54 protein-coding genes and 1 tRNA gene (2 of these 55 running past the window's edge) are annotated in these 56,072 nt (G+C 64.2%); 20 read left to right on the top strand and 35 right to left on the bottom strand.

Annotated elements, in window-relative coordinates; genetic code table 11:
* The 3 genes in view from J6595_RS05735 to J6595_RS05725 are tightly spaced (each overlapping or abutting the next) and all read right to left on the bottom strand, a layout consistent with a single transcriptional unit that may run on beyond the window.
* A protein-coding gene (locus J6595_RS05735) for a Fur family transcriptional regulator (RefSeq protein ID WP_209593503.1) crosses the window boundary here: on the bottom strand, positions 1 to 161 show its start. 265 nt of this gene lie to the left of the window's left edge; the window shows 161 of its 426 coding nt (coding positions 1-161); it begins with the start codon at positions 159 to 161; its stop codon lies off the left edge, out of view.
* Entirely contained in the window at positions 158 to 988 is an 831-nt protein-coding gene (locus J6595_RS05730; protein ID WP_209593502.1) for a metal ABC transporter permease, read from the bottom strand. The genes J6595_RS05735 and J6595_RS05730 overlap by 4 nt, the downstream gene beginning before the upstream one ends.
* Positions 981 to 1,883 carry a metal ABC transporter ATP-binding protein gene (locus J6595_RS05725; RefSeq protein ID WP_280890398.1) on the bottom strand — a complete coding sequence of 301 codons (903 nt, stop codon included), beginning with the start codon at positions 1,881 to 1,883 and terminating at the stop codon, positions 981 to 983. Before J6595_RS05725 ends, J6595_RS05730 begins: the two co-directional genes overlap by 8 nt.
* An 87-nt stretch (positions 1,884 to 1,970) precedes the next feature.
* Here J6595_RS05725 and J6595_RS05720 point away from each other — a divergent pair, with 87 nt between their 5' ends.
* The 7 genes from J6595_RS05720 (at position 1,971) to J6595_RS05690 (ending at position 9,860) form a co-directional block, all read left to right on the top strand.
* The gene (locus J6595_RS05720) at positions 1,971 to 3,080 is read left to right on the top strand and encodes a zinc ABC transporter substrate-binding protein (protein WP_209593501.1); all 1,110 of its coding nucleotides are present in this window, start codon (positions 1,971 to 1,973) and stop codon (positions 3,078 to 3,080) included.
* 257 nt (positions 3,081 to 3,337) lie between these two features.
* Entirely contained in the window at positions 3,338 to 4,702 is a 1,365-nt protein-coding gene (locus J6595_RS05715) for a substrate-binding protein (protein ID WP_209593500.1), read from the top strand.
* Positions 4,703 to 4,941: 239 nt separating this feature from the next.
* On the top strand, positions 4,942 to 5,955 hold the full coding sequence (locus J6595_RS05710; RefSeq protein ID WP_209593499.1) for a branched-chain amino acid ABC transporter permease: 1,014 nt from the start codon (positions 4,942 to 4,944) through the stop codon (positions 5,953 to 5,955).
* 93 nt (positions 5,956 to 6,048) lie between these two features.
* Positions 6,049 to 7,179 carry a branched-chain amino acid ABC transporter permease gene (locus J6595_RS05705; protein WP_425342129.1) on the top strand — a complete coding sequence of 377 codons (1,131 nt, stop codon included), beginning with the start codon at positions 6,049 to 6,051 and terminating at the stop codon, positions 7,177 to 7,179.
* Positions 7,180 to 7,189: 10 nt separating this feature from the next.
* Positions 7,190 to 7,951 (top strand): ABC transporter ATP-binding protein, encoded by a 762-nt coding sequence (locus tag J6595_RS05700; RefSeq protein WP_209593498.1) that lies wholly within the window; start codon positions 7,190 to 7,192, stop codon positions 7,949 to 7,951.
* The gene (locus J6595_RS05695; protein WP_209593497.1) at positions 7,948 to 8,727 is read left to right on the top strand and encodes an ABC transporter ATP-binding protein; all 780 of its coding nucleotides are present in this window, start codon (positions 7,948 to 7,950) and stop codon (positions 8,725 to 8,727) included. The genes J6595_RS05700 and J6595_RS05695 overlap by 4 nt, the downstream gene beginning before the upstream one ends.
* 167 nt (positions 8,728 to 8,894) lie before the next feature.
* Positions 8,895 to 9,860, top strand: a complete 966-nt coding sequence (locus J6595_RS05690) for a sugar-binding transcriptional regulator (protein ID WP_209593496.1) — start codon at positions 8,895 to 8,897, stop codon at positions 9,858 to 9,860.
* Between the two features lie 51 nt (positions 9,861 to 9,911).
* On the opposite strand, the gene mtnA is transcribed toward J6595_RS05690, so the two are convergent.
* Positions 9,912 to 11,012 (bottom strand): S-methyl-5-thioribose-1-phosphate isomerase, encoded by a 1,101-nt coding sequence (mtnA, locus tag J6595_RS05685; RefSeq protein ID WP_209593495.1) that lies wholly within the window; start codon positions 11,010 to 11,012, stop codon positions 9,912 to 9,914.
* Positions 11,009 to 12,310 carry an S-methyl-5-thioribose kinase gene (gene mtnK / locus J6595_RS05680; protein WP_245197651.1) on the bottom strand — a complete coding sequence of 434 codons (1,302 nt, stop codon included), beginning with the start codon at positions 12,308 to 12,310 and terminating at the stop codon, positions 11,009 to 11,011. The genes mtnA and mtnK overlap by 4 nt, the downstream gene beginning before the upstream one ends.
* Positions 12,311 to 12,468: 158 nt before the next feature.
* On the opposite strand from mtnK, the gene J6595_RS05675 reads away from it, so the two are divergent.
* Positions 12,469 to 12,735, top strand: coding sequence for a hypothetical protein (locus J6595_RS05675; protein WP_209593494.1), 267 nt, complete (start codon positions 12,469 to 12,471; stop codon positions 12,733 to 12,735).
* A 63-nt stretch (positions 12,736 to 12,798) separates the two neighbouring features.
* A complete protein-coding gene (locus tag J6595_RS05670) occupies positions 12,799 to 13,692 on the top strand; it encodes a delta-class carbonic anhydrase (protein ID WP_209593493.1) in 894 nt (297 codons plus the stop codon).
* 495 nt (positions 13,693 to 14,187) lie between these two features.
* Here the strand turns inward: J6595_RS05670 and J6595_RS05665 are convergent, their stop codons facing one another.
* Positions 14,188 to 15,534, bottom strand: coding sequence for a PleD family two-component system response regulator (locus tag J6595_RS05665; protein ID WP_209593492.1), 1,347 nt, complete (start codon positions 15,532 to 15,534; stop codon positions 14,188 to 14,190).
* An 8-nt stretch (positions 15,535 to 15,542) separates the two neighbouring features.
* Positions 15,543 to 15,914, bottom strand: coding sequence for a response regulator (locus tag J6595_RS05660; RefSeq protein WP_209593491.1), 372 nt, complete (start codon positions 15,912 to 15,914; stop codon positions 15,543 to 15,545).
* A gap of 127 nt (positions 15,915 to 16,041) precedes the next feature.
* On the opposite strand from J6595_RS05660, the gene J6595_RS05655 reads away from it, so the two are divergent.
* The 3 genes from J6595_RS05655 (at position 16,042) to J6595_RS05645 (ending at position 18,490) form a co-directional block, all read left to right on the top strand.
* Complete coding sequence (locus J6595_RS05655) at positions 16,042 to 16,335, top strand: DUF3572 domain-containing protein (RefSeq protein ID WP_209593818.1); 294 nt, start codon at positions 16,042 to 16,044, stop codon at positions 16,333 to 16,335.
* 90 nt (positions 16,336 to 16,425) lie between these two features.
* On the top strand, positions 16,426 to 17,040 hold the full coding sequence (locus J6595_RS05650) for a hypothetical protein (RefSeq protein WP_209593490.1): 615 nt from the start codon (positions 16,426 to 16,428) through the stop codon (positions 17,038 to 17,040).
* Between the two features lie 103 nt (positions 17,041 to 17,143).
* A complete protein-coding gene (locus J6595_RS05645; protein WP_209593489.1) occupies positions 17,144 to 18,490 on the top strand; it encodes a DNA polymerase IV in 1,347 nt (448 codons plus the stop codon).
* 209 nt (positions 18,491 to 18,699) lie between these two features.
* On the opposite strand, the gene dnaE is transcribed toward J6595_RS05645, so the two are convergent.
* The 26 genes from dnaE to J6595_RS05515 form a co-directional block, all read right to left on the bottom strand.
* Complete coding sequence (gene dnaE / locus J6595_RS05640) at positions 18,700 to 22,188, bottom strand: DNA polymerase III subunit alpha (RefSeq protein ID WP_209593488.1); 3,489 nt, start codon at positions 22,186 to 22,188, stop codon at positions 18,700 to 18,702.
* 670 nt (positions 22,189 to 22,858) lie between these two features.
* Positions 22,859 to 23,551 (bottom strand): ABC transporter ATP-binding protein, encoded by a 693-nt coding sequence (locus tag J6595_RS05635; protein ID WP_209593487.1) that lies wholly within the window; start codon positions 23,549 to 23,551, stop codon positions 22,859 to 22,861.
* Positions 23,551 to 24,777, bottom strand: coding sequence for a lipoprotein-releasing ABC transporter permease subunit (locus J6595_RS05630; RefSeq protein ID WP_209593817.1), 1,227 nt, complete (start codon positions 24,775 to 24,777; stop codon positions 23,551 to 23,553). Before J6595_RS05630 ends, J6595_RS05635 begins: the two co-directional genes overlap by 1 nt.
* Before the next feature lie 68 nt (positions 24,778 to 24,845).
* Positions 24,846 to 26,171 (bottom strand): proline--tRNA ligase, encoded by a 1,326-nt coding sequence (proS, locus tag J6595_RS05625; RefSeq protein WP_209593486.1) that lies wholly within the window; start codon positions 26,169 to 26,171, stop codon positions 24,846 to 24,848.
* Between the two features lie 808 nt (positions 26,172 to 26,979).
* Positions 26,980 to 27,246, bottom strand: coding sequence for a DUF1467 family protein (locus J6595_RS05620; protein ID WP_209593485.1), 267 nt, complete (start codon positions 27,244 to 27,246; stop codon positions 26,980 to 26,982).
* 262 nt (positions 27,247 to 27,508) lie between these two features.
* Entirely contained in the window at positions 27,509 to 27,913 is a 405-nt protein-coding gene (gene mce, locus J6595_RS05615) for a methylmalonyl-CoA epimerase (protein ID WP_209593484.1), read from the bottom strand.
* Positions 27,914 to 27,983: 70 nt separating this feature from the next.
* Entirely contained in the window at positions 27,984 to 29,660 is a 1,677-nt protein-coding gene (locus tag J6595_RS05610) for a ribonuclease J (RefSeq protein WP_209593483.1), read from the bottom strand.
* On the bottom strand, positions 29,657 to 30,505 hold the full coding sequence (locus J6595_RS05605; RefSeq protein WP_209593482.1) for a biotin--[acetyl-CoA-carboxylase] ligase: 849 nt from the start codon (positions 30,503 to 30,505) through the stop codon (positions 29,657 to 29,659). Before J6595_RS05605 ends, J6595_RS05610 begins: the two co-directional genes overlap by 4 nt.
* Before the next feature lie 2 nt (positions 30,506 to 30,507).
* A complete protein-coding gene (gene nuoN / locus J6595_RS05600) occupies positions 30,508 to 31,950 on the bottom strand; it encodes an NADH-quinone oxidoreductase subunit NuoN (RefSeq protein WP_209593481.1) in 1,443 nt (480 codons plus the stop codon).
* A gap of 117 nt (positions 31,951 to 32,067) precedes the next feature.
* A complete protein-coding gene (locus J6595_RS05595; RefSeq protein ID WP_209593480.1) occupies positions 32,068 to 33,582 on the bottom strand; it encodes an NADH-quinone oxidoreductase subunit M in 1,515 nt (504 codons plus the stop codon).
* Positions 33,582 to 35,591 (bottom strand): NADH-quinone oxidoreductase subunit L, encoded by a 2,010-nt coding sequence (nuoL, locus tag J6595_RS05590; protein ID WP_209593479.1) that lies wholly within the window; start codon positions 35,589 to 35,591, stop codon positions 33,582 to 33,584. Before nuoL ends, J6595_RS05595 begins: the two co-directional genes overlap by 1 nt.
* A gap of 5 nt (positions 35,592 to 35,596) precedes the next feature.
* A complete protein-coding gene (gene nuoK, locus J6595_RS05585) occupies positions 35,597 to 35,905 on the bottom strand; it encodes an NADH-quinone oxidoreductase subunit NuoK (protein ID WP_207348827.1) in 309 nt (102 codons plus the stop codon).
* A gap of 22 nt (positions 35,906 to 35,927) precedes the next feature.
* Positions 35,928 to 36,545, bottom strand: a complete 618-nt coding sequence (locus J6595_RS05580) for an NADH-quinone oxidoreductase subunit J (protein ID WP_209593478.1) — start codon at positions 36,543 to 36,545, stop codon at positions 35,928 to 35,930.
* Between the two features lie 104 nt (positions 36,546 to 36,649).
* The gene (nuoI, locus tag J6595_RS05575) at positions 36,650 to 37,141 is read right to left on the bottom strand and encodes an NADH-quinone oxidoreductase subunit NuoI (protein WP_209593477.1); all 492 of its coding nucleotides are present in this window, start codon (positions 37,139 to 37,141) and stop codon (positions 36,650 to 36,652) included.
* Between the two features lie 27 nt (positions 37,142 to 37,168).
* Complete coding sequence (locus J6595_RS05570; RefSeq protein ID WP_209593476.1) at positions 37,169 to 37,381, bottom strand: hypothetical protein; 213 nt, start codon at positions 37,379 to 37,381, stop codon at positions 37,169 to 37,171.
* Positions 37,378 to 38,433 (bottom strand): NADH-quinone oxidoreductase subunit NuoH, encoded by a 1,056-nt coding sequence (gene nuoH / locus J6595_RS05565; protein WP_209593475.1) that lies wholly within the window; start codon positions 38,431 to 38,433, stop codon positions 37,378 to 37,380. The genes J6595_RS05570 and nuoH overlap by 4 nt, the downstream gene beginning before the upstream one ends.
* A gap of 13 nt (positions 38,434 to 38,446) precedes the next feature.
* Complete coding sequence (gene nuoG / locus J6595_RS05560; protein ID WP_209593474.1) at positions 38,447 to 40,522, bottom strand: NADH-quinone oxidoreductase subunit NuoG; 2,076 nt, start codon at positions 40,520 to 40,522, stop codon at positions 38,447 to 38,449.
* 2 nt (positions 40,523 to 40,524) lie between these two features.
* Positions 40,525 to 40,776, bottom strand: a complete 252-nt coding sequence (locus tag J6595_RS05555) for a hypothetical protein (RefSeq protein WP_209593473.1) — start codon at positions 40,774 to 40,776, stop codon at positions 40,525 to 40,527.
* Between the two features lie 11 nt (positions 40,777 to 40,787).
* The gene (gene nuoF, locus J6595_RS05550) at positions 40,788 to 42,092 is read right to left on the bottom strand and encodes an NADH-quinone oxidoreductase subunit NuoF (RefSeq protein WP_209593472.1); all 1,305 of its coding nucleotides are present in this window, start codon (positions 42,090 to 42,092) and stop codon (positions 40,788 to 40,790) included.
* The gene (gene nuoE / locus J6595_RS05545) at positions 42,092 to 43,549 is read right to left on the bottom strand and encodes an NADH-quinone oxidoreductase subunit NuoE (RefSeq protein ID WP_209593471.1); all 1,458 of its coding nucleotides are present in this window, start codon (positions 43,547 to 43,549) and stop codon (positions 42,092 to 42,094) included. Before nuoE ends, nuoF begins: the two co-directional genes overlap by 1 nt.
* A gap of 125 nt (positions 43,550 to 43,674) precedes the next feature.
* Complete coding sequence (locus J6595_RS05540) at positions 43,675 to 43,851, bottom strand: hypothetical protein (RefSeq protein WP_209593470.1); 177 nt, start codon at positions 43,849 to 43,851, stop codon at positions 43,675 to 43,677.
* A gap of 130 nt (positions 43,852 to 43,981) precedes the next feature.
* Positions 43,982 to 45,172, bottom strand: a complete 1,191-nt coding sequence (locus tag J6595_RS05535; protein ID WP_209593469.1) for an NADH-quinone oxidoreductase subunit D — start codon at positions 45,170 to 45,172, stop codon at positions 43,982 to 43,984.
* Positions 45,165 to 45,602, bottom strand: a complete 438-nt coding sequence (locus J6595_RS05530; protein WP_209593468.1) for a GFA family protein — start codon at positions 45,600 to 45,602, stop codon at positions 45,165 to 45,167. Before J6595_RS05530 ends, J6595_RS05535 begins: the two co-directional genes overlap by 8 nt.
* Before the next feature lie 17 nt (positions 45,603 to 45,619).
* Positions 45,620 to 46,204, bottom strand: coding sequence for an NADH-quinone oxidoreductase subunit C (locus J6595_RS05525; RefSeq protein ID WP_425342128.1), 585 nt, complete (start codon positions 46,202 to 46,204; stop codon positions 45,620 to 45,622).
* A 34-nt stretch (positions 46,205 to 46,238) separates the two neighbouring features.
* Positions 46,239 to 46,829 (bottom strand): NuoB/complex I 20 kDa subunit family protein, encoded by a 591-nt coding sequence (locus J6595_RS05520; protein WP_209593466.1) that lies wholly within the window; start codon positions 46,827 to 46,829, stop codon positions 46,239 to 46,241.
* The gene (locus J6595_RS05515; protein WP_209593465.1) at positions 46,820 to 47,185 is read right to left on the bottom strand and encodes an NADH-quinone oxidoreductase subunit A; all 366 of its coding nucleotides are present in this window, start codon (positions 47,183 to 47,185) and stop codon (positions 46,820 to 46,822) included. The genes J6595_RS05520 and J6595_RS05515 overlap by 10 nt, the downstream gene beginning before the upstream one ends.
* Before the next feature lie 312 nt (positions 47,186 to 47,497).
* Here J6595_RS05515 and J6595_RS05510 point away from each other — a divergent pair, with 312 nt between their 5' ends.
* Positions 47,498 to 47,812 (top strand): hypothetical protein, encoded by a 315-nt coding sequence (locus J6595_RS05510; RefSeq protein WP_209593464.1) that lies wholly within the window; start codon positions 47,498 to 47,500, stop codon positions 47,810 to 47,812.
* 136 nt (positions 47,813 to 47,948) lie between these two features.
* Here the strand turns inward: J6595_RS05510 and J6595_RS05505 are convergent.
* Positions 47,949 to 48,025 (bottom strand) — tRNA-Asp (locus J6595_RS05505).
* A gap of 117 nt (positions 48,026 to 48,142) precedes the next feature.
* Positions 48,143 to 49,138 (bottom strand): LysR family transcriptional regulator, encoded by a 996-nt coding sequence (locus tag J6595_RS05500; RefSeq protein WP_342453102.1) that lies wholly within the window; start codon positions 49,136 to 49,138, stop codon positions 48,143 to 48,145.
* A gap of 157 nt (positions 49,139 to 49,295) precedes the next feature.
* On the opposite strand from J6595_RS05500, the gene J6595_RS05495 reads away from it, so the two are divergent.
* The 7 genes in view from J6595_RS05495 to speB are tightly spaced (at most 34 nt apart) and all read left to right on the top strand, a layout consistent with a single transcriptional unit that may run on beyond the window.
* A complete protein-coding gene (locus tag J6595_RS05495; RefSeq protein WP_209593463.1) occupies positions 49,296 to 50,357 on the top strand; it encodes an ABC transporter substrate-binding protein in 1,062 nt (353 codons plus the stop codon).
* An 8-nt stretch (positions 50,358 to 50,365) separates the two neighbouring features.
* A complete protein-coding gene (locus J6595_RS05490; RefSeq protein ID WP_209593462.1) occupies positions 50,366 to 51,223 on the top strand; it encodes an ABC transporter permease in 858 nt (285 codons plus the stop codon).
* Positions 51,220 to 52,017, top strand: coding sequence for an ABC transporter permease (locus J6595_RS05485; RefSeq protein WP_209593461.1), 798 nt, complete (start codon positions 51,220 to 51,222; stop codon positions 52,015 to 52,017). The genes J6595_RS05490 and J6595_RS05485 overlap by 4 nt, the downstream gene beginning before the upstream one ends.
* Entirely contained in the window at positions 52,014 to 53,111 is a 1,098-nt protein-coding gene (locus J6595_RS05480) for an ABC transporter ATP-binding protein (protein ID WP_209593460.1), read from the top strand. The genes J6595_RS05485 and J6595_RS05480 overlap by 4 nt, the downstream gene beginning before the upstream one ends.
* A complete protein-coding gene (locus tag J6595_RS05475) occupies positions 53,108 to 53,845 on the top strand; it encodes an MBL fold metallo-hydrolase (protein WP_209593459.1) in 738 nt (245 codons plus the stop codon). Before J6595_RS05480 ends, J6595_RS05475 begins: the two co-directional genes overlap by 4 nt.
* Positions 53,842 to 55,023: an aminotransferase gene (locus J6595_RS05470; RefSeq protein ID WP_209593458.1), complete on the top strand. Its 1,182-nt coding sequence runs from the start codon at positions 53,842 to 53,844 to the stop codon at positions 55,021 to 55,023. The genes J6595_RS05475 and J6595_RS05470 overlap by 4 nt, the downstream gene beginning before the upstream one ends.
* A 34-nt stretch (positions 55,024 to 55,057) precedes the next feature.
* Positions 55,058 to 56,072 carry the 5' portion of an agmatinase gene (gene speB, locus J6595_RS05465; protein ID WP_209593457.1) on the top strand. 38 nt of this gene lie beyond the right edge of the window, so only the first 1,015 of its 1,053 coding nucleotides appear in the window; it begins with the start codon at positions 55,058 to 55,060; the stop codon falls past the right edge of the window.

The following is a 56,072-nucleotide window of genomic DNA, read 5'->3' as shown; positions in this document are numbered from 1 at the left end:
TGAAGCAGAGCGTCGAGGGCCCGATAGACCTGCAGCGGCGCGCGAAACCCGTCGTCGCGCAGCCGGTCGAGAATGGCATAGGCGCTGAGCGGTTCCTCCGAGGCCGTCAGGGTCTGGAGCACCAGGGCCTGATTGCGCGTCAAGGCGCGCTTGGGGCTCACGACGTCTCTCCTTTTGCAGGGGAAACAGCCACACGGCGGGACAGGTCGGGCAACGGAAGGAGCGCCAGCAGGAAAAACCCCAGCGCGACCACGACGATCGAGGGGCCGGACGGCGTATCGGTGCCAAGCGACAGATAAAGCCCGCCCGTCGAGGCAAGCGCCCCGAAAAGCCCCGCCAGAAGCGCCATCACCTCGGGCGAGGTGGCAAAGCGCCGGGCCGTCGCTGCCGGAATGATCAAAAGCGCGGTGATCAGGAGAATGCCGACGATCTTCATGGCGATGGCGATGACGAAGGCCAGCACCAGCATGAAGGCGATGCGCGCCCGTTCCGGCGACTGACCCTCGGCCGCCGCGATTTCGGCATTGACGGTGCCGGCAAGAAGCGGGCGCCAGAGAAAGACGAGGACCCCGCCGACCGCCACGGCTCCGATCCAGATCGTCGCAAGGTCGGCCCTGGTGACGGCGAGAATGTCTCCGAAGAGATAACCCAGAAGATCGACCCGCACCCAGGGCATGAAGGCCAGGGCGACGAGGCCGATGGCGAGTGTCGAATGAGACAGGATGCCGAGCAGGGAATCGGTCGAAAGCCCCCCTCGCCTCTGCAGGAGGACGAGGACCATCGAAACCAGCGCCGAGATCAGAAAGACCGAGACGAGCAGCGACCATTGCAGCGCCAGCGACATCGCGATGCCGAGCAGGGCCGAATGGGCCATGGTGTCGCCGAAATAGGCCATCCGCCGCCATACGACGAAACAGCCGAGCGGCCCCGCAACGATCGCGATGCCGATCCCGGCGAGGAGGGCGCGGATGAAGAAGTCGTCAAGCATGGTCGTGCGCCGCCTTATTCCCTGGGCTCGCCCCGGTCTCGCCGGCATGCGCATGGGGCTCGCCATGATCGTGTCCGCAGCCGGCATGGTCGTGGCCGTCATCGTGGCCATGCCCGGAGTTTTCCGGATAGGCGATCCGCCCGTCCGGTAGATGCGTATGGTCGTGCTGGTGGCGGTAAACGGCGAGCGCCTCGGCCGCCCGCGCGCCGAACAGCTGGCGATAGGCCGGCGAGGCGGCGACCGAGTTCGGGCTGCCGGCGCAGCAGACATGGCCGTTGAGACAGACCACCCGGTCGGTCTTGGCCATCACCACGTGGAGATCGTGGGAGATCAGAAGGACGGCGCAGCCTTCGCTCTCGCGCAGCTCGGAGATCAGCTCGTAGAGCGCGATCTCGCCGGAAAAGTCGACGCCCTGCACCGGCTCGTCGAGAACGAGGAGGTTTGGCCGCCGCAGCATCGCCCGGGCTAAAAGCGCGCGCTGGAACTCACCGCCGGACAGATCGTGCACCTGCGCCTTGCGAAGATGCGCCATCCCGACCCGCTCCAGCGCCGAAGCGATATCGACGCCCGACGCTTTTGTCGTCAGCGTCATCATCCGCGAGACCGTCATCGGCAGCGAGCGGTCGACGGAAAGCTTCTGCGGCACATAGCCGACGACGAGATCGTCGGACCGCGCCACCGTGCCGGCATCGGGCCTGACGATACCGATCGCGGTCTTTGCCGTCGTCGTCTTGCCGGAGCCGTTGGGGCCGATCAGCGTGATGATCTCGCCGGGCCGGATCTCCAGGTCGATCCCCTGAACCAGCCAGCGACCCGAGCGGAAGACGCCGACACCGGTCATTTCCACCAGCGGTCCGGCCGCGATCGCCGCCACGCCTGTCATCGCATTCGTCATATCGGAAAAATCCCTGTCACCGCTTGCCATCGCATACGTTATAGCATAACGCAAGAGATGTTATGATATAACATTGGAGTTGGCCCCATGCCAGACACCTCGAATTCCAGCGCCTCCAGCCGCAAACACCGGTCCTCGCATCACGCTGTGGCAAGCGCCGGGAGCGGCGCCCGACGGCACGCCGCACCGGGCCGGCCGAAGAAGGCGGCCGCGCCGGCAGGCGCAGGTTTCGCGGCGGCACTTTCCCTCGTTGCCGCCCTTTTGGGAGGCATTGCGTCGGCGTCCTCGGCCGATGCGGCCGAGGCACCGAGGGTCGTCGCCTCGATCAAGCCCGTCGATTCTCTCGTCTCCGCCGTCATGGCCGGGGTCGGCGAGCCCTATCTCATCGTCAAGGGCGCCGCCTCGCCGCATACGGCGGCGCTGAAGCCTTCCGACGCAACCGCGCTTTCCAATGCGCAAGCGATCTTCTGGATCGGACCGGAGCTGGAGAACTTCCTCATCAAGCCCATCGGCTCCCTCGGCGCCAAGGACGCCGTCGTCGAATTGTGGGACGCGCCGGGCGTGGAAAAGCTCAAGGCCCGCTCCGGCGTGATGTTCGAGCCGGATGACGACGGCCCTGTGGACGACGACGCGGCGCATGACGATCACGCCCATGGCGACCATGCCCACGGCGACAACCCTTACAACGAGCATGTCTGGCTCGATCCGGAAAACGCCATCGCCATGACCAAGACGATCGCCGTGACGCTGGAGAGGGTCGACCCCGCCAACGCCGAGACCTATCGCAACAATGCCGCGGCCTACGAAAACAGGCTGAAAAAACTGGAGACCAAGGTTCGCGACGAACTGAAGGGGCTTCATAAGAAGCCCTATGTCGTCTTCCACGACGCGTACCAGTATTTCGAGCATCGTTTCGACGTCCCGGCCGCCGGCGCGATCACCGTCAGCCCCGAAAAGGCGCCGGGCGCAGCGCGCATCCGCGAGATCAAGAGCAAGCTGGAAAGCGTCGGCGCCTCCTGCGTCTTCACGGAGCCGGAGTTCGAGCCAAGCATCGTGCGCACGGTCACCGAAGGCACATCGGCGAAAATCGGCGTTCTCGACCCGCTGGGCGCGGATCTGAAGGACGGACCGGATCTCTATCCGACCCTGATCGAAAACATCGCCAAGGGTCTCGAAGAGTGTTTTGCCCAAAGCTGACGTCCGTTCGGCGGGCGCGCCGGCGGCTTCAGACGATCTCGTCAATAGATTGAAGAATTTTGCTGCACCGCGGAAAACATTCCGCGGTGCATTCATTGCAACGGGTGCGAAAGGGCACACGCTTGGCGTTAGTCCAAAGTATTATAGCTTGAACTTCTTCCCTCGTAGACGATAGGCATGAGTTCGCGGCGAGCTGGAATCGGGAGGAGTTCGGTTCGCAGCAGCCGTTGTTCGGTCTTCAACTCGGGAGGAGAAGAATGCCTATTGAAACGCCGGCCTGGAGCCGCCGCAGACTATTGCAGACCAGCGCCGCCCTCGGCGCCGGTCTTGCGATCCCGCACGTCTTCGTGCGCAACGCCTGGTCGCAGGACAAGGTCTTCTGCAACAACCCGACCGGTGGAACCGTCACCCTCGGCTTCAACGTCCCGCAATCGGGCCCCTATGCCGACGAGGGCGCCGACGAGTTGCGCGCCTTCCAGCTGGCCGTCCAGCATCTGAACGGCGAAGGCGATGGCGGTCTCGTCAATACGTTGAAGCCGTCCAATCTCAAGGGCAACGGCATTCTTGGCAAGAAGGTCGCCTACGTCACCGGCGACACCCAGACCAAGTCCGACGCGGCCCGCGCCTCGGCCAAGCGGATGATCGAATCCGACAAGGTCCTGATGATCTCGGGCGGCTCGTCCTCGGGCGTCGCCGTCGCGGTGCAGTCGCTGTGCCAGGACATGGGCGTGATGTTCATGGCCGGCCTGACCCACTCCAACGACACCACCGGCAAGGACAAGCGGCGCTACGGCTTCCGCCACTTCTTCAACGCCTATATGTCCGGACAGGCGCTCGGCCCCGTTCTCGCCGAGGAGTACGGCACGGATCGCACCGCCTATCACCTCACCGCCGACTATACCTGGGGCTGGACCCAGGAAGAATCGATCAAGAACGCCACCGAGGCTCTTGGCTGGAAGACGGCCCAGACCGTGCGCACGCCGCTCGGCGCCGGCGACTTCTCCCAGTATCTGACGCCTGTCTTGAATTCCGGCGCCGACGTTCTGATCCTCAACCACTACGGCGGCGACATGGTCAATTCGCTGCGCCAGGCCGTCACCCAGTTCGACATGAAGTCGAAGCAGGTCAACGGCAAGCAGTTCGAGATCGTCGTGCCGCTCTTCTCCGAACTGATGGCGCAGGGCGCGGGCGACGCGGTGAAGGGCATTCTCGGCACGGCGAACTGGGACTGGAAGCTCGACAACGAAGCCACCAAGGTTCTCGCCAAGTCGTTCGGCGAGGAATACGGCTCGCCGCCCTCCCAGGCGGCCCACACCTGCTACGTCCAGACGCTGCTCTACGCCAATGCGGTGGAGACGGCCGGAACCTTCTATCCGCCGGAAGTCATCAAGGCGCTGGAGGGCTTCGAGTTCGACGGCATGGGCAATGGTCCGACGCTCTACCGGGCCGACGATCACCAGTGCTTCAAGGACGTGCTCGTGGTTCGCGGCAAGGAAAACCCGACCAACCAGTTCGACCTGATGGAGATCGCCAAGGTCGTTCCGCGCGATCAGGTGACCTACGACGCCTCGATCTTCGGCGGGGAACTCGGACCGTCGGACGTGAAGGGATGCGCCGCCTGACCGGCAGCGACGGCAAAAAGCGGGCGGGTGGCGGGAAACGTCGCCCGTCCGCTTGATCGTGCAAAGGGTCTCGTTTCGCCGGCGGTGATCGGCGCGCCCCCTGCCCGACCATGCAGCATCGCTATCGCCGCCGGGTCGCGCCGACTGTCTCCTGACCGCGATCCGGCATGGGGGCCCTCGCGCAGACGCCGTTTCTCTCTTCTTCGCGCAAGTTACTGGAAGGCTCACTGGTAGGCTCGATGGACGCCATCATTCTTCAGATCCTGAACGGGCTCGACAAGGGCGGCGCCTATGCGCTGATCGCCCTCGGCCTCACACTGATCTTCGGCACGCTCGGTGTCGTCAATTTCGCCCATGGCGCGCTTTTCATGCTCGGCGCCTTCTGTTCGGTGACCTTCGCCAGGCTTCTGACGATTTCCGAGCGCGTGCGCGACGAGAGCGTCACCTTCTTCGAGGCCTATAAGGAGATCCCCTATCTAGAGGTCTGGTACGGGGATACGGGACGAGCCATCGTCGACTGGGCCGTGCCGCTGTCGATCCTCCTCGCCGTGCCCTTCATGCTGCTCGTCGGCTTCGCCATGGAGCGCGGGCTGATCCGCTTCTTCTACAAACGCAGTCACGCCGAGCAGATCCTGGTGACCTTCGGCCTCGCGATCGTCCTTCAGGAGATCGTCAAATACTTCTTCGGCGCCAATCCGATCCCGCTGACCGCGCCCCCTGCCCTTGCCGGCAGCGCCGATGTCGGCGCCCTGTTCGGCATGCCGAATGTCAGCTACCCGATGTGGCGCATCGTCTATTTCCTGTTTTCGCTCGCCGTCATCGCCGCCGTCTTCGCCTTCCTGCAGCTGACGACCTTCGGCATGGTGGTGCGCGCCGGCATGGCCGACCGCGAGACGGTCGGCCTCCTCGGCATCAATATCGGCCGCAAGTTCACCATCGTCTTCGGCATCGCGGCTGTGGTCGCCGGGCTCGCGGGTGTCATGTACACGCCGATCCTCGCGCCCAACTACCATTTGGGAATGGATTTCCTGGTCCTGTCCTTCGTCGTCGTCGTCGTCGGCGGAATGGGCTCTCTGGTCGGCGCGGTGGTCGCCGGCTTCCTGCTCGGCATCCTGCAATCCTTCGCCTCGATGACCGAGGTGAAGGATATTCTCCCCGGGATCGATCAGATCATCATCTATCTCGTCGCCGTCGTGGTTCTTCTGGTTCGCCCGCGCGGTCTGATGGGCCGCAAAGGCGTCATGGAGTCCTGACCGATGAGTGAAAGCGTTCTCACCTCCGAAAAGGGCATCGGCAGAAGCCCGGCCGAAAGACATCGGCCGAAAGGCGACGGCATGCGGGGCTTCATGAGCTCGAGCCGCAGCGACTATGTGATCCTCGCGATCTTCGCGCTCGCCGTCCTCACAATGCCGGTCTGGCTGGCGCCGATCGGCGCGGGCTATCCCGACATCCTGCAGAAATTCGCCATCTTCGGCATCTTCGCGCTGGGCTTCAACATCCTCTTCGGCTTCTCGGGCTATCTTTCGTTCGGGCACGCCGCCTTCCTCGGCACGGGCTCCTATGCCGCCGTGTGGATGTTCAAGCTCCTGTCGATGAACGCGCTGATCGCGGTCGTGTTTGCGATTGTCGTTGCCGGCATCTTCGCGCTGTTGATCGGCTATGTCAGCCTCAGGCGCTCGGGCATCTACTTCTCGATCCTGACGCTCGCCTTCGCGCAGATGTCCTACAATCTCGCCTATTCGGTACTGACGCCGATCACCAACGGCGAAACCGGACTGCAGACATCGCGTTCGGATCCGCGCATCCTCGACACGATGATGGGCGCCGATCCCCACATCCTGCGCACTCCCGACTTCTTCGGCATCGCACTGCAAGGCTGGCCGGGCTTCTACTTCTGCGCCATCCTCCTGATCCTCGCCTTCTTCGTCACGATGCGGATCAAGAATTCGACCTTCGGCCTGATGCTCTTTGCCATCAAGTCCAACCAGAACCGGATGAACTACACCGGCTTTTCGACGCGGCCCTATCTGCTTGCCGCCTTCGTGATCTCCGGCATGTATGCCGGGCTCGCCGGCGGCCTCCTCGCCGTCACCGACCCCCTGGCGGGCGCGGACCGCATGCAGTGGACGGCGTCGGGCGAAGTCGTGCTGATGACCATTCTCGGCGGTGTGGGAACGCTGCTCGGCCCCGTCATCGGCGCTGCGGTGATGAAATATCTCGAGCAGATCTTCTCGTCCTTCAACGAGGGCTTCCTCCATCGCAGCTTCGACTTCCTGCCGACGGGCCTTCAGGACTTCGTGGTGACGATCGTCTCGCCCTTCGTCGGCGAGGGCTGGCACCTCACCCTCGGCCTTCTCTTCATGATCGTCGTCATCTTCCTGCCCGGCGGGATCATGGAAGGCATCGCCCATCTCACGCGTCGGTTCCGCAAGGGCGAAACCGGCGGCAGTGGCCAAACGGCCCGGACGGGGCATTGAGGACGCCGCGATGACCAACGACATTCTTTCCATCAGCGGCGTCGGCAAGCGTTTCGGCGGGCTGCGCGCCCTCGACGACGTCAATCTCAATGTCCGGCAGGGCAGCGTCCACGCCATCATCGGGCCGAACGGGGCGGGCAAATCCACCCTCCTCAACTGCCTCGTCGGGCGCATCATCCCCGACGAGGGATCGGTGACCTTCGATGGCGGCTCGCTGCTCGGCCACTCGCCGCACCAGATCAACCAGGCTGGTATCGCGCGGGTCTTCCAGACGCCGGAGATCTTCGGCGAACTCTCGGTCATGGAAAACGTCATGATCCCGGCGTTTGCCCGCAAGGACGGCGCCTTCCGCATCAATGCCTGGGCAAGAGCCCGCGAGCGCAGGGCCGTGCGCGAGGAAGCCGAGCACATCCTCGATGATCTGAACCTGTGGGAGCAGCGCGACCAGATCGTCAATTCCATGTCGCGCGGCGACAAGCGACGGCTGGAGCTCGCCATGTGTCTCGTCCAGCATCCCAAGCTCCTCCTCCTCGACGAGCCGACGGCCGGCATGTCCAGAGCCGACACCAACAACACCGTCGATCTATTGAAGAAGATCGCCGAGCGCGGCATCACCAAGGTGATCATCGAACACGACATGCACGTCGTCTTTTCTCTCGCCGAGACGGTTTCCGTCATGGCCCAGGGCACCGTGATCGCCGAAGGCACGCCCGAACAGATCAAGGCGAGCGACAAGGTCCAGGAAGCCTATCTCGGCGGAGCCCACCTATGAGCGACACCCTCACCCGCCCCAACCAGCCTGCGGCCGGTTCGACGACGTCCGCCCGCGCCCCCGGCGCAGACAGGCCGTATTTCTCGGCCCGCGACATGCACGCCTATTACGGCGAGAGCTACATCGTCCAAGGGGTGTCCTTCGACATCCGCCACGGCGAGATCCTGGCGCTGCTCGGCCGCAACGGCGCCGGCAAGACCTCGACGCTGCGCACCATCGCGCGGATCGGCTCGCCGGAGATGAAGAGCGGCGAGATCTGGCTCGACGGCGATGCCCTGCACGACATGGAGTCCTATCAGGCCTCGCGTGCCGGCGTTCAGCTGGTGCCCGAGGACCGGCGGATCATCGCCGGACTGACGGTGGAGGAAAATCTCAAGCTGGCCCAGATCGAGCCGCCGATCGGCTGGGACCTCGACCGGATCTACGGCCACTTCCCTCGCCTCGCCGAGCGACGCAATCAGGAAGGCACCACCATGTCCGGCGGCGAGCAGCAGATGCTGGCCGTGGCGCGGGCGCTCGCCCGGGACGTGAAGCTGCTGCTTCTCGACGAGCCCTATGAGGGCCTTGCCCCGGTCATCGTCAAAGAGATCGAGAAGATCCTCGAAGAGATCAAAGACCTCGGCATCACCACCATCCTCGTCGAGCAGAACGCCATCGCGGCGCTTCACCTCGCCGATCGCGCCATCGTGCTCGAAATGGGCGAAGTGGTCTTCGACGGCTCGGCACAGGAGATCATCGACAACAAGGAACTCAGAATGCAGTATCTCGCAGTCTGACGACGGTCCGGCGCGCCTGCGAGACGCCGGGCGGGAGATATCGGCCAGCATGCCCCGCTCTTGACGCCATATCACGGCGATATTCTTCGTTCAGGCCACTTGCACCACGGCCATTCGATGGTGCAAGTACGTCTTTGACGTGAACGTAAGACATCTATCGAGCAAACATGCGCGCAATCGAGGATCCGGGCCGGCGGGTCCGGGGTCGGCCCGTCGAGGACAGCATTCTCGAGGCGGCGTGGCTCTATTATGTTGAGGAATGCAATCAGAGCGAGATCGCCGAGCAGCTTTCCGTCTCACGCGCGACAGTCGTCAACTATCTGCAGCAGGCCCGCGAGCAGGGCTATATTGAGCTGCGGGTCGATGCGGCCGTCTTCAATCGTCAGCAACTCTCCAACACGTTGCGCGAACGCTTTGGCCTGGCCGCCGCGCTGGTAGTTCCCGGGCGGGAGCCGTCCCTGCGATCCGTGGCGCTCGCCGCCGCGCGCTATTGCCCAGACCTCATCGAGCGCGGTGACATCCTCGGCATTTCCTGGGGCGAGACCATCTACGAGATGGCCGAGCGGATGCTGCCGCGGCCGATCGCCGACCTCACCGTCGTCCAGATGGTCGGATCGATGCCGAGCCCCTACATCTTCACCTCCGAGAGCTGCTCGACCAACGTTGCGCTCAAGCTCTCGGGCCGGGTCGTCAATCTTTATGCGCCGGCGGCGCTCTCGTCGCCGGAAGCCGCGGCGATCCTGCGCGAGGAACCGCTGATCAGGCAGCATTTCTCGCTCGTCGACGGGATCGACAAGGCGATCTTCGCGGTCGGCTCGATGGACGCGGAAAGCCACGTCGTGAGGAGCGGCATCGCGACGATCGAAGACATCGCCTGGTATGCGGAACGGGGCGCGGTCGGCGTCCTTTGCGGCCGCTTCATCGACGCGACGGGTCGCCATCTCGAAGGCCCGATCGACGGCCGGATGATCGGCGTGACGCCGGACAAGCTTTCAGGGCTGTCGGCCGGCGTTCTCGTCGCCTCGGGCAAGGACAGGGCGCCCGCGATGCGCGGGGCGATGTCGGCGGGCTATGTGACCCATCTCGTCACCGACGAACCGACGGCCGAGGCCATCCTGGGTCTCGACGGGTAATCGCCTCCCTGCCCTCGTCTCGCCTGCCCTCGTCTCGCAAGACCGCAAGCATCACGCCCGCCGCCTGGCCAGTTCGGGAAACAGTCCCGCAAGGCCGATCGCGCTGGCGTCGCAGACGCCGCGCTCGGTGATGAGGCCGGTGACGAGCCGGGCGGGCGTGACGTCGAAGGCGTAGTTCGCGACCGGCGTCGTCTCCGGCGAGATTCGCACCCGCTCGACCACGCCATGGTCGTTCATGCCGAGGACGTGAGAGACCTCCTCGCCGCCGCGCTGTTCGATGGGAATTTCGGCAACGCCGTCGCGGACGGTCCAGTCGACGGTCGAAGCGGGCAGCGCGGCGTAGAAGGGCACGCCGTTGTCTGCTGCCGCAAGCGCCTTGAGATAGGTGCCGATCTTGTTGCAAACGTCGCCTTCGGCGGTCGTTCGGTCCGTCCCGACGATGCACAGATCGACGAGGCCGTGCTGCATGAGATGACCGCCGGCATTGTCGACGACGAGCGTGTGGGGAACGCCGTGATTGCCGAGTTCGAAGGCCGTCAGCCCCGCGCCCTGGTTTCGCGGCCGGGTCTCGTCGACATAGACGTGAACGGCGATGCCCCTGTCGTGTGCGAGGTAGATCGGCGCCGTCGCCGTGCCCCAGTCGACGGTGGCAAGCCAGCCGGCGTTGCAATGGGTGAGGACGTTGACCGGCTCGCCGGGCTTCTTGGCCCGGGCGATCGTCTCGATCAGGGCGAGCCCGTTCTCGCCGATCTGGCGATTGGTCGCCACGTCCTCGTCGCAGATCTCGGCCGCGAGCCGCCATGCCGCCTCCGCCCTCGCCTGTCGGGGCAGTTTGCCGACGGCGTGGCGAACCCTGTCGAGCGCCCAGCGCAGATTGATTGCGGTCGGCCGCGTGGCATGGAGCGTTTCATAGGCGTTCGCAAGGGAAGCGTCCGAGGCGTCCCGGCGCAGCGCCAGCGCCATCCCGTAGGCGGCCGTCGCGCCGATCAACGGCGCGCCGCGCACCCACATATCCGCGATGGCGCGGGCGGCCTCGTCGAGACCCGGCAGGCTGACGATTTCGAGCGCATGCGGCAGCTTCGTCTGATCGATGACGCGAACGTCGTCGCCCTCCGTCCAGATCGAGCGGAAGTCGCGCTCACCGATCTTCATAGGGGCTTCCTTTCGGTTCGGATCGACCGGGCAAGGCAGCTCAGGCCGTAGATGTCGTTGAAGGTCGTCCGGTTGACCAGAAGTTCGCGGCCCATGAGGAGCGCCCGCGCCTCGCAGAGCGCCCGGCGTTCGGGATCGGCGATCGATTCCATGTCCTCGACATGGGCGAGGCCGACGAGACGCCGCACGATCTTGGCGCCGGCAAAGCCGATCACATCCTCGAACACCGCGCCGAGAAAACGATGCAGACCGACCGTTGCCCCCGCGGCGTCCCCGACATCCTCGAAAAGCCTGCGGGGATACAGAATGCCCGTGCGTTCCTCGCGCCAGAGACGGGCGAAGCTTTCGGCGAAGACGGACCAGATGTTCTCGGCGGTCTCGAGCAGCCACTCGCCATAGGCCAGCCGCTCGTCCCGGTCGCCGCCATGCTCTTCCTGCGAAAAATACGCGAGATAGAGATTGGCGATGAGGGCGCCGATATCGAAGCCCATCGGCCCGTAGAATGCGAATTCGGGATCGATGACGCGGGTGTCGTCGGGCGTCACCATGATCGACCCGGTATGCAGATCGCCGTGCAGAAGCGCTTCGCTCTTTGACGTGAAACGGTAGAGCATCTCCTGCGCGCCGACCTTCACCGCGCTGTCGGCCCGCAGCGCCAAAGCCGGGCGGTCGAGCTGCGGCCGTGTCCAGCGATTGAGCGGAGCATCGAAATAGGGCTCGGTGAAGACGAGGTTCTCGGAGATGGCGCAAAGCGAGACATTGTCGGCAAACAGCGCCATGTCGGCCTTCTTCTTCGACGTCTCCATGCAGAAGTCCGAGCTGCGGAACAGGGTTTGCGCGAGGAACACTCCCATATGCTCGGCAAGGTTGTGGAACTGCCGGCCGGCGATCAGCGCCTTGCGTAGGATCACGTGCGGCGTCAGATATTCCATGACGATCAGCGCGTTGACGGGATCGAAGTGGAAAAGATGCGGCAGGCGTCGGGGCTGGCATGCGGCCTGGCGAACCAGCGCGTTCCACTCAAAATAGGCTCGCTTCAAAGGGAGTGGCCAGGAATCGCCGACGAGGCGGACATAGGGCAGCGCCTGCTTGACCACGACGGCGCCGCGCGGCCCTTCGACGATGAAGACCAGGTTGAGATTGCCGTCGCCGACCTCTCGAGCCGTCATCGCCTCCGCATTCGAGGTACCGAGCCGGTCGGCGATCTCTGCAACCCCTGCGATATAACCCTTCACGCTTTCGACATCGAATGCGCGATACCGGCTGCCTCCCACGACGTCGATCTCGCTCGTCCTCATGTGTCTCAAGCCTCCCGTATTCGACCCTCAAACCCCGCGACATCAAACGCTTGCGGCGGCTTCCCGTCCATACGGCTTACGTCGTATTGCTCTATTATCAATCTGTGCTGACTTATAACAGACACTGCCTAGGGTCGCATATGGGAGGATGAGGAGAAATGACCGACGGCGAGACGTTCGGCCGCCCGGTGCTGGATATCGCCGGGCTCGAAAAGGCGTTCGGCTCCAACCGTGTCCTCAAAAGCGTCGACATGACCGTCGCGGCTGGCGAGCGCTCGCCCCCGCGGACGGACAGTTCGCGGGGTGGGCTCTGGCCCGAAAGCTCGCCAGCGCGCTGCCGTCGCATCGCAACACTCACCGCGCCGCCGCCCCGCCGCCCCGCCGCCCCGCGACGAAAAGTCGTTTGGAAATCAAGATTTTCCTAACAGCGATCGCATATGTCCTGATCTTGCGTAGCTCACACCCCGGCCCGTCAGGAGATCGAGCATTTGCGAGACAAGACATTCGCTCCCTCTACAGTCTGTGCTGTTCTGTTTTTCTTCGCCCTCGGGCTCCCAAGCCATGCCGAAGATGGCCAGCACTCCGAGAAGACCGCGAATGGCGAGGCGCCAGCCGGTCTGTGCACGGGGTTCGGCCCGCAATCGCCCCGCGACATCAGCGGCTACGATGGCGTCAACAAGCGGATATTCGGGCATGCGCCGGCGCGCGAGGCGCTCAATCTGTGCAACATCCACACCCACACCAATGCCGAGCACAAGGGACCGGGCTTTTCTGTCTTTGCCGGCGGCGGCGAGCATGGCGGCTACAAGTGCAACGAATCCGACAGTCTGACGCCGGATGAGCTGAAGGATCCGGCCCATGGCTTCGGCCCTTTCAAGGGCGTGAAGCCCGGCGACACGATCGAGGTGCACTGGGTGTTCTCGTCCTGCGACGTCAAGCCGGGTGAAGGCCTTGGCTCCTGCCTGAGCGACGGCTGCTCTAACCCTTCGCTGCGCGTGGAGGCCCAGACCTTTCTCCTCGTCAACGACGAAAAGGCGCTCGATTTCGGCAGCTATGTCTATCGCGGCCACAAGAGCGATGGCTATCATCAGCCGCTCGATCTGCCGGAAGGGACGGGAACGCCCATCGTCTACGCCGGTTCTACGACGGGGCCTAAATACACACAAAAGACCTGCTCGCCCCTGCAGGTGACTTGGAGCGTCCGGCCGCAATGCGCCAGGCTCGACATCGCCTCGCTCTACCGATGGGCCGAAAGCGGCAACGTCTTCCACGAAGATCACTCTCACGGTGTCCGGCAGCTCGTCACCGCCCCCGAACTCCTCTCCCCCATCCAGCGGGCCGTCGCCATCACTCGCTGGGACGAACCGCTGCAGGTGGAGTGAAGTCGAAGGGTCGGAGCTCTTGCCGCTTTCTTCGCTGCTGACATGCGGAGAAAATGCCTCCGCGATCGGTGACGAGGCACGCGCAATCGCTTCGTGGCGTCGGGCGGCGGGCGAGGTTTCTCTGACGGTGGAGGAGCGCGCCGGACGTTACCCGAATGGCTGCCAATACAGCAGGTCGGGAAACAATGGTCGGCCGGCATCCATGCGACGGTACGAGGACACCGTCATTGCACGGTACCGGCCGACCCCCCACGGGACCCAGGAGATGCGGCGGACCTGAGCATTCCATGGGGTAACTGGAGGTATGGCGAAAGCCAGCCACAGCCTCAAATTCCTTGAGGGGACAGTTGCTCAGAACCGGCTGAATTGCAACTTCGTCGCATGGCAATGGGATGAAGTTTTAACAATAAGGTTAAGATCAAGGCAACCGTATCGGACCGGTTCCGTGGGTTATCCCCATGCCGCATTCATGACGGCACGGTTTCGCTCTGCCCATCAGCTGCAGATTTGGTTACGACCGGTTCGTTTGGCTTCATACAGAGCCGCGTCGGCGCGTTTGAGGACGCTCCCTGCCGGTTCCGCCGAATCATGGGCGACCGCGAAGCCGCCGCTGACGGTCACCGAGAGCCCCTCGCCAGGCCCGGCAAAAGGCGTGTCTTCGACGGCTTGCCGGATACGCTCGGCGATTTTCGATGCGGTCTGAAAGTCCGCCGCCGGCATCAGGGCCGCGAACTCCTCCCCACCGAACCGGCAAACGAGATCACTCGCCCGAACTGCCGCTTTCAGCCGACCGGCGAACTCTTTCAGCACACTGTCCCCGACATCGTGGCCGAAGCCGTCATTGATCCGCTTGAAGTGATCGATGTCGAACAGTGCGAGCGCATAGCCATCGGCATGGGCCGCCGGGCGGCTCAGGCGAACATCGAGGAAACGGCGATTGTGAAGACCGGTGAGCGGGTCCGTCACCGCGAGTTCGATCGTCTCCTGCAGGGAACGGCGCAAGCCCTCGTCATAGCGTTTGCGCAAAAGCTGGGTTCGCAGGCGCGCGGCCAGCTCGTTGCGGTCGATGGGCCGGGCAATGTAGTCGCTCGCGCCAAGTTCGAGAGCCCGCGCGGCGCCGGCCTCATCGCCGGCCTCGGCAAGCGCGAGAATCGGCAAAAAGCGGGTGGCCTCGTCCGAGCGAAGCTGCGAGATCAGCCGCAGGGGATCGGTCTGTCTGGCGGCCAGGTCGATGACGAAGACGTCGGCGCCGGGCCTGGCGATGGCTGCTTGCAGGAAGGCCGTCGCGTCGGACAGGACGGTCAGCGCCGTTTCGCCACGCAGTCGTCTTGCGATCAGGCGTTCCGTATCGCCCGCTTCGACATAGGCGAGCGTGTGCGACTGACCGGCGGCCAGCCGGCGCAGCATTTCCATCTCGCCGCCGACGAGCTGCATCGCAAACTCCGCCCTAGTTCGCAGCTCATCCGTCGTCCGCTTCAACCGGACGAGGCTGCGCAAGCGCGACAACAGCGCGAGATCGCTGACAGGCTTGGTGAGAAAGTCGTCGGCCCCCGCCTCGAGCCCCGCAAGACGGTCCTCAGGCTGGTCAAGGGCCGTGACCAGGACGACCGGCACATGCATGAGGCGCGGCGAAGCCTTGATCCGGCGACACACCTCGAAACCATCGAGCTCCGGCATCATCACGTCGAGAAGGACGAGGTCGATCTCCTGTGTATCGAGCGTATTGAGCGCGGCCTCGCCGCTCTCGGCGGCGACCACCTCGTAATATTCTGCAGCGAGCCTCGCCGACAAAAGCCGCAAATTGACCGCCACATCATCGACGATGAGGATGCGTGCCGTCATCTCGGCTCTCAGGAGTCTTCGAGGAAGGACCGGATCACCTCCATGAACCGGTTCACCGAGATCGGCTTGGAGATATAGGCCTCGCACCCGCCCTGGCGGATGCGCTCCTCGTCGCCCTTCATGGCGAAGGCCGTCACCGCGACGATCGGAATCTTGAAGAGTTCCGCATCGGCCTTCATCTGCTTGGTGACGTCGAGACCGGAGATCTCCGGCAGCTGGATATCCATGAGGATGAGATCCGGCTTGTGTGCGCGTGCGAGATCGACCGCTTCGAGGCCATTTCGAGTCTGGACCGTTTCGTATCCATTCGCGACAAGGAGATCACGAAACAGCTTCATGTTCAGTTCGTTGTCTTCGACGATCATGACGGTTTTTGCCATCGTCGATACTCCCTGCCTCGACCGGCCCGATTTATTCGGGTACCCAAGCCATCTAGACGGATTTAATTAAGATTCGGGAACGGATCCGTCACTTCAAGCGAAAGATTCCCGTGTGGGCGGCAAGCCAATGGAAAAAAGCGGCAAGCTGACAGCAGAAACGGCGGAAGCCGTCGCCATCAAGGGACTGGCTTTCATCGCCGCCGATCCTGTCTTGCTCCCCCGTTTCCTGGCTCTCACCGGCCTTCAACCTTTGCAGCTGCGGCGCGCCGCGCGCGAAGCCGGATTTCTGCCCGGCGTCCTGGAGTTCATCCTCGCCCACGAGCCCACGCTGCAAGCGTTTTGCGAGGCGGAAAGCCTGCACCCACAGACTGTCGCTGCCGCGCGGCAGACACTCGCCGGCTCCGAGGAAGTCTACGACTGATGTCGTTTATGTGGCCGTCGCCCGTAACCAGCCCTGCAGTGAGCCGCCGTGACCCGAACGCTTGAAACCGCCGGCCCTGACATCTCCATAATGACGCAACGACATAATGCACTTCTCGTCCTTGATGTCGACGAAGTTGTTCTGGAGTTTATCGCGCCATTCTGCCAACTGCTCGAAGACCATGGGGCGAAACTCCATGCACAAAGCTTCCGGCTCACAGGCAACGTCCGGTCGATCTCGACCGGCGAGGCGCTTTCCGGTCCAAGACTCGACGCGATCACCCAGCAGCTTTACCGCGAGCAGGAGGCCCGCCAACCCCCGGTCGCAGGCGCGGCCGGGGCTCTCGAGCGGCTTTCGAAACGCGCCGACATCGTCTTTCTGACGGCCATGACCCCGAGCCATTACGACCGGCGACGCCGGCTCCTCGACACGGCCGGCCTCCCCTACCCGATGATCGCGACGGAGCGCTCCAAGGGCGCGGTCATCGCGGAGCTCGGCGAGCGCTGGAGCGGCCCGGTCGTCTTCGTCGACGATCTGCCGCCCAATCTCGCGGCCGTCCGCCGCAGCGCCCCGGCCGTCCATCTGCTCCACCTCATGGCGAGCGAGACCTTCCGCGCCCATCTGCCGGCCCTTCCGAGCGGCACCGCCAGCGCGCGCGACTGGAACGAGGCCGAAACGCTCATCGGGGAATGGATCGAGCGCTGACGCCATCCTTGCGAGGCGAGAAACTCTCTGGCCGCTAAAGCCTTTTATCCATCTCGCCGTTCTTCCTTCGTTCGGCTATGCTCGGTGCTCATCGAGTGCGACCATGATGGCGATTCCGGACCTTTCTATCTTCTGCCGCGACTGTCTGACGCCCGCAAAGTCGGGCGCCCGGCGATGCCGTGTCTGCGGCAGCCCGCGCATCGTCGACCATCCGGAGGCGTCGAGCCTGTCGATCGCCCATCTCGACTGCGACGCCTTCTACGCCAGCGTCGAAAAGCGGGACCGGCCCGAGCTTGCCCATAAGCCCGTCATCATCGGCGGCGGAAGGCGCGGCGTCGTCTCCACCGCCTGCTACATCGCCCGCATCCGCGGCGTCCGTTCCGCCATGCCGATGTTCAAGGCGCTCAAGCTCTGCCCCGACGCGGTCGTGCTTCGGCCGAACATGGAAAAATACGCATCCGTCGGGCGCTCGGTCCGCGCGCTGATGGGCGAAATCACGCCGCTGGTCGAGCCGCTGTCGATCGACGAGGCGTTTCTCGACCTTTCGGGAACACAGGCGCTGCACCGGGAGCCGAGCAGCCTGACCCTGGCAAGACTCGCCAGGCGGATCGAAACCGAGCTCGGAATCACGGTCTCCGTCGGCCTGTCGCACAACAAATTTCTCGCCAAGATCGCCAGCGATCTCGAGAAACCCCGCGGCTTTTCCGTGATCGGCCGGCAAGAGACCCTGAGTTTCCTCGCCGACAAGCCGATCACCCTGATCTGGGGGGTCGGTCAGGCGATGGAGCAGAAGCTGTCGCGCGACGGCCTTTCCCGAATCGGCCAGCTCCAGACGATGGACGAGGCCGAGCTGATGAAACGCTACGGCGACACCGGCCGGCGGCTGTGGCGCCTTGCCCGCGGCATCGACGAGCGATCGGTCAATCCGCGCGGCGAGGCGAAAAGCATCTCCGCCGAGACGACCTTCAACACCGATATCGCTTCGCTCGAGGCGCTGACGCCGATCCTGCGCGACCTGTGCGAGACCGTCGCGGCGCGATTGAAGAAGACGGATCTCGCCGCCTCGACCATCGTGCTCAAGCTGAAGACCGCAGACTTCCGCCTGCGCACCCGCAACCGCAAGCTCACCGATCCGACCCGGCTTGCCGACCGCATCTTCGCGACGGCCCGCGCGCTTCTCGAAAAAGAGGCCGACGGAACGCGGTTTCGCCTGATCGGCGTCGGCTGCTCGGAGTTTTCCCCGGCCGAAAGAGCCGACCCCGCCGACCTCGTCGATACGGGCGCCGCCAAACGGGCGCGGGCCGAAGCTGCCCTCGACAGCCTGCGCGGAAAGTTCGGCAAGACGGCGATCGAGACCGGGATCACGTTCGGACGGCTCGAACGGCGTCGCCGCGAGGCGCCACGGACAGACGACAGTCGCCCTGTCTCGCCCCCCGATGCTTCGGACTGACAGACGAGCGGTCAGGACGACCGCCCCTCCACTGCCCGGCCAGGCGCTGAACGCGAGCACGCCGGGAAAATGACACCTCGCGTCTCCCGGTGCAGACCGTCCTGTGCCTACCGCATCGGCCCGACAATCGGAATCGATTTTCGGAATGCACGATGCGGTGATTCGATAAGGTAGAGCGTCCTTTGTGCGTCCATTCGCACGCACGGGCTCTAAAGGAGTTCGACGTCGATGACGCCGGGCGCGGCCTTCACCGCGCTCGCCATCTGCGGCGACACGCGATAGCGGCCCGGCAAAGTGATCTCGACCTCGCGCTCGCCGTCGTCACGCACGAGAATGAGCGAGACCTCGCTGTCGCCCTGGCTCGACAGCTGACTGCGAAACACCGAAAGCGGCTTTGCATCGCGCATGAACACGCGCAGCGCCTTCTGGCTGCGCACGGCCTCGTCCTCCAGCGACTGGACCTGCTGGGCCCGCAGCGAGATGCCTTCCGGCCGTTCCTCGGCCGAGACCGTGACGATCACCGAGGCGCCGGGTTCGAGAACGTCGCGGAACGCGACGAGCGCTTCGGAGAACAGCACCACCTCGTACTGGCCGCTCGCGTCGGAGAGCTGCACGATGCCGATCTTGCCGCCGGTGCGGGTCTTGCGCTCCTGGCGGGACGTCACCGTGCCGGCAAGACGCCCGGCGCTCGCCCCGCGCTTGACGGCCGCCACGACATCGGAATGGGACTGGACCCTGAGACGCCGCAGGACATCCTTGTACTCGTCGAGCGGATGAGCGGAGAGATAAAAACCGACCGCCTGGAATTCCTTCATCAGCTTCTCCGACGCGGTCCAAAGCTGCGCCGGATTGAGGGCGAGCGGCTCCGGGGCGCCGCCAAGGGCCGCGCCGAACATGTCGTCCTGGCCCGACGCACGTCCCTCGGACATGCGCAGCGCATATCCCATCATCCGCTCGATATTGGCGTAAAGGACCGCTCGGTCCTGGCCGAAGCAGTCGAGCGCACCGGCGGCGACGAGGAATTCCAAGGTCCGCTTGTTGACGATCTTCGGATCGATACGGGCACAGAAATCCTCCAGCGAGGCGAAGGGCTTGTCGCCACGCCGTTCGACGATGTGCTCGACGGCGTGTTCGCCGACGCCCTTGATCGCCGCCAGCGCGTAGAAGATCTTGTTCTCGCCGACCTCGAACGCCTTGTAGGAAGTCTGGACCGACGGCGGGACGACTTCGATGCCGAGGCGGCGCGCATCGGAGCGGAAATCGTTCAGCTTGTCGGTGTTGCCGTTGTCGAGCGTCATCGACGCGGCGAGAAACTCGACCGGATAGTTGGCCTTGAGATAGGCGGTCTGATAGGCGACGAGCGCGTAGCAGGCCGCATGGGACTTGTTGAAGCCGTAGTCGGCGAACTTGGCGAGGAGATCGAAGATCGTATTCGCCTGGGATTTGGCGATCCCGTTCTTCACCGCCCCGTCGACGAAGCGGACCCGCTGCTTGTCCATCTCCGCGCGAATCTTCTTGCCCATGGCGCGGCGCAGAAGATCGGCCTCGCCGAGCGAGTAGCCCGACAGGACCTGGGCGATCTGCATCACCTGCTCCTGATAGATGATGACGCCCTGCGTCTCCTTCAGGATCGGCTCGATCATCGGGTGGAGGAAGTCGGGCTCCTCCTCGCCGTGCTTGCGGGCATTGTAGGTCGGGATGTTCTCCATCGGACCCGGCCGATAAAGGGCGACCAGCGCGATGATGTCCTCCAGACAGTCGGGCCGCATGCCGATCAGGGCCTTGCGCATGCCGACCGATTCCACCTGGAACACCCCGACGGTCTCGCCGCGGGTCAGCATGTCGTAGCTCTTCTTGTCGTCGAGCGGCAGCGCCGACAGATCGATCTCGATCCCCTTGCGGGCAATGAGATCCACAGCCGTCTTCAGCGTCGTCAGGGTCTTCAGACCGAGGAAGTCGAACTTGACCAGCCCCGCTGGCTCCACCCACTTCATGTTGAACTGGGTGACCGGCATGTCGGAGCGCGGATCGCGATACATCGGCACGAGCTGCGACAGCGGCCGATCGCCGATGACGATGCCCGCGGCGTGGGTCGAGGCGTGGCGATAGAGACCCTCGAGCTTCAACGCGATCGAGATCAGGCGATCGACGACCTCCTCGTCCTTGCGCGCTTCCGCGAGCCGCGGTTCCTCTTCCAGTGCCTGGGCGAGCGTCACCGGATTGGCCGGGTTTTGCGGGACCAGCTTGCACAGCTTGTCGACCTGGCCGTAAGACATCTCCAGAACGCGGCCGACGTCGCGCAGGACGGCGCGGGCCTGGAGCGTTCCGAAGGTGATGATCTGGCCGACCTGCTCGCGGCCGTATTTCTCCTGGACGTAACGGATGACCTCCTCACGCCGGTCCTGGCAGAAGTCTATGTCGAAATCCGGCATCGAAACACGCTCGGGATTGAGAAAGCGCTCGAACAGGAGGGAAAAGCGCAAGGGGTCGAGATCGGTGATCGTCAGCGAATAGGCGACGAGCGAACCGGCGCCCGATCCACGTCCCGGCCCGACCGGGATGCCCTGCGCCTTTGCCCATTTGATGAAGTCCGAGACGATCAGGAAGTAGCCGGGAAATTTCATCCGCTCGATGATGCCGAGCTCGAATTCGAGACGCTCGCGGTAGGCTTCCTCCGATACGCCCGGCGCGCAGCCGAGCTTCTGCAGACGCATCTCCAGTCCCTCAAAGGCCTGCCGGCGCAGCTCCGACACCTCCGCCGCCTCGGCAGCGACCGGCTCGGCATCGGCGCCGGCAAAGCGCGGCAGGATCGGCGCCCGCGTGCGCGGACGGTAGGAACAGCGGCGGGCGATCAGGGCGGTGTTGTCCAGCGCCTCCGGCAGATCGGCGAAAAGCGCCGCCATCTCGGCCTTGGTCTTGAGGCAATGGTCGCGCGTCAGCCGCCGCCGGTCCTCGTGGCTGACCAGCCTGTTGCCCGCCACCGCGAGCAGCGCGTCATGGGCCTCGAAGTCGTCCGGCGCGCCGAAGAAGGGTTCGTTCGTCGCGACGAGCGGCAGGCCGAGATCATAGGCCAAGGCGACGCTTTCGGCCTCGATGCGGCGATTGTAGTCTGTCTGGCGCTGCAATTCGACGTAAAGCCGGTCGTCGAATATCGCGGCGAGCCGCTCCAGCCGCTCGCGCGCCACCGAGGGGCGATCGGCGCCAAGCGCCGAGCCGATCGGACCAAGCGGGCCGCCGCTGAGGCAGATGACACCTGCCGCGCGCGCCGCGATCCATTCGAGCGTGACATGCGGCCGCTGGGTCTCGGGATGGCCGAGATAGGCGAGCGAGACGATCTCGACGAGATTGGCATAGCCTTCTTCGCTCGCCGCGATCAGAACGATCTGCCCCATCGGCGAAAGCCCACGATCGGCCCGTCCGGGGCGGGTATCGACCTCGCAGTCGGCGAAATCGACGTCGAGCTGGCAGCCGACGATCGGCTGGATGCCGGCTTTCGACGCCTTTTCGGAAAATTCGAGCGCACCGAACAGATTGTTGGTGTCGGCGATGCCGATCGCCGGGGCGTCGTCTTTTGTCGCGAACTTGATGATCTGGTCGAGCTTCAACGCTCCTTCGAGAAGCGAGAATGAGCTGTGAACCCGCAAATGAACGAAGGGCAGCGCGGCCAGATTGTTCGAAACCGTCGTCGTTTCCGTCATGGCAGCACCTCTTTGTCTCGTCCGCCGATCACCCAGCGGTCTTTGCGATCGAAACCGCTTTTGACGCAATCGCACTTGAGAGCGGTATGACGCCTAGCTGCCCGATGGAAGGACGCGTTCGTCACCCGTCCCCAGGAAACCGACGCGCCTGCCTTGGACGGCGTCTGAAAGCTCGCGAACAATGACACGAAGCGCCATGTGGGCCGGTTTGCTCAGACGGCGTGGATGATCAGACTGAATGCGAAAAGGAAGCCCGAAATGGCAACGAGGGAAAGGACATCCTTGGCGATCTCTTGCATGGGGTTATCTCCGTTTTCCTTTATGTCTCCATTTGTTCTTTTTCTGTTCCAATCGTCAAGAGCTTTTCCACAGCCTGCCATACAAAAGGTCATGGCGGTGCCGTGCATTGAAATGGATGCTGCAGCGCTGTGTCACCATTTGCGATTTCGGATCAGTGCCTTGGCCGACGTTGAGAGCTTGTTAGCCATGAGCCGGCTTCAACGCTGACGGGGCAGAACGCGCGCACGGCCGCCAAGCGACCGACGTCGATCGCGCGGCACCGGCTACCTGGCACAGGTAAAAGCACGGACCTCGAGCCCGCGCATCGATTTACACGAAAGACAACGTGCCCTGCCAGAGGCCCGCGAGGCGCCCTCGCCTCGCGCCGGGCTCAGTGCATGTCGAGGGGAATGATCTTGCCGCCTTCGAGCGTGATCACGTGGTCCATGCGGCGAGCGAGATCGTGGTTGTGGGTGGCGATCAGCGCCGCGACGCCGGACTGGCGCACGAGAGCCGTCAGGGCATCGAAGACATAGCCGGAAGTGGTCGGATCGAGATTGCCGGTCGGCTCGTCGGCGAGGAGCACATGCGGGGAATTGGCGACGGCCCGGGCGATCGCCACGCGCTGCTGCTCGCCGCCCGAAAGCTCGGCGGGCCTGTGTTCGGAACGCGCTCCGATACGCATGTAGTCGAGGAGTTCCTGGGCCCGCGTCGCGGCGTCCTTGCGTGCCAGGCCGCCGATCATCTGCGGCAGCATGACGTTCTCCAGCGCGGAAAATTCCGGCAGGAGGTGATGAAACTGATAGACGAAGCCGATCGCCTGGCGGCGCATCGCGGTGCGCTTTTCGTCGCCAAGCGTGCCGCAGGCGACACCGCCGACATAGACCTCGCCTGTATCAGGCCGATCGAGCAGGCCGGCAATGTGCAGCAATGTCGACTTACCGGCGCCGGACGGCGCGATGAGCGCGACCATCTCGCCGGGCGCGAGGCTGAGCTCGGCCTCGTCGAGGATCGTCAGCCGGTTTTCGCCCTGCAGGTATCCCTTGCCGACGCGGTCCAGTCGCAGTGCGTGGTTCTCTGCCATCATTCGTACCGCAATGCGTCGACCGGATCGAGCCGCGAGGCTCGCCAGGAGGGAAGGATCGTGGCGAAGAAGGACAGGCCGATCGCCATGCCGACGACGAGGACCACCTCGCTCGGATCGACCTCTGCCGGTAGCTGGCTGAGGAAGTAGAACTCCGGATTGAACAGGACGACACCGGTGATCCAGGAAAAGAACTGCCGGATGTTCTCGATGTTGATGCAGAACAGGAGGCCGAGGACGAATCCGGCCAGCGTTCCGGCAAATCCAATCGAGGCTCCGGTGATCAGGAAGACGCGCATGACGGCCCCCTTGGTCGCTCCCATGGTCCGCAAGATGGCGATGTCCCGGCCCTTGTCCTTCACCAGCATGAACAGGCCGGAGATGATGTTGAGAGCGGCGACGAGCACGATCAGCGTCAGGATGATGAACATCACGTTCCGCTCGACATTGAGCGCCGAGAAGAAGCTCTCGTTCTGGCTTTCCCAGGTGACGGTGTAGACCGGCCGGCCTGCGGCCGCCTCGATCTTCGGCTGCATGGCCTTCACCTCGTCGGGGTGATCGACGAAGATCTCGATCGACTGCACCCGGTCCTCCTGGTTGAAGAAGAGCTGGGCCTCCGTGAGCGGCATGTAGACATAGGCCGCGTCATATTCGGACATGCCGATCTCGAAGATCGCCGTCACCGGATAGGCCTTGACCCGCGGTGCGGTGCCGAAGGCCGTGACGTCGCCGTCGGGCGAGATCAGGGTGATGTTGTCGCCGAGGCCGATGCCCAGCGATTGGGCAAGCCGGCTGCCGACGGCAACCCCCTGCCCGGTGTCGAAGCCCTTCAAGGTGCCGAGCTTGACGTTGGCGGAGACCGGCGCGAGCTTCATCAGATCGGCCAGACGCACGCCGCGGACCAGCGCGCCCGTCGAACCGGTGTTCGGCCCTTGCGCCAGAACCTGCCCCTGCACCATCGGCATGACGAACTGGACGCCGTCCACACCCTGAATGCGCTTGGCAACCGCCTCCCAGTCGGTCAGCGGCTGGTCGATCGGATACAGGATGACGTGGCCGTTGACGCCGAGGATGCGCATCATCAGCTCGCCTCGGAAGCCGTTCATCACCGACATGACGATGATGAGGGCGGCAACGCCGAGCATGATGCCGACGAAGGAGAAGCCGGCGATGACCGAGACACCGGCATCGCGCCGGCGCGAGCGAAGATAGCGCCCGGCGATCATCCATTCGAAACGCGAGAACGGCCTGCTGGACCGGCTCGCATCCGCCTGTGTGAGGGACTCGGGAAGGCTCACGCTGCGCTCACCCGGGCGACGACCGAGTCAAGCGGGATCGTCTCTCGCTCTCCCGTGGCGCGAATCTTGATCTCCGCCTCGCCGGATTTCGCGCCGCGCGGTCCGACGATCACCTGCAGCGGCAGGCCGATCAGGTCCATCGAGGCAAATTTGGCGCCGGCGCGCGTGTCCTGGTCGTCGTAAAGGACGTCGATGCCGGCAGCTTCCAGATCGCTGTAGATCTTGTCGCAGGCGGCGTCGCATTCCGCATCGCCGGGCTTCATGTTGATCAGCCCGACATCGAAGGGCGCGACGGATTTCGGCCAGATGATGCCGTTCTCGTCGTGGGAGGCCTCGATGATCGCGGCGATCAGACGGCTCGGCCCGATGCCGTAGGAGCCCATATGCACGGGCACGTCCCTGCCGTCGGGTCCGGTGACGACGGCATTCATCGCCTCGGAATATTTGGTGCCGAAATAGAAGATGTGCCCGACCTCGATGCCGCGCGCGGCAACCTTGTCGTCCTCGGGCAAGACGTCCCAGGCCGCCGTGTCGTGCATCTCGTCCGTCGCCGCATAGGGCGTCGTCCAATTCTGGACGATCGAGGCCAAAGAGACGGCGTCGGAGAAATCGACGTCTTCGCCGGGGACCTCGAGATCGAGGAATTCGCGGTGGCAGAACACCTCGCTCTCGCCCGTCGAGGCGAGGATGATGAACTCGTGGCTGAGATTTCCGCCGATCGGCCCGGTGTCGGCCCGCATCGGGATCGCCTTGAGGCCGCAGCGCGAAAAGGTGCGCAGATAGGCGACGAACATCCGGTGATAGGCGGTTTGCGCGGCCTCGAAATCGATGTCGAAGGAATAGGCGTCCTTCATCAGGAACTCGCGCGAACGCATGACACCGAAGCGCGGCCTCACCTCGTCGCGGAACTTCCACTGGATATGGTACAGATTGAGCGGCAGGTCCTTGTAGGAGCGCACGGAGGACCGGAAGATGTCCGTCACCATCTCCTCGTTGGTGGGACCATAGAGCAGTTCGCGCTCGTGCCGGTCCTCGATCCGCAGCATCTCCTTGCCATAGGCGTCATAGCGGCCGCTTTCGCGCCACAGGTCGGCGGACTGGATCGTCGGCATCATCAGTTCGAGCGCGCCGGAGCGGTTCTGTTCCTCACGCACGATCGCGCAGACCTTGTCGAGAACCCGCTTTCCCAGCGGCAGGAAGGAATAGATACCCGCCGCCTGCTGACGGATCATCCCCGCCCTCAGCATGAGGCGATGGGAGACGATCTCCGCCTCCTTCGGGTTCTCCTTGATGATGGGCAGAAAATACCGCGACAGACGCATCCGTGGTCCGATCAGATCGAGAGATTTTGCGCAAAGCACGCACTGGACCGGCTCTTAACCGGTCGTACCGGTGATGAAAAGACGGGATTTTCGAGCCCCCCGCCCTCCGTCGGCGTCCTGTCGCCGAACGGCCCTCGCCCGCCTGTTCCAAAATGACCGCACGGCGATCGGCGAGAGCGATGAGACAAACCCTGTAATCGCGGCCACACGATGATGACGATCCTCGCAGCCCCCGGGCCGTTCTTACGGCAGCGAACATGTCATGCCTCAGAATGCCGACGACGCCAACCGACGGCCAGCCGCCTTCATCGTGGCTGAGCGTTCGTTCAGGAGCAAATGTGACGGCTCAGATCACTTTCTGTCAGTCCCGTAAATTTTCACGTGACAAGTCGGTTATCGGACGGTAACGTTCGGCCGCATAAAAAGCGTGCCATGAATGGCGCGAAATTTAGCGGTCTAGTCTTGGGAGGACGTGATTTCCGGCGCGGCTCAAACCGCAGCCCCGGCGTAGTCCGGCGTGAAATCCAGGCGCGCGAATTGGATGCAAGGCGAAAGCCTTGCATTTTTTTTGTCCAATTTTTGAGCATGACCGCCTGGTCAGCGAACAGCGCGACCAGCGGGTTTTTCGGGCATCCCTCAGACCGCCACAAACGGATGCATCACACGACTGCATTCGATCGCGTATTCGCGTCGTTTCGAACGTGAACGACCCGCTACTGAGCAATATGCGATGAACGCAACGCTCGTCGGACAGCCAGACCTCGGGACATGAGCGTGGCTTTCAGCCGCAGGTCGTGCGGCGCGCTCGTCAGGTCCCGGGAATGACATGGGGCAAGTCGTCCGGGCCCAGGCCCCAGACCTGAGTGACGACGTAGAACGCCGCAAACACGATCGAGGCGAGGATCGTTGTCACGAGAACCTTGAAACCCATGCGCGCATTGACGGGAGCGCTTTCGGCCGTGCCGAGCGCCCTGTCGCCCGCCTCGTGCTGGGACTGGTGGCCGAGCGGCAGGACGACGAAGAGCGTCGTCCACCAGATGATGAAATAGACCGCCAGGCCTGAAATGATGCCCATGAAACCCTCCTCCCGGCGGCGACGCTTCGCTCTCTCCCGCGCGCGCCGCCATGCTCTTCGTGGCTATCAGGCCTACAGCATCGGCCCGAAAATCGGAATCGCTTTTCGGAAAGCGCGACGCGTCGGTCTGGACACTCACAGCGTCCTTTCTGCGTGCGATCGGCCGCAGGGCGCCCGGCGCGCCGATTTGGCGATCTGAAGAACGCGGGGCAAGGCCTGCCCCTCGGCGCCGGGCAACACGGGGATATGGACCGCGGCAGGGCTAGATCTGTTCCAGTTCCGTCAGCGTCCCGTGGACATCGCCTGGATGAAGGAACAGCACGGGCTTGCCATGGGCGCCGATCTTCGGCTCGCCGTCGCCGAGCACCCTCGCCCCGGAGGCCACAAGGTGATCCCGCGCGGCGAGGATGTCGGCGACCTCGTAACACAGATGATGCATGCCGCCATTCGGGTTTTTGGCGAGAAAGGCCGCGATCGGGGAATTCTCACCCAGCGGCTCGAGCAGCTCGATCTTGGTGTTCTCCAGCTCGACGAAGACGACGCTGACGCCGTGCTCAGGCAACGCTCGCGGCGCCGACACACTCGCGCCGAGCATGCTGCGATAGGTCGCCGCGGCAGCGTGAAGGTCCGGGACGGCGAGCGCGACGTGGTTGAGACGCATGAGCATCGAAACAGTCCTCCCGCTTGGCCGGCAGCGCATCGTAAGGCGCTGCGGCTGAATTCCGGCTGGCGAAGCCTTATGGCTTCGACACGAACACCGTCACGATCGGCTTCTTGCCCCAGACATCGGCGGCGGCGAAACGCACCGCCCGGCGGACGGCCTCGCGAACCGTCTCGATGTCACCCCGGCGCTTCGGCGGAATGCTCTCGAAGGCGTCGACGGCGGCGTCGGCGAGGATGTCCTCCATCTCGTCGCCCTCCTCGTCCGCCTGCGGCAGCCCGAGAATCACCATCTCCGGATCGTCGCGAAGTGCGAGCTTGGCGGTCATCTCGACATGGACGCTCACATGGCCCACGAAGGACAGGCGCCGCCGCTCGACGATGCCCATCTCCTCGGGCGTTCCGATCAGCCGGCCATCCTTGTAGAGCCGTCCGACCGGCACCTCGTCGATGACCGTCGCAGGCCCCGGCGACAGACGGACCATCGCGCCGTTGCGGATCGAGACCACGGTCTCGACGCCGGCCTCGCGGGCGAGTTTTTCATGCGCCACGAGATGCGCCGCCTCGCCATGGGCCGGGATCGCGATCTGCGGCCGCACCCAGTCGTACATCGCCTTCATCTCGCTGCGGCGCGGATGACCGGAAACGTGGACGAGCGCTTCGTTGTCCTCCAGAACCCTGATCCCGCGATCGATCAGCGCGTTCTTGATCTCGATGATCCCCTTTTCGTTGCCGGGGATGGAGCGCGACGAGAAGATCACCATGTCGCCCTTCGAAAGGCTGACCGCAGGGTGCTCGTCGCGGGAAAGACGCGCCAGCGCGGCGCGCGGCTCGCCCTGACTGCCGGTGAGGATGATCACCGCCTTTTCGCGGGGAATGTAACCGAAATCCTGCTCCGTCAGGAACGGCGGCAGACCTTCCAGATATTCGAGTTCGTCGGCGACATCGACGACGCGGCGCATGGAGCGCCCCATCAGCAGCACCTGGCGACCGGCATCGCGCGCGGCCTCGGCCACGGCACGGATACGCCCGACATTGGAAGAGAAGGTCGTCACCGCCACGCGGCCCGGCGCATCCGCGATGATCTTGGCCAGTGACGCCGAAACCTCGCGCTCGGAGGGGCTGATGCCGTCTCGCATGGCATTGGTCGAATCGGCGATCATGGCAAGAACGCCCTCGTCGCCGATCGCTCGCAGCCGCGCCTCGTCGGTGGGCGCGCCGAGCACCGGCGTCGCGTCGATCTTCCAGTCGCCGGTATGGAGCACCGTTCCCGCCGGCGTGCGGATCGCCAGCGCGACAGGCTCCGGAATGGAATGGGTGACGTTCACCGCCTCGATCTCGAAGGCCCCGACCGAAAACCGGTCCCCCGCCTTGAACAGCGTTACCGGGATCTTCGGCGCACCCGCCTCGCCCTCGCGCTTTGCGGCCAGAAGCGAGGCCGAGAAGGCGGTGGCGTAGACAGGCACCTTTAGCCGGGGCCACAGGTCGAGCAGAGCGCCGTAGTGATCCTCATGGGCATGGGTGATGACGATGCCCTTCAGCTTCAGCCGCTGTTCGGTGATGAAGCGGATATCCGGCAGCACCAGATCCACGCCGGGCATGTCGGGGCCGGCAAAGGAGACCCCGCAATCGACAATGATCCACTCGCGATCCGCCTCGGGGCCGAAGCCGTAGAGCGCGAAATTCATGCCGATCTCGCCGAGACCACCGAGAGGGCAGAAGACCAGTTCGTCGTTCTTGTTTTCGTTGTTCATCGAGCCTCTGCCTTGAAATTTCTGGCCGACGCGACCGCGCCGAAATGGACATCCCCCGCCGCAATTCTCGTCTCTTCGCCATCCTGCCCACGAACCACCAGATGGCAGTCCGAGTCGATGGTTTCAAACACCCCTCGCACGATCCTTCCGCCGAGATCGACCGCAATCTGCGAGCCGAGGCCGGTTGCACCCTGGAGCCATTTGTCGCGCACGGCGGACATGCCACGCCCGTCCTGCCAGAGCCGGAGATTGTCGACGAAGGCGTCGCTGAGAGCAAAGAAGAGGTCGGAGGCCGAACAGCCCGCTCCCATCGCAGAAAGGTCGGTCGCCGGATAGGGCGTGTCGCGGGGGTGATCGACGACGTTGACACCGATGCCGATGGCCACAGCCAGACCGTCCCTGCCCCCCTGGGCTGTTTCCAGCAGGATGCCGGAGACCTTCGCCCCGTCGGCGAGAACATCGTTCGGCCATTTCAGGGCAAAGCGCCCGCCGCCGCGAAGATCTCCGCCATCGGGAACGATGGAGACAGACCGGCTCGGCATCACCGCTTGGAGCGCGTCGCGCAGGCCGAGAGCGGCCACGAAGCCGAGCGAAGCCGCCGTCGCAAGTTCGACCTTCGGACGCAGGAGAAGCGTTGCGGCAAGATTGCCGGGTCGTCCATCCCAGGGTCGGCCGCGCCGACCCCGCCCCCCGGTCTGATGACCGGTGACGAGCCAGATCTTGCCGGGATCACCTTGCCCGGCCCGCTCGAGCGCGACCTGATTGGTCGAGCCGACCTCGGTGAAGGATTCGATCCGGAACCCGTCACCAAGCGCCGTTGGAGAAAGAGCGAAACCCGCCGTCACCGTCAGAAGAATGTCTTGGCCGCGGCCTCGGCCGCAGCAAAGATCGGCCCGCTGACGAAGATATAGACGGGAAACACGACAAGCCCGGTCACCCACAGAACCGCACGCAGCTCGATCGCCATCGGCACGAAGGCCTCCGCCGGCTCGTCGAACCACATCGTCTTGACGATGCGCAGATAGTAGAAGAGGCCGACGACAGAGGCGAGCACGCCGATGATCGCCAGCGGCCAGAGCCCGGCATGGACCGCCGCCATGAAGACGAAGTACTTGCCGATGAAGCCGGCGAGCGGCGGCAGGCCGGCGAGCGACAGCATCATCACGGTCAGGAACAGCGCCATCATCGGATTGGTCTGCGACAGGCCCGACAGATCGTCGATTTCCTCCACCATGCCGTCGCGCCGACGCATGGCGAGAATGACCGCGAAGGTGCCCAGCGTCATCATCAGATAGACGGTCATGTAGATGAGGACGCCGCGCACACCCTCCGTATTGGCCGCCGCCAGGCCGACCAGCGCGTAGCCCATGTGGGCAATCGAGGAATAGGCCATCAGGCGCTTGATATTGTGCTGGCCGATGGCGGCGAAGGCACCGAAGGCCATCGAGGCGATGGAGATGAAGACGATCACCTGCTGCCACTGGTCCGACAGCGGCTCGAAGCCCTGCACGGTGAAGCGCGTGAGGAGCGCCATCGCCGCGATCTTCGGCGCACCGGCAAGAAAGGCGGTGATCGGCGTCGGCGCACCCTCGTAGACGTCGGGCGTCCACATGTGGAACGGCACGGCGGAGATCTTGAAGGCGAGACCGGCCAGGACGAAGACGAGGCCGACGATGAGACCGACCGAACGGCCGCTCTCGGCGGCGACGGCCGCGATCTGCGTGAACTCGATGTGACCGGTGAAGCCGTAGACCATCGAAGCGCCGTAAAGCAGCATGCCGGAGGACAGCGCGCCGAGGACGAAATATTTCAGGCCGGCTTCGGTCGAGCGAACCGAATCCCGGTTGATGGCCGCAAGCACGTAGATCGCCAGCGACTGCAGTTCGAGGCCGAGATAGAGCGCGATCATGTCCCCGGCGGAGACCATCATCATCATTCCGGTCGTGGAAAGCAGCACGAGGACCGGGAACTCGAAGCGGTTGAAGCGCTCGCTTTCAGCAAAGCCCACCGACATGATCACCGCCGCGGCCGAGCCGATGAGGACGAGGATCTTCATGAAGCGGGCAAAGGGATCGAGAACGAAGGAGCCGCCGAAGCCGACACCGAGCGGCGTGACCAGGATCAGCCAGAGCGCCGCGATGATGATGACGGCGACGGATAGACCCGTGATCGTCTGCGCGCTCTTCTCACCCATGAAGACGCCGATCATCAGGAGGATCATCGCGCCGATCGCAAGGATCAGCTCCGGCGCGGCGATCTGAAGGCTGCTTGAGAGCATATCGGGCATCATGGGCTTACGGCCTCGAAGCTTAGGTTTGACATCCCCGCCGGCTTTGGCACGACGCGGATATTCCAATGGTCGTCATGGCGAGGCGGCCAGACCGCCCCGTCCGTTGTTGGGTCGCGGTCAGTGAAGCGCGGCGACCGATCCGCTGTTGGCTGCGTCAAGCGCCGCCGTGTAACCGTTGACGAGGTTCTCCACCGAGGCCGCCGTCACGTCGAAGACCGGCATCGGATAGACGCCGAAGAAGATCACCAGCGCGACGAGCGGATACAGCAGCAGCTTCTCGCGCCCCGAAAGATCGAGGATCGAGCGCAGGCTTTCCTTCTCGAGCGCGCCGAAGATGACCCGGCGATAGAGCCACAGGGCATAGCCGGCGGACAGGATGACGCCCGTCGTCGCGAAGATCGCGACCCAGCTGTTCACCTGATAGACGCCGATCAGCGTCAGGAACTCGCCGACGAAGCCGGACGTCCCCGGCAAGCCGACATTCGCCATGGTGAAGATCAGCATCACGACGGCGTAATGGGGCATGCGGTTCACCAGGCCGCCATAGGCCGCGATGTCACGGGTGTGCATGCGATCGTAGACGACGCCGACGCACAGGAACAGCGCCCCGGAGACGAGGCCGTGCGACAGCATCTGGAAGATCGCGCCCTGTACGCCCTGCTCGTTGGCGGCGAAGATGCCCATCGTCACGAAGCCCATATGGGCGACCGAGGAATAGGCGATCAGCTTCTTGATGTCCTCCTGCATCAAAGCGACCAGCGACGTGTAGATGATCGCGACGACCGAGAGCGTGAAGACGAAGGGCGCGAAATCGGCCGAGGCGATCGGGAACATCGGCAGGGAGAAGCGGATGAAGCCGTAGCCGCCGAGCTTCAGGAGAATGCCGGCGAGGATCACCGAACCTGCCGTCGGCGCCTCGACGTGAGCGTCGGGCAGCCAGGTGTGGACCGGCCACATCGGCATCTTCACAGCGAAGGATGCGAAGAAGGCGAGCCAGAGCCAGGTCTGCATCGAGGCCGGAAACTTGTGCTGCAGAAGCTCGGGGATCGAACTCGTGCCGGCGTTCCAGTACATCGCCATGATGGCGATCAGCATCAGCACCGAGCCGAGGAAGGTGTAGAGGAAGAACTTGTAGCTCGCATAGATGCGGCGCTTGCCGCCCCAAACGCCGATGATCAGGAACATCGGGATCAGGCCGCCCTCGAAGAAGATGTAGAAGAGGACGAGATCGAGCGAACAGAAGACACCGATGACCAGCGTTTCCAGCACGAGGAAGGCGATCATGTAGTCCTTGACCCGCACCTTGACGGACTCGAAGCTGGCGAGCACGCAAAGCGGCATCAGGAAGGTCGTCAGGATGACGAACAGCATCGAAATGCCGTCGACGCCCATGTGATAGGTGATGCCGCCACCGATCCAGTCGGCCCGTTCGACCATCTGGAAGCCGGGATCGGCGGGATCGAAGTCGATCCAGATCCACAGCGAGACGATGAAGGTGAACACCGTCGTCAGGAGCGCGACATTGCGCACGTTGCGCCGCGCGAGCTCGTTGTCGTCCTTGATGAACAGGATCAGGATCGCGCCCACCAGCGGCAGGAAGGTGACGGTCGAGAGGATCGGCCAGTCTGTCATCAGCTTGCTCCCCCGAGCATCATCCAGGTGACCAGCGCTGCCACGCCGATCAGCATCGCGAATGCGTAGTGATAGAGATACCCGCTCTGCAGCCGCACCACGCGTCCAGTCACGTCGAGGACGCGCGCCGAAACCCCGTCGGGCCCGAGCCCGTCAATGACCTTGCCGTCTCCGGTCTTCCACAGGAAGCGGCCGAGGTGCTGCGAGGGCTTCACGAACAGGAAGTCGTAGAGCTCGTCGAAGTACCACTTGTTGAGAAGGAACTGGTAGAGGCCGCGGTTGCGCTTGGCCGTTTCCTTCGCGAGGCTCGGCTGGCGGATATAGAACATGTACGCGACGACGAAGCCGATCACCATGCACAGCGTCGGCAGGATGGCGATCCAGAACGAGATCTCGTGCATGTCGTGGAGCACGTGGTTCTCGGCGCCGGTATAGAGCGCGGCATGCCAGAACTCGTCGTAGCCCTCGCCGATGAAGGAGTGTTCGAAGACGATACCGGCAAACAGCGCGCCGGCTGCGAGGACGTAGAGCGGCACCAGCATCACCAAGGGCGATTCATGGATGTGATGCATGACGTCGGCCGAAGCGCGCGGCTTGCCATGGAAGGTCATGAAGATCAGGCGCCAGGAGTAGAAGCTGGTCAGCGCCGCGGCGATCACCGTCATGCCCCAGCCATACAGGGCGAAGGAGTTGTGGCCGACGAAAGCCGCCTCGATGATCGCATCCTTGGAGTAGTAGCCCGCCGTGAAGGGAAATCCGGTCAGGGCCAGCGTTCCGATCACCATCATCCAGTACGTCTTCGGAATGTGGGTTCTCAGCCCGCCCATGCGACGCATGTCCTGCTCGTCGGAAACGGCATGGATGACCGAGCCGGCGCCGAGGAAGAGCAGCGCCTTGAAAAAGGCGTGGGTGAACAGATGGAAGATCGCCGGCCCATAGGCCCCGACGCCGAGGGCGACGAACATGTAGCCGAGCTGCGAGCAGGTCGAATAGGCGATGACGCGCTTGATGTCGTTCTGGACGAGGCCGATCGTCGCGGCGAAGAAGGCCGTCGTCGCGCCGATGAAGGTGACGAAGGTCAGAGCCGACGGGCTGAGCTCGAAGAGCGGGGACATGCGTGCCAGCATGAAGACGCCGGCGGTGACCATGGTCGCCGCGTGGATCAGCGCCGAGACCGGCGTCGGTCCCTCCATGGCGTCCGGCAGCCAGGTGTGCAGGCCGAGCTGGGCCGACTTGCCCATCGCGCCCATGAAGAGGAGCAGGCAGACAACCGTCAGCGCGCTGCCCATGGTCAGGCCATAGCCGGCGAAATTGAGAACGACGTCACCGGCGCCGTGAGCGGCCGCCCCGGCGCCCGCCGCAGCCGCCTCGTGGCCGCCGCCAAGCTGCGCCGCGACATCGGCGGCACCGGCGAAGATCGTATCGAAATTCACCGACCCGAACAGCGCGAAGACGCCGAAGATGCCAAGGGCAAAGCCGAAGTCACCGACGCGGTTGACGACGAAGGCCTTCATCGCCGCAGCGTTGGCGGTCGGCTTCTTGTACCAGAAACCGATGAGAAGATAGGAGGCGAGACCGACGCCCTCCCAGCCGAAGAACATCTGCACGAGATTGTTCGACGTCACCAGCATCAGCATGGCGAAGGTGAAGAGCGAGAGATAGGCGAAGAAGCGCGGCCGATGCGGATCGTGGTGCATGTAGCCGATCGAATAGACGTGCACCAGGGTCGAGACCGTGTTGACCACGACCAGCATGACCAGCGTCAGGCGGTCGATCCGCAGCGACCAGGCCACGTCGAGCGTGCCGGACTGCATCCAGTGGAGCAGCGGAACGCGCAGGGTCTCGCCCTCGCCGTAGCCGAAGGAGAGGAAGGCGATCCAGGACAGGATCGCGGCCACCACCATGAAGCCGGAAAGCGTGTATTCGCAAGCCTTCGCGCCGATCGACTTGCCGAACAGCCCGGCGATCAGGAAGCCCGCGAGCGGCAGGAGGACGATGATCGTGTACACCGCGATCAGCCTTTCATCGTGTTGACGTCGTCGACGGCGATCGAGCCGCGATTACGGAAGAAGACGACCAGAATGGCGAGGCCGATGGCGGCCTCTGCGGCTGCCACCGTCAGGATGAACAACGCAAAAACCTGGCCGACGAGATCGCCGAGAAAGGCCGAGAAGGCCACCATGTTGATGTTCACCGACAGCAGGATCAGCTCTACCGACATCAGGATCGTGATGATGTTCTTGCGGTTCATGAAGATGCCGAAGACGCCGGTGACGAACAGGATCGCCGCGACTGTCAGGTAATGGCCGAGACCGATTTCCATGGCTTTTCTCGTTCCTTGTCCCTCAGAGGCCCCGGCCGCTCTCGACCTTGCGGATCTCGATGGCCGTTGCGGGGTTCCGCGCGTTCTGGGCGGAGATCGACTGGCGCTTGATGCCTTCCTTGTGGCGAAGCGTCAGAACGATCGCTCCGACCATCGCGACGAAGAGGATCAGGCCCGCCAGCTGGAAGAAGAGGATGTAGCGGGTGTAGAGCACCGAGCCGAGGGCATTGATGTTCGACAATTCGTAGAGCGGCTGCATCGGCAGCGCCGTCGTCTGCGAGAGTTCGGGGTGATAGGCCCCGCCGGTCGCCGCGATGATCAACTCGGCCAGGAGAACGAGACCGATGATCAGCCCGAAGGGTGCGTATCTCAGCGCCCCCTTCTTCATCTGCCCGAGATCGAGATCGAGCATCATGACGACGAAGAGGAACAGGATCGCGACCGCGCCGACATAGACCACGATCAGGATCAGCGCCAGGAACTCGGCGCCCGCCAGAAGAAACAGCCCCGCCGCAGCGACGAAGGTCAGAATCAGGAACAGGACCGAATGGACCGGGTTGCGCGCGAACACGACCATGAGCGCACCGCCCACGGCGATGAACGCGAAAATATAGAAAAAGAATGCCTGAAGGCCGAGCATTCTCGGGCTCCCCTCATGTCCTGTACGCGGCAGGCTTGCCGCATCGTTTGATCGTCAGCGACCGACTCGTTCCGCCGGTCCCCACTCGCCGCGACGCCGCCCGATTAGCGGTAGGGCGCGTCGAGCGCAATGTTGCGAGCAAGCTCGCGCTCCCAGCGATCACCGTTCGCGAGGAGCTTTTCCTTGTCGTAGTAGAGCTCTTCGCGGGTTTCGGTCGCGAATTCGAAGTTCGGCCCCTCGACGATGGCATCGACCGGGCAGGCCTCCTGGCAGAAGCCGCAATAGATGCACTTCACCATGTCGATGTCGTAGCGGATCGTGCGGCGGGTGCCGTCGTTGCGGCGCGGGCCGGCTTCGATGGTGATCGCCTGTGCCGGGCAGATCGCCTCGCACAGCTTGCATGCGATACACCGCTCCTGGCCGTTCGGATAGCGCCGCAGGGCATGCTCGCCGCGAAAACGTGGTGAAACCGGGCCCTTCTCGAAGGGATAGTTCACCGTCGCCTTCGGCGCGAAGAAATATCGCATCGAAAGGCCGAACGCCTTCACGAATTCGATCAGAAACAACGAACGGACGGTCTGGGCAATCTGGGACATGGGCTTCGCCCTCCCCCTCCTTGAACTTTACGAGGCGATGGTCTGGCCGACGAACCAGCCCATCACCGGAAACAGGATCAACTGCGAGATCCGGGCGACATTCAGCGCCGTCTTTGCCCCGAGCCGTTCGGCCGGTCGCTCGCGCTGCATCCGGTCCACCACGGCGCCGATCACGTAAAAATCGACGAGGCCCACGACGAGACCGGCGAGGCCGCCCAGGACACCCGGATCGACAGTCATGCGCCCGGCGCACCCCAGCCCGAAAGCTGCAGGACGAAGGCGACGATCACGACCATCGCCAGCGACAGAGGCAGGAAGACCTTCCAGCCGAGACGCATCAGCTGATCGTAGCGATAGCGCGGCACGAAGGCCTTCACCATGGCGAACATGAAGAAGACGAGGCCAGCCTTCAGAAGGAACCAGATGAAGCCCGGAACCCAGGTGAAGGGAATGAAATCGAAAGGCGGCAGCCAGCCACCCAGGAACAGGATCGTCGTCAGGCAGCACATCAGGGTGATGGCGGCATATTCGCCGAGCATGAACATCATGTACGGCGTCGAGCCATATTCGACCATGAAGCCTGCGACGAGTTCCGATTCAGCTTCCGGGAGATCGAAGGGTGGCCGGTTCGTCTCGGCAAGCGCCGAGATGAAGAAGACGATGAACATCGGGAAGAGGCTCAACCAGTGCCAGTCGAGGAACGAGCTTGGCAGGCCGATCATGGTCCCGAGGCCGGCGGATTGGGCGACCACGATGTCGGTGAGGTTCAACGAACCGACGCACAGGAGGACGGTAACGATGACGAAACCGATCGAAACCTCGTAGGAGACCATCTGCGCCGCCGAGCGCAGCGCGCCGAGGAAAGCGTATTTCGAATTCGACGCCCAGCCGCCCATGATGACGCCGTACACCTCAAGGGAGGAAATGGCGAAGACGTAGAGAATGCCGATATTGATGTTTGCGATCACCCAGCCATTGGCCACGGGTATGACCGCGAAGGTCGCCAGCGCCAGCGTCACCGCGATCAGCGGCGCCAGAAGGAAGACCACCTTGTCGGAACTTGCCGGAACGACCGGCTCCTTCAGGACGAACTTCAAAAGATCGGCAAAGGACTGGAACAGCCCCCAGGGGCCGACCACGTTCGGGCCGCGACGCATCTGAACGGCGGCCCAGATCTTGCGGTCGGCCAGAAGGATATAGGCGATCAGAACGAGCAGAACGACCAGGAACAGGACGCTCTGGCCGAGAATGATCAGCCCCGGCCAGACATAGGTGGAGAAGAAGTCCGTCACGTTTGCCGGTCCCTTATTCCGCTGCTTCGAGATGTTCGCCGCGGGCAAGCCGCGAGCACTCGGCCATCACCTTGGATGCCCGGGCGATCGGATTGGTCAGGTAGAAGTCGCCGAGCTTGGAGCCGAGTGAACCGGCACCGAGTGAGCCGCCACGATCGGCAAGCTTCAGCACGTCGTCATGGGCCGCCGGCTCGACGCGGTCGCTGCGCATGCCCGGATGCGACTGATACAGATCGCGCTGCAGCCCGGCAAGCGAGTCGAAGGACAGCGTCTTGCCGAGTACGGCCGACAGGGCGCGAATGATCGCCCAGTCCTCGCGCGCGTCGCCCGGCGGGAAGGACGCCCGCGAACCCACCTGCGCCCTGCCCTCGAGATTGACGAAGGTGCCGTCCTTCTCGGTATAAGCTGCACCCGGCAGGATCACGTCGGCGCGGTGAGCGCCGCGATCGCCATGGCTGCCGATATAGACGACGAAGGGGCCAGGGGCGATCTCGACCTCGTCGGCGCCGAGATTGAACAGGACATCGACGCCGCCGGAGGCCATTTCGGCGAAGCTCTTGCCGCCCTCGCCCGGAACGAAGCCGATGTCGAGGCCGCCGACCCGCGACGCCGCCGTGTGAAGCACGTTGAAGCCGTTCCAACCGTCAGCGAGTGCGCCGATCTCGCGAGCGAGCGCGGCGGCAGCGGACAGGACAGCCGCGCCGTTCTCGCCGGAAATCGCGCCGGAACCGACGATGATCATCGGCCGCTCGGCCTTCTTCAACGCGTCGAAAAAGCCCTCGCTCGCCTTGGCGACGTCGGACAGCGTGTCCGTGCCCGCCCCAAGATAGGTGTAGTCGTAGCGAAGATTGGCGTTCTCGCCGATGACGCCGATCGGGAAGCCGCCGATCCGCCAGCGCTTGCGGATGCGGGTGTTGAGCACCGCCGCCTCGAAGCGCGGATTGGCGCCGATGATGAGCAGCGCGTCGGCATCTTCGATCCCGGCGATTCCGGTGTTGAAGAGATAGCTGCCGCGGCCGTCGGCCGGGTTCAGCATCGCGCCGTCCTGGCGGCAGTCGAGAGAGGACGAACCGATCTCGGCCATGAGCTTCTTCAGCGCCCACATTTCCTCGACGGCGGCAAGATCGCCGGCGACCGCGCCGATCTTCTCCGGAGCCGTTCCCGACACCTTGTCCTTGATCGCCGCGAAAGCCTCCTGCCACGTCGCCGGCTGGAGCTTGCCGTCGCGGCGCAGATAGGGCCGATCGAGACGCTGGGTCCTGAGGCCGTCCCAGATGAAGCGGGTCTTGTCGGAGATCCACTCCTCGTTCACCGCCTCGTTGATCCGCGGCATGATGCGCAGGACCTCGCGGCCGCGCGTATCGACGCGGATCGCCGAACCGACGGCGTCCATGACGTCGATCGTCTCGGTCTTGGTCAGCTCCCACGGGCGGGCCTGGAAGGCGTAAGGACGCGAGGTCAAGGCGCCGACCGGGCAGAGGTCGATGACGTTGCCCTGCAGCTCGGAGGTCATCGCCTGTTCGAGGAAGGTGGTGATCTCGGCGTCCTCGCCGCGGCCGACGAGGCCGAGTTCGGAGATACCGGCGACTTCCGTCGTGAAGCGGACGCAGCGCGTGCAGTGGATGCAGCGGGTCATGATCGTCTTGACCAGCGGGCCGATATACTTGTCCTCGACGGCGCGCTTGTTCTCCTTGTAGCGCGAACTATCGACGCCATAGGCCATGGCCTGATCCTGCAGATCGCACTCTCCGCCCTGATCGCAGATCGGGCAATCCAGCGGGTGGTTGATCAGCAGGAATTCCATGACGCCCTCGCGGGCCTTCTTCACCATCGGCGTGTTGGTGAAGACTTCGGGCAGCTGGCCTTCCGGCCCGGGCCTCAGATCGCGAACACCCATGGCGCAGGAGGCCGCCGGCTTCGGCGGTCCGCCCTTCACTTCGACGAGGCACATGCGGCAGTTGCCGGCGATCGACAGCCGCTCGTGGAAACAGAACCGCGGGATCTCGGCGCCGGCCTCCTCGCACGCCTGCAGGAGCGTGAAATGGTCCGGAACCTCGATCTCGTTGCCGTCGACTTTCAGCTTCGCCATCGTCAAGCCTTCTCTTCCAGCCGGGAGACGCGCTCTTCCAGCGTCTTCAACCGCTCCGCCACCGTATCGTGGCGGACATTTGCGTGCACGGCAGCGCCAGCAACCGTGTAGAGCGTCTCGTGAACTTCCTCGAGCCGCTGGTCGATGTGGTCGAGCCGCCTGCCGACGGACTTGAACTCCTCGGAGTGCTCGTCGAGCGTTGCGCGGATCTCCCGCAAGAGCTGCAGCACCAGATTGTCCGGCTCGTCCGCCATCGTCCCCGCTCCTACTCCGCCGCCTCGAGAACCGGGCGAACCTCGTGGGCGTTGTGCGAATATTCGTCGATCCGGCGCTCGATCTCGGCGCGGAAGTGCCGGACGAGACCCTGGATCGGCCAGGCAGCCGCGTCGCCGAGGGCGCAGATCGTGTGACCCTCGACCTGCTTGGTCACGTCGAGCAGCATGTCGATCTCGCGCTTCTGGGCATGGCCGGTGGCCATGCGCTCCATCACGCGCCACATCCAGCCGGTGCCCTCGCGGCAAGGCGTGCACTGGCCGCAGCTCTCATGCTTGTAGAAATAGGAGATGCGGGCGATCGCCTTCACGATGTCGGTGGACTTGTCCATGACGATGACGGCCGCCGTGCCGAGCGAGGTCTTGATCTCCTTCAGCCCGTCGAAGTCCATCGGCGCGTCGATGATGTCGGCGCCCGGCACCAGCGGAACGGAGGACCCGCCAGGGATGACCGCGAGGAGATTGTCCCAGCCGCCGGTGATGCCGCCGCAATGCTTCTCGATCAGCTCGCGGAACGAGATGCCCATGGCCTCTTCGACGGTGCAGGGCCGCTCGACATGGCCGGAAACACAGAATAGCTTGGTGCCGGTGTTGTTCTGGCGCCCGATGCCGGCGAACCAGGAACCGCCCCGGCGCAGGATCGTCGGCGCAACGGCGATCGACTCGACGTTGTTGACCGTCGTCGGGCAGCCGTAAAGGCCGACATTCGCCGGGAATGGCGGCTTCAGGCGCGGCTGACCCTTTTTGCCCTCGAGGCTTTCGAGCAGCGCCGTCTCTTCGCCGCAGATGTAGGCGCCGGCGCCGTGATGGACGATGATGTCATAATCCCAGCCGCACTTGTTGTCCTTGCCGAGATAACCCTGCTCATAGCACTCGTCGATCGCCAGCTGCAGCGCTTCGCGCTCGCGGACATACTCGCCGCGGACATAGATGTAGCAGGTGTGCGCCAGCATCGAGAAACCGGCGATGATGCAGCCCTCGATCAGCGTGAACGGATCGTTGCGCATGATCTCCCGGTCCTTGCAGGTCCCGGGCTCGGATTCGTCGGCATTGATGACGAGATAATGCGGCCGCTCGCCGACTTCCTTCGGCATGAAGGACCATTTGAGACCGGTCGGGAAACCCGCGCCACCGCGGCCGCGAAGGCCGGAGGCCTTCATCTCGTTGATGATCCAGTCGCGGCCCTTGCCGATTATGTCGGCGGTGCCGTCGAAATGGCCGCGCTTCAGCGCAGCCTTCAGGCTCTTGTCGCGCAGGCCGTAGATGTTGGTGAAGATCCGGTCCTTGTCCTGAAGCATCACGCCTCTCCTTCACCTTTTCCGGCACCGGACTGCAGGCTCTTGGCCTGCCCGGTCCAGTCCTCGCGAACCGCACGACCCTTGAAATTCAGGAAGTCGTCGATCCAGATCAGCTCGACCTCGCGCCATTTGGCGATTTGCCAGAAGTGGAAAACGCCGAGCTCGTTGAGCTTGCCTTCGATCACCGGACCGATGCCGCGAATCTGCTTCAGATCGTCCTTCTCGCCCTCAGGCGCCGACAGCAGATCCGCGGGCCTTTCGCCCGGCGCGGTTTCGGGCTTTGGCTCTTCCGCTTCGCTGTCGAAGTGATCGTCATGGGCCGGGCCGGAGGTGATATCGGACGTGCCTGACCGCTCACCTTCTGTGAGGCCGCCGCCGCGACGCGACGCCAGCACAGCGTCCGGCTTCGCGTCGTCGGCGAGGCGCGAGGGCTGCCCCCCCGTCCCGTCGTCGAGCTGCTTGTCAGCCGGTATCACCGCATCTTCGGCAGCAGCCTCGGCCTGCCGAAGGTCGCCACCCGTCTTCTCGTCGACATCATCCGGCACGTTGCCGACTTCAGCGTCGGTCGATCCTTCGCGGGCACCGCCCTCCTGGCCGGCATGCGGACGGTGAGCTTCGGCGGTCAGCTCGTCGCTCTCGCGCCGCTCGGCGCTTTCGTCGACCTTGGCGTCGTCACCGGCACCCGGCGTCGGCAAGGTCGGGTCGGTCTGCTCCGATTCCGTATTCGGGCGGCCGGCTTCCGACGGTGGCGCCGAAACAGCCTCGCCAGCGCCCTTGCCTTGCGGCGCCGAACCGTTCGCCGGCCCGCGACCGGTCTCGCGCTTCTGTTCCTGGATCAGGTCGTCATAGTCACCGGTCAGCGACGTCAGGCCGCCCAGCGGCACCGACAGATGCCGTCCGTTCTGCGGACCGGGCTCGATGTCCTCGCCACGGCCAGCCTCGAAGGCGTCGATGATCTCTTCCAGCCGCTCCGGCGTCAGATCCTCGTAGGTGTCGGAGAAGATCATCACCATCGGCGCGTTCACGCAGGCACCGAGGCACTCGACCTCTTCCCACGAAAGCGTCCCGGCGTCGTTGCGATGAAACTGCTCGGAATGGATCTTCTTGCGACAGACCGCTTTCAGATCCTCTGCCCCGCGCAACATGCAAGGGGTCGTTCCGCAGACCTGGACATGGGCCCTTGTGCCGACGGGATTGAGCTGGAACTGGGTGTAGAAGGTCGCGACCTCGAGCACGCGGATCAGCGGCATTTCGAGCATCTGCGCGACATGCTCGACCGCCGACTTGGTCACCCAGCCGTCCTGATCCTGCGCACGCATCAAAAGCGGGATGACGGCGGACTGCTGGCGGCCTTCGGGATACTTCTTGATCGTCGCTTCAGCCCAAGCGGCGTTCTCTTCACTAAACGCGAAGCCGGCTGGTTGCACGGCCTCTTCCGCGAGACGTCTGACAGACATCGGACCTCTATCTTAGAGCGGTTCAACAATCGATGTTGCGGCGCGTTCTATCACAAGACGGACAAAAGGCCAGTGGCCCATGACCGCAGTTTGGTATTGGTCGATCATACCCGAAAAGGCGCAGATCAGCCGGCGAAAAGCGCCGCGACGGCAAGAGAAATGCCAGGGCGCGAACGGTCGATCGCGGCATCCCTGCCGCCGATCTTTCTGACGATCTCTCCAGCCATCGCCGAGCAGCGCCGCTTGAGCGCGCTACGGTCGGCGCGAAAGAGAATCACGTCGTGCTGGATCGCTTCCAGCATAATCATGTCGATGGTCGAGGCGCCGCCAGAATGCGGCTCCGGGACCACCTCGCAGAGCGTCGTCCCATCTTCGGCGGCGCCCCGTAATTCATCATTCCAGCCTTCGTGCCTCGCGGCGCGAGCGGCGACGTCAGCGGTCGACCTCTCCGAAGACGATGTCGATGGTGCCGAGAATCGCCGAAACGTCGGCGAGCATGTGGCCCTTGCACATGACGTCCATCGCCTGGAGATGCGCAAAGCCCGGAGCGCGGATCTTGCAGCGATGCGGCTTGTTGGTGCCGTCGGAGACGAGATAGACGCCGAACTCGCCCTTCGGCGCCTCGACGGCGGCGTAGACCTCGCCTTCGGGCAGATGGAAGCCCTCGGTGTAGAGCTTGAAATGGTGAATGAGCGCCTCCATCGAGCGCTTCATCTGGCCGCGCTTCGGCGGCACGACCTTGCCTTCGACGGCCGAGATCGGCCCCTGCCCTTCCGGGCTGGAAAGCTTCTCGATGCACTGCTTCATGATCTTCACCGACTCGCGCATCTCCGCCATGCGGATCAGGTAGCGGTCGAAGCAGTCGCCGTTCTTGCCGATCGGAATGTCGAATTCCATTTCGTCATAGCACTCGTAGGGCTGCGCCTTGCGCAGATCCCAGGCGGCGCCGGAACCGCGCACCATGACGCCGGAAAAGCCCATGGCCCATGCGTCTTCGAGCGCGATGACGCCGATATCGACGTTACGCTGCTTGTAGATGCGGTTATGGCTGAGCAGGCCCTCGATGTCGTCGCAGACCTTGAGGAACGGATCGCACCAGGCGCCGATGTCGTCGATGAGCTGCTGCGGCAGATCCTGATGGACGCCGCCGGGCCGGAAATAGCCGGCATGCAGCCGAGCGCCCGAAGCGCGCTCGTAGAACACCATCAGTTTCTCACGCTCCTCGAAGCCCCAGAGCGGCGGCGTCAAAGCGCCGACGTCCATCGCCTGCGTGGTGACGTTGAGGAGATGCGACAGGATGCGGCCGATTTCGCAGTAGAGCACGCGGATAAGCTGGCCCCGCTTGGGCACCGTGACACCGGCGAGCCGCTCGACGGCGAGGCAGAAGGCGTGCTCCTGGTTCATCGGCGCGACGTAGTCGAGCCGGTCGAAATAGGGAATCGCCTGAAGATAGGTCTTGTGCTCGATCAGCTTCTCGGTGCCGCGGTGCAACAAGCCGATATGCGGATCGACGCGGGCGACGACTTCGCCGTCGAGTTCCAGCACGAGACGCAAAACGCCGTGCGCCGCAGGATGCTGCGGGCCGAAGTTGATGTTGAAGTTGCGGACGTCGATCTCAGCCATTCGGCTTGTCCTCTTCGGAGGCGAATTGGGCGAGGAACTCCGCACCGGTCATTGTCTGCGTCTCGTTGGCGAACGAGTACCAGTCAGGCTTGGAGTCGATGAAGATCTGCTTGGTGAAGGCAGCTTCCGTCAGGTCGTCGAAGGCCATGGCGGAAATGGCGTAGTGCGTCGCATCCTTGGACCGCCAGAACAGGGTCGAGCCGCAGGCATTGCAGAAACCGCGCTCACCCCATCCCGAGGATTCATAGACGGTCAGCAGATCCGTTCCGGCGAGGACGACATTTTCGGAAGCCTCGACCGCCAGGAAGGGACCGCCCGCCCAGCGCCGACAAATGTCGCAGTGGCAGGCGCCGACTTCCTGCTCGTCGATATCGGCGTCGATCCGCACACCGCCGCAGAGGCACTTGGCCTGAAGTCGCTTCGTCGCCATGGCACTGACCTCCCGAATTACTGTCGTTTGGCCTTCTCGTCGCCGGGCAGCACATATTCCGTGCCTTCCCAGGGCGAGAGGAAATCAAAGTTGCGGAACTCCTGACGCAGCTCCACCGGCTCGTAGACGACCTGCTTCTTCTCTTCGTCGTAGTGAACCTCGACAAAACCGGTAAGCGGGAAATCCTTGCGCATCGGGTGCCCCTCGAAACCGTAGTCGGTGAGGATGCGGCGCAGGTCCGGGTGGCCGGTGAAGAGAATGCCGTAGAGATCGTATGCTTCCCGCTCGAACCAGTCGGCGGCGGGAAAGACGTCCGACACGGACGGCACCGGATCGTCCTCGGCGGTGCGGACCTTCACCCGCACACGCTGGTTCTGATAGGGCGACAGAAGATGATAGACCACCTCGAAGCGCTTCTCGCGCTGAGGATAATCGACGCCGCAGATGTCGATGAAGTTGACGAACTGGGTCTGCGGGTCGTCGCGCAAGACCGTCAGGACCTTGACGATGTCCTGGGGCGCGACGACGAGGGTCAGCTCGCCGAAGCGATGCTCGCTCGACACCAGCCGATCGCCGAGCGTCTCGACCAGATAATCGGCCATGTCCTTGGTGGCGAAATCACGCATGACGTGGGCCCTACCGTTCGATGGTGCCGGTGCGGCGGATCTTCTTCTGCAGAAGGATCATGCCGTAAAGCAGCGCCTCCGCGCTCGGCGGACAGCCGGGCACGTAGACGTCCACCGGCACGACGCGGTCGCAGCCGCGAACCACCGAATAGGAATAGTGATAATAGCCGCCGCCATTGGCGCAGGAGCCCATGGAGATGACATAGCGCGGCTCCGGCATCTGGTCGTAGACCTTGCGCAGCGCGGGCGCCATCTTGTTGGTCAGCGTGCCGGCGACGATCATCAGATCGGACTGGCGCGGCGAGGCGCGCGGCGCGAAGCCGAAACGCTCGGCGTCGTAGCGCGGCATCGACATCTGGATCATCTCGACGGCGCAGCAGGCAAGACCGAAGGTCATCCACATCAAGGAACCCGTGCGGGCCCACTGGATGACGTCGTCCGTCGAGGTAACGATGAAGCCCTTGTCGGCCAGCTCGTCATTGATTTCGGTGATGAAAGGGTCCTGGGCAGGCGCGACGGTCTTGCCCGTGACCGCCCCAGCTCCCGTCCCCGCTTCCGGCGAACGCGGAGCGAACGGCTCGTTGCCGATGATCAATCCCATTCCAAAGCGCCTTTCTTCCACTCATAGACAAAGCCGACCGTCAGGACGCCCAGAAACACCATCATCGACCAGAAGCCGAACCAGCCGAGGGTTCCGAAGCTCGCCGCCCAGGGAAACAGGAAGGCCACCTCGAGATCGAAGATGATGAACAGGATCGACACGAGATAGAAGCGAACGTCGAACTTCATACGCGAGTCGTCGAATGCGTCGAACCCGCATTCGTAAGCCGACAGCTTCTCGTCGTCCGGCGCCTTGAAGGCGAGCAGGAACGGCGAGACCAGAAGCGCCAGACCGAGGATCAGGGCAACTCCCACGAAGATCACGATCGGCAGATAGGATGCGAGGAGTGCGCTCATCGGACCACTTCATCTCGGTGACGGTCAGGGCAGCGGATCGCTTCCGCGCCGCTAGGCTTCAAGGCAGGCGGGCGAGCCGCCATGCCGCAATGCGGCGAGGGTTATCCCCTTCTTGGAATCAGTGCAAGGTGTTGTGAGCTGCGACCGGCCTGTGACCACCACCTCTCCTGCCGCCAGCCTGTCGCAGGCCGGGATCGGCAAGCGTTTGCGGGGCCTTTAGGGCGTTCACCTTGCCAACTGCGGGGCATCGTCGCAAGGATGCCACGATGCCCATACAAGCGTTTCAGCGCTTTGATCGACGAAGGAGATCCGATGGTAGATTCGGCAATGAAGGGCTGGCGGCCGATGGCGAGCGCCCAACGCGACGGCGAGCGAATCCTGGTGACGGTGCGCGGCGGCGAACAGGGGCCGGCCGAGGTCGACACCGTCCGCTATCAGTCCCTGCGCGGATCCGGCGAACGCGGCTGGGTCGCGACCGACATGGGGCCGGACGGGCTCGTCGCCTATGATGAAGACGAACTCGTCGCCTGGATGCCTTGGCCGAAGCCGACGGCGCGCACGGGGATCATCGATCTGCCAGAGCCTGCTGACGAGGCTGATTTTCAGGACCACGGCTCGGGAATCTGAGCCGCGCCCGCCACGCAACGAGGAATGAAGGATCGGCGTGACGCCACGCCGGTTTCGCAAGGGCCGATGACGCGCTCCGGCATCGTCGTCGCAGCGTGCCGAACGTCTTTTGCTAAAAGACTTGCCTGGAAGAAAATGGCGCGAGTGACGGGGCTCGAACCCGCGACCTCCGGCGTGACAGGCCGGCACTCTAACCGACTGAGCTACACCCGCGCTCCACCGCTCGTGGCGGCTTGTGAGGCGGTCGTTTACGGACAAGCTCGGGTCCTGTCAAGCGCCGGGTTCGTCGCTTGGCCTCGACAAAGAGCCGGATGACACGAAACCGTCATTTCACGCGGAAATCTGCAAAGCAGCGTGGAATTTCGAGCCGTCTTCGCGCGCCGGGACTGCTCCCGGGGATGCCGAATCGCCCGCATCCGTCCGCCAGATTCGCTTCACCGTGTCGATAAAAGCGGCGGCCACGTCGCTGACGCGCCGGTTGGCGGGCGAAAACAGCTCGAACAGGCAGGTATAACCGATATCGGCCGGGCGAATCGCGCGCAGCCGCCCCGCCGCGATGCCCTGAGCGGCGAAATGATCGGGTAGAAGGCCGATATAGCGGCCCGACTGGATGAGAATCAGCTGGGGCTCGATCTGGTAGACCGTCGCCCCGATCCGCCAGTCGAGCTGGCGCAGCGTATCCTCGTCCCGCCAATAGCCCCGATGCGCGAAGGGCATTTCCTGCAGACGCTCGTCGGTCAATTCGTCGTCGGCGAGTGAAAAGGCCTCGTGCCCGCGCCCGCAATAAAGGCTGTGGCGCTCTTCGTGCAGCCTGTCATAGACGATGCCGTCGATGCGGTTGCGATAGCTGCCGATGGCGCAGTGATAGAGACCGTCGGCCACCTTCTGCTGAATGTCCTGCGGGCGCTCCTGGGCGATCACCAGCGTGACGTTGGGCGCAATCGCGCCGAACGCCTTCACGGCGTCTGACAGCCGATTGGCCGGGTCGGTCGCGACGGCGTCGAGGATGCCGATCCGCAATTCGCCGGAGAGCTCCCCGCGAACGGATGCGACATCGGAGGAGAAATCCTGCAGCGCCTTGTCGAGGCGCCGCGAGGCGTCCCACGCCGCGCGCCCCTTCTCCGTCAGCCTGAAGCCGCCACGGCCGCGTTGGCACAAGACGAATCCGAGGCGCTCCTCGAGCGCCGTCATGTGATTCGAGATGGTGGACTGGCTGACATTGAGATCGCGGGCGGCAGCCGCGAAACCGCCATGGCGAACCACCGCTTCGAAAACCTGCAGGAGACGCAGATCACTTCCGGAAACGCGCATCGAGACGTCACTCACTTTGACGATCATCAAGGTTTGTATTGATAGGTCGATATTTCCCAACCCGTCCAGTCTCGCTTTCATGGTCAGGAATGAGGCAACCGCTGTGGCTGATGCTTTCAGGGGCATGGCGGCACCTCGACTGCCGCCAAACGTGACGACTGGGAGACGACGCATGACCAGGAAAAGCCGCCTTCTCGCCCTCGCCGCATCCGTTGCCGCAATCACGGTGACGACCGCAGCCAACGCCGCCGAAGAGCTCAACGCGCTGGTGTGGTGCGACCACACCGATCCGGCGCTGATCGAGCCCTTCGAGAAGGCCCATGACGCCAAGGTCAATCTCAAGGTCTATGAGGGCACCGGCGCGGCTCTCTCGATCATCGACCAGTCGCAGCCGGGCGACTGGGACGTTCTCGTCATCGATTCCATCGACGTGCCGCGGGCGATCGACGCGGGGATCCTCGGCCCCCTGCCGGAGGACGAAATGCCGGTCGCCGACATCGACCCGACGATCCGCATGGACGACCAGACGATGCGCGACGGCAAACGCTACGCCGTCACCGAGAAATACGGCTACAACACCATCTCCTTCAACAAGGACAAGGTCGACCCCGCCGACATGGAGGACATGACGGCGCTCTGGGGCGACAAGTACAAGGGCAAGATCGCTGTCTACGACTATTATCTGCCGGTCGAGGGCATGGTGGCGATGGGCCTCGGCAAGAAAACCGCCGATCTGTCCGACAGCGATCTTCCGGCTATCAGGGACACTTTGTTCAAGCTGAAGGACAATGCCAAGCTCGTCGGCGACGTCGTCTCCAGCCAGACGGCGCTGGCGACCGGCGAAGTCGACATTCTCGTCGGCGGCGGCGAATGGGTGACGGCGGGCCTCAGCGCGGAGAACCCGGCGCTCGACTGGATCCTCCCGAAGCAGGGCGGCGTGCGCTGGGCGCAGGCGATCGGCGTTTTCAAGGACTCCAAGAAGCAGAAACTGGCGACGGAGTTCGTCAAATACATCCTGTCGCCGGAAGGCCAAGCCAAGCTCGCCACCTCGTCCTGCTATTGGGCGATGCCGGCCAACGAGAAGGCCGGTGCTGATCTCACCGACGCGCAGAAGAAGGCGCTGCGCTGGGACGAGCAGCCCGAATATGTGAAGAACTCGCAGCTTTACCCCACGCCCTCGCCCGAGCTCGACGCCAAGATGCAGGACGTCTGGACCGAGTTCCTCCAGCACTGAAGCCCGTCATGAGTGATCGCCCCTCGATGGAGGGGGTGCGGGGCAGCCTGTTCGCCGGCCCCGCCCTCCTCTACACGCTCCTGTTCTTTGCCGTGCCCTTTGCGGTGATGGCCTATGTGAGCCTGACGCCATCGACGGGTAGCGGCGGCGCTGGCCTGTCCTTCGCCAACTACGCGGCCTTCTTCGAGCGGAGCTATTTCCTCGGCGCGATGGCCAATTCACTGGTTGTGACGGCGATCGTGACGGTCGTTTCGATCCTCCTCGCCTATCCCTTTGCCGTGGTGCTCGCCGAGGTCGTGCCCGAACGCTGGCAGCGCCTGGCGCTCGCCCTCGCGGTCCTGCCGTTCTGGACCTCCTATGTGGTCCGCTCCTATTCCTGGCTGCTGGTGCTTTCGTCGAACGGGGTGATCAACAAGGCGCTGACCGGGATCGGCCTTCTCTCGGAGCCGCTCGATCTCGCCAATTCGCGCCTCGCGACGGTGATCGGCTTCACCCACTTCTTCGTCATGCTGCTGACCCTGACCATCTACGCCAATCTCAAGCAGCTGCCGCCGTCGTTCCGAAAAGCCGCGGCGGACCTCGGCGCGGGGCCGGTCCGCACCTTCGTCCACGTCACCTTGCCTTTGACCCTGCCGGGCATCATGACCGGAGCGTTCCTCACCTTCGTCCTGTGTATCGGCGATTTCATCACCCCGCAGATTCTGGGCGGCAACAACGAACTCCTGATGCCGCAACTGATCATGCTGCAGGTCGGACGGCGGGCCGATTTCCCGATGGCCTCGGCGCTTTCGATCCTGTTGATGATCGTCGTCACCATCGCCTATTTCGCCTGCGCCAGATGGCTGCGGCTGGAGCGTTCGCGATGACCCGGCCGCTCCGTGCTTCCTCCGTCCTCGGCCTCGTCTATGCCGGGCTGCTCTACGGCTTCATCTTCCTGCCGGTGGCCGTCCTCGTCCTGTTCTCCTTTCATCGCGGACGCTTCCCGATCCCGCCCTTCAACGGGCCGAGTCTGCGCTGGTACGACCAGATCCTGTCGGACGGCCGGCTGATGGACGCGCTCCTCAATTCGCTGACCGTCGGCGTCCTCTCCTCCCTCGCCTCGGTCCTTCTCGGCTTTCTCGCCGCCTATGGGATCGCCCGCCACCGCCCGCCCGGTTCGCGGCTTCTCTCCGGCTTCCTGATGGCGCCGCTGACGGTGAGCTATCTGATCATCGGCATGGGCCTTCTGATCACCTTCAATGCCGCCGGAATGCCGAAATCCCTCCTTGCCACCGGCCTCGGTCACATCGTGATCAACCTGCCGCTCTGCTTTGCGATCATCTACAGCCAGCTCACCGACGATCAGGCGAATATTGAACGCTCGGCCCGCGACCTCGGCGCGAGCGAGGCCAAGGTGCTTCTCCTCGTCACCGCGCCGATGATCTGGCCCGCCTTGTTTGCGAGCTTCTTCCTCGCCTTCACCTTCTCCTGGGACGAGTTCGTCATCGCCTTCCTTCTCACCCGCTTCGACGTGACGCTGCCGGTCGAGATCTGGAGCCTTCTGCGCTCGGGTCTCAACCCCAAGACCAACGCCATCGGCACACTGGTCTTCGGCGTCTCGATCCTGCTCGTCTTCGTCATCGAGGCCGTGGTCTTTGGCCGCAGAAGGGCCTCTACATGACGAGCGCCGTCGAGATCGAGACCGTGACCCAGCGCTATGGCGAAGCCGTCGCGCTCGACGATGTCAGCCTGACCGTCCCGGCCGGCAGCTTCACCGTGCTTCTCGGCCCCTCGGGATCGGGCAAGACGACGCTCCTGTCGCTGATCGGCGGTTTCCTTCCGGCGCAGACGGGATCGATCCGTATCGGCGGGAAGGAGATGCGCGGCGTGCCGCCGGCTAGGCGTCCGACGGCCACGGTGTTTCAGGACTATGCGCTGTTTCCGCACATGACGATCGCCGGCAATGTCGGCTTCGGCCTGCGCACGGCCGGCGTCGCCGGCGCCGAGCGCCGCGAGCGCACCGAGGAGATGCTGCGGCTGGTCGGCCTGCCGGATGTCGGCCGGCGCAAGCCGCATGCGCTTTCGGGCGGCCAGAAACAGCGCATCGCGCTCGCAAGGGCGCTCGCCGTCGAGCCCAGGGTGCTGCTCCTCGACGAACCGCTCGGCGCCCTCGACCTGAAGCTCCGCCGCCAGATGCAGGCCGAGCTGACGGCCATTCACCGGCGCGTCGGCAGCACCTTCATCCACGTCACCCACGATCAGGAGGAGGCGATGGCGATCGCCGACACCGTGGTCGTCATGGACAAGGGGCGGATCGCCGATCTCGGCACGCCCGAGGACGTGTATCTCAGGCCGCGCAGCCTGTTTGCCGCGGGCTTCGTCGGCCTTGCCAACATTCTTCAGGGCCGCGTCGCCGAGGCGCAGGCGGGCCGTATCGCGATCGAGACGGTCTTCGGCCGGCTGCGGGGCGAAGACCAGTCGCGCAGGCTCAAACCCGGGGACCGGGCGGCGGTGATGCTGCGGCCCGAGCATCTCAGCCTTGCCGGATCGGGCGTTGGGGACAGGTCCGGGGCGACCGGCAGGCCACAGCCGCTCGGCGATGCCCGCCTCGACAGCGTCACCTTCATGGGGGCCCACCGCATGGCCAGCCTTCTTGCCGGCGACGGCCAGCGCCTGACCCTGCAATTGCCGCAGGAGATCAGCCCCGCCGAGGGCGAATTGCTGTCCCTCGCCTATGATCCCGCCCGCGCGATCGTCCTGCCGGAGGGGTCATGAGCATCGAGCGCGCCAGCGCCTCCGAATGGTACGAGACGAAACGCGTCGGCGACGACGTCACCTGGATCTTCGAGCCCTTCATCGAGACCTTCTACCGCTGCAACATCTGGCATGTGCGTGGCCGCGATCAGGACATGCTCGTCGATAGCGGCATGGGCGTCGTCAGCCTGAGGCGCCACGTGCCGCTCGTCACCGGGCGCCCCATCGAGGCGGTGGCGAGCCACACCCATTTCGATCACATCGGCTGCCATCACGAGTTCGAGCACCGCTCGGTGCACCGGGCCGAGGCCGAAATCCTCGCCGATCCGGACGACCGGGCGACGCTCGCCGACCCCTATGTCACCGACGCGATCTTCACCCGCCTGCCGCCGGAGCCCTATCTGTCGTCGACCTATCGGGTAAAGGCGGCCCCGGCGACCCGGCTTCTCGAGGACGGCGACATCGTCGATCTCGGCGACCGGCACTTCGAGGTCATCCACACGCCGGGCCACTCGCCGGGCGGCATCGCCCTGTTCGAAAGGGCGAGCGGTATCCTGTTTTCCGGCGACATCGTCTATGACGGCCCGCTGATCGAGGACACCTATCATGCCGACGCCGCCGACTATGTCGCCTCGATGGAGCGGCTCTTGACGCTGCCCGTGCGCATCGTTCATGGCGGCCACTTCGACAGTTACGGCGCCGAGCGGCACAGGAAGATCGTCCGCGACTGGCTCGACGAGAAAGAGCGGACATGACCCCTCCCCGCCCAAATCCGCGGCTTGCGGCCGTTCTGGCCCCGCCGATCGCCCAGGCAGACCGCTGGGCCGGCGCCTATGACGGGCGTCATGGCCCCTTGATCAACTGCAGCCAGGCGGTTCCGAACCACGCGCCGCCGGCCGAGTTCGCCGCGCGTCTGGGCGAGGCCGCCGCAAGCCCGGCGGCGGCGCGCTATGGCGACATCCTCGGCGACCGGGCCTTGCGAGACGCCTATGCCGGGCATGTGTCGAAGACCTACCAGACCGCCATCGATCCTGCCCGGATCGCCATCACCGCCGGCTGCAATCAGGCCTTCTTCGCCGCGATGATCGCGGTCGCAGGAGCCGGCGACGCCGTGATTCTGCCGACGCCGTGGTACTTCAACCACCAGATGACGCTCGACATGCTCGGCATCGAGAAACGCGCTTTGCCGACACGGGCCGAGACCGGCTTCCTGCCGGATCCGGACCGTCTGGAAGCCCTCATCGACGACCGCACGCGCGCGCTCGTCCTCGTCAGCCCGAACAATCCGACCAGCGCCATCTATCCGCCGGAGCTTCTGCGCGATCTGTTCCGCATCTGCGTGCGCCGCGGGCTGCATCTCGTTCTCGACGAGACCTATCGCGATTTTCTGCCGCCGGAGGCCGGCTGCCCCCACGCGCTGTTTGCCGATCCGCGCGCCGAGACCAATCTCATCGGCCTTTATTCCTTCTCCAAAGCCTATGCGATTCCGGGCCACCGGATCGGCGCGATGATCGCCGGCGGCGCGATGATCGGCGAGATCGAGAAGGTGATCGACAGCCTGCAGATCTGCGCGCCACGGCCGGCCCAGGTCGCCCTGCCCTTCGCCTTCGACGCGATGGCCGAATGGCGGTCGGAGAACGCCGCCACCATCGCCGCGAGGGCTCGGCTGTTCGCGCGGGAGATCGTAACGCTGCCCGGATGGCATCTCGACCAGATCGGAGCCTATTTCGCCTATGTACGGCATCCCTTTCCGGACCGGCCAGCGGCGGATGTGGCGGCCGATCTTGCCCGCGATCTCGGCATTCTGGCGCTGCCCGGCTCCTTCTTCGGGCCCGGCCAGGAGAAGCATCTGAGGATCGCCTTCGCCAATGTGCCGGAAGGCGAAATCCTGGAAATCATGCGGCGCCTTTCGCTCGAAACGCGAAGCAGCTGATCAAGACGACGACTGACGAGGATGGTTCCGACCGATGAACGACGATGCACTCGCCGCGCTCCGCAAGCGCTTTGCCGGCGAAAATGAGCGCAAGATCCATGACGATGGCTTCGCAGCGGTGGCGGACCATCTCTTCGACCCGAGCGGGACCCGCGTTGCGCCCTATGCCGGCCTGCCGACGCTTCTCGACGTTCCGTTTCGCGCCATCGACTGGTCGGCGCCGGACTTCGCCGACCTGAAGGTCGCGATGATCGGCGTTCCGATGGATCTCGGCGTCACCAACCGCAACGGTTCGCGCTTCGGGCCGAGGGCGCTGAGAACCATCGAGCGGGTCGGCCCCTACAATCACGTCCTGAAGACCATGCCGACCCACGAGATTGCCGTTGCCGACATCGGCGACGTGCCGTTCCGCTCGCGCTTCGATCTTGCGACATCGCATCAGGACATCGAGAAGACGGCCGCCGCAATCGTGAAGGCCGGTGTCCTTCCGCTCTTCGTCGGCGGCGATCATTCCATTTCGTTGCCGACGCTTCACGCGCTCGGCGCCGGGCGGCCGGTCGGGATGATCCACATCGACGCCCATTGCGACACCTCCGGCCCCTTCGACGGCTGCAAGTTCCACCATGGCGGGCCGTTCCGCCAGGCCGTGCTGGACGGGGTTCTCGATCCCGAACGCACCATCCAGATCGGTATTCGCGGCTCGTCCGAATATCTCTGGGAGTTTTCCTACGAGAGCGGCATGACCGTCATCCATGCCGAGGAGATCAGCGATCTCGGCGTCGCCGCCATCGTCGAAAAGGCCAGGGCCGTGGTCGGCGACGGGCCGGTCTATCTGTCCTTCGACATCGACAGTCTCGACCCCGCCTTCGCGCCCGGCACCGGCACACCTGAGATCGGCGGCCTCTCGACCCGTGAGGCGCTGGCCATCCTGCGCGGGCTCGCGGGCGTCAACATGATCGGCGGCGATGTCGTCGAGGTCGCCCCGCAATACGACGCGACGACCAACACCGCCCATGCCGGCGCCCAGATGCTGTTCGAGCTTCTCAGCC

Source organism: Jiella mangrovi, from assembly GCF_017815135.1.
Lineage (GTDB): Bacteria > Pseudomonadota > Alphaproteobacteria > Rhizobiales > Rhizobiaceae > Jiella > Jiella mangrovi.
This window is presented reverse-complemented; position numbering and strand designations above follow the sequence as displayed.

Excerpts from the sequence above, each read along its gene's own strand:
- J6595_RS05730 (WP_209593502.1), bottom strand. The coding sequence starts at position 988 with ATGCTTGACGACTTCTTCATCCGCGCCCTCCTCGCCGGGATCGGCATC.
- J6595_RS05725 (WP_280890398.1), bottom strand. The coding sequence starts at position 1,883 with ATGACGAATGCGATGACAGGCGTGGCGGCGATCGCGGCCGGACCGCTG.
- J6595_RS05720 (WP_209593501.1), top strand. The coding sequence starts at position 1,971 with ATGCCAGACACCTCGAATTCCAGCGCCTCCAGCCGCAAACACCGGTCC.
- J6595_RS05715 (WP_209593500.1), top strand. The coding sequence starts at position 3,338 with ATGCCTATTGAAACGCCGGCCTGGAGCCGCCGCAGACTATTGCAGACC.
- J6595_RS05710 (WP_209593499.1), top strand. The coding sequence starts at position 4,942 with ATGGACGCCATCATTCTTCAGATCCTGAACGGGCTCGACAAGGGCGGC.
- J6595_RS05705 (WP_425342129.1), top strand. The coding sequence starts at position 6,049 with ATGAGCTCGAGCCGCAGCGACTATGTGATCCTCGCGATCTTCGCGCTC.
- J6595_RS05700 (WP_209593498.1), top strand. The coding sequence starts at position 7,190 with ATGACCAACGACATTCTTTCCATCAGCGGCGTCGGCAAGCGTTTCGGC.
- J6595_RS05695 (WP_209593497.1), top strand. The coding sequence starts at position 7,948 with ATGAGCGACACCCTCACCCGCCCCAACCAGCCTGCGGCCGGTTCGACG.
- J6595_RS05690 (WP_209593496.1), top strand. The coding sequence starts at position 8,895 with ATGCGCGCAATCGAGGATCCGGGCCGGCGGGTCCGGGGTCGGCCCGTC.
- mtnA (WP_209593495.1), bottom strand. The coding sequence starts at position 11,012 with ATGAAGATCGGTGAGCGCGACTTCCGCTCGATCTGGACGGAGGGCGAC.
- mtnK (WP_245197651.1), bottom strand. The coding sequence starts at position 12,310 with ATGAGGACGAGCGAGATCGACGTCGTGGGAGGCAGCCGGTATCGCGCA.
- J6595_RS05675 (WP_209593494.1), top strand. The coding sequence starts at position 12,469 with ATGACCGACGGCGAGACGTTCGGCCGCCCGGTGCTGGATATCGCCGGG.
- J6595_RS05665 (WP_209593492.1), bottom strand. The coding sequence starts at position 15,534 with ATGACGGCACGCATCCTCATCGTCGATGATGTGGCGGTCAATTTGCGG.
- J6595_RS05660 (WP_209593491.1), bottom strand. The coding sequence starts at position 15,914 with ATGGCAAAAACCGTCATGATCGTCGAAGACAACGAACTGAACATGAAG.
- J6595_RS05655 (WP_209593818.1), top strand. The coding sequence starts at position 16,042 with ATGGAAAAAAGCGGCAAGCTGACAGCAGAAACGGCGGAAGCCGTCGCC.
- J6595_RS05650 (WP_209593490.1), top strand. The coding sequence starts at position 16,426 with ATGACGCAACGACATAATGCACTTCTCGTCCTTGATGTCGACGAAGTT.
- J6595_RS05645 (WP_209593489.1), top strand. The coding sequence starts at position 17,144 with ATGATGGCGATTCCGGACCTTTCTATCTTCTGCCGCGACTGTCTGACG.
- dnaE (WP_209593488.1), bottom strand. The coding sequence starts at position 22,188 with ATGACGGAAACGACGACGGTTTCGAACAATCTGGCCGCGCTGCCCTTC.
- J6595_RS05635 (WP_209593487.1), bottom strand. The coding sequence starts at position 23,551 with ATGGCAGAGAACCACGCACTGCGACTGGACCGCGTCGGCAAGGGATAC.
- J6595_RS05630 (WP_209593817.1), bottom strand. The coding sequence starts at position 24,777 with ATGATCGCCGGGCGCTATCTTCGCTCGCGCCGGCGCGATGCCGGTGTC.
- proS (WP_209593486.1), bottom strand. The coding sequence starts at position 26,171 with ATGCGTCTGTCGCGGTATTTTCTGCCCATCATCAAGGAGAACCCGAAG.
- J6595_RS05620 (WP_209593485.1), bottom strand. The coding sequence starts at position 27,246 with ATGGGCATCATTTCAGGCCTGGCGGTCTATTTCATCATCTGGTGGACG.
- mce (WP_209593484.1), bottom strand. The coding sequence starts at position 27,913 with ATGCTCATGCGTCTCAACCACGTCGCGCTCGCCGTCCCGGACCTTCAC.
- J6595_RS05610 (WP_209593483.1), bottom strand. The coding sequence starts at position 29,660 with ATGAACAACGAAAACAAGAACGACGAACTGGTCTTCTGCCCTCTCGGT.
- nuoN (WP_209593481.1), bottom strand. The coding sequence starts at position 31,950 with ATGATGCCCGATATGCTCTCAAGCAGCCTTCAGATCGCCGCGCCGGAG.
- J6595_RS05595 (WP_209593480.1), bottom strand. The coding sequence starts at position 33,582 with ATGACAGACTGGCCGATCCTCTCGACCGTCACCTTCCTGCCGCTGGTG.
- nuoK (WP_207348827.1), bottom strand. The coding sequence starts at position 35,905 with ATGGAAATCGGTCTCGGCCATTACCTGACAGTCGCGGCGATCCTGTTC.
- J6595_RS05580 (WP_209593478.1), bottom strand. The coding sequence starts at position 36,545 with ATGCTCGGCCTTCAGGCATTCTTTTTCTATATTTTCGCGTTCATCGCC.
- nuoI (WP_209593477.1), bottom strand. The coding sequence starts at position 37,141 with ATGTCCCAGATTGCCCAGACCGTCCGTTCGTTGTTTCTGATCGAATTC.
- J6595_RS05570 (WP_209593476.1), bottom strand. The coding sequence starts at position 37,381 with ATGACTGTCGATCCGGGTGTCCTGGGCGGCCTCGCCGGTCTCGTCGTG.
- nuoG (WP_209593474.1), bottom strand. The coding sequence starts at position 40,522 with ATGGCGAAGCTGAAAGTCGACGGCAACGAGATCGAGGTTCCGGACCAT.
- J6595_RS05555 (WP_209593473.1), bottom strand. The coding sequence starts at position 40,776 with ATGGCGGACGAGCCGGACAATCTGGTGCTGCAGCTCTTGCGGGAGATC.
- nuoF (WP_209593472.1), bottom strand. The coding sequence starts at position 42,092 with ATGCTTCAGGACAAGGACCGGATCTTCACCAACATCTACGGCCTGCGC.
- nuoE (WP_209593471.1), bottom strand. The coding sequence starts at position 43,549 with ATGTCTGTCAGACGTCTCGCGGAAGAGGCCGTGCAACCAGCCGGCTTC.
- J6595_RS05540 (WP_209593470.1), bottom strand. The coding sequence starts at position 43,851 with ATGCTGGAAGCGATCCAGCACGACGTGATTCTCTTTCGCGCCGACCGT.
- J6595_RS05535 (WP_209593469.1), bottom strand. The coding sequence starts at position 45,172 with ATGGCTGAGATCGACGTCCGCAACTTCAACATCAACTTCGGCCCGCAG.
- J6595_RS05530 (WP_209593468.1), bottom strand. The coding sequence starts at position 45,602 with ATGGCGACGAAGCGACTTCAGGCCAAGTGCCTCTGCGGCGGTGTGCGG.
- J6595_RS05525 (WP_425342128.1), bottom strand. The coding sequence starts at position 46,204 with ATGGCCGATTATCTGGTCGAGACGCTCGGCGATCGGCTGGTGTCGAGC.
- J6595_RS05520 (WP_209593466.1), bottom strand. The coding sequence starts at position 46,829 with ATGGGATTGATCATCGGCAACGAGCCGTTCGCTCCGCGTTCGCCGGAA.
- J6595_RS05515 (WP_209593465.1), bottom strand. The coding sequence starts at position 47,185 with ATGAGCGCACTCCTCGCATCCTATCTGCCGATCGTGATCTTCGTGGGA.
- J6595_RS05510 (WP_209593464.1), top strand. The coding sequence starts at position 47,498 with ATGGTAGATTCGGCAATGAAGGGCTGGCGGCCGATGGCGAGCGCCCAA.
- J6595_RS05495 (WP_209593463.1), top strand. The coding sequence starts at position 49,296 with ATGACCAGGAAAAGCCGCCTTCTCGCCCTCGCCGCATCCGTTGCCGCA.
- J6595_RS05490 (WP_209593462.1), top strand. The coding sequence starts at position 50,366 with ATGAGTGATCGCCCCTCGATGGAGGGGGTGCGGGGCAGCCTGTTCGCC.
- J6595_RS05485 (WP_209593461.1), top strand. The coding sequence starts at position 51,220 with ATGACCCGGCCGCTCCGTGCTTCCTCCGTCCTCGGCCTCGTCTATGCC.
- J6595_RS05480 (WP_209593460.1), top strand. The coding sequence starts at position 52,014 with ATGACGAGCGCCGTCGAGATCGAGACCGTGACCCAGCGCTATGGCGAA.
- J6595_RS05475 (WP_209593459.1), top strand. The coding sequence starts at position 53,108 with ATGAGCATCGAGCGCGCCAGCGCCTCCGAATGGTACGAGACGAAACGC.
- J6595_RS05470 (WP_209593458.1), top strand. The coding sequence starts at position 53,842 with ATGACCCCTCCCCGCCCAAATCCGCGGCTTGCGGCCGTTCTGGCCCCG.